Source organism: Paenibacillus dendrobii, assembly GCF_009807035.1.
Classification (GTDB): domain Bacteria; phylum Bacillota; class Bacilli; order Paenibacillales; family Paenibacillaceae; genus Paenibacillus_AQ; species Paenibacillus_AQ dendrobii.
The window spans coordinates 267,025-324,695 of the sequence record NZ_WUBI01000006.1; the positions used below are offsets into that span (position 1 = coordinate 267,025).

The following is a 57,671-nucleotide window of genomic DNA, read 5'->3' on the forward strand; positions in this document are numbered from 1 at the left end:
ATTGAGGGAAGTATCAGCCAAGCAGATGAAGGCGGTCAACAGGCCGAAAAGTTGGGGATGGCACAGCCTCATACGGCGTACTTGATGCATATCAGCCTCAATGCCGCCGAGCAGGGGTACACGGAAAGGCAAGCATCGATCCGGCATATCGTGGAGCAGGTATGGGTTGAGGACCAATGGAGGTACGAAGTGTTTCCGGATAAACAGGGTGAAATGAACGTGCTGTTTACCGATCCAGCCCCGGACTCTTCCTTGATTTCGCTGCTGGTGCAGCAGGCCAACGAGTGTATTTCGCAGTTATCGAAGACATTCAAGTTGACGGCGACCATCGGGATCAGCGGGCGTTTCCGCGAATGGACGGACATGAAGGAAGCATATGCCCAGGCGGTCAAGGCAGCGAAGCAAAAGATGTTTCTTGGGAGCGGCCGCGTGATGCTGCACGGCAGCGTTGAGATGCAGACGCCGGGTGCGCAGGCGGAGCATTTCAAAATCAGCTCGCATCAGATCCAATCGATGGTGTATGCTTTTCAAACCAGAGAGCTCATGGAATATTTGCAGGATGTATTTGGACAGCTTGCCGCCCGCCGGGACGTGGAGTTGGTACATATCGTGTCGCTCGAACTGCTGATGACCCTGACGACCTTGTGGCCCGATGTATCCAACGATGCCCAGCAGGTGCTGCAGCTGAAGAAGCAATATTTTGACGAGCTATCCAAACTGGAGACGCTGGAACAGAGCAGAGGGTGGTTCATCCAGGCGTTTGAAGCGCTGATGCAGCACATGAACGGAATGTATCACAGCGACCGCAACAGCATTATTAAAGCGACCCAGTATATCCAGCAATATTATCATCAGGAAATCTCGCTCCAATCGATCAGCAGCCTGGTGCATTTGAGCAAGAACTATTTCGCCAATTTGTTCAAGAAGGAAGTGGGCGAGAGCTTTTTGGAATATTTGACACGAATCCGCATCGAGAAAGCCAAGTCGCTCCTTACCGGAGACCTGAAGGCAGGGGATGTGGGCAGTCTGGTAGGCATTCAGGATCCGAAGTATTTCTCCAAAGTATTCAAGAAGATCACCGGAGTGTCCCCGTCGGAATACCGCCAACTGATTCGGGAGCATGATTAGAGCATCAAATTGTGATTTTTTTGTAAACGCTTACCAATTTACTTGAAAAGATGGCTTGGATCAGGGAGGTGAAATGTGGTGAACATGAAGGGCTCCATTCTGGCGGTAGTCATGCTGTGCGCGTTCCTATTATCGGGTTGTGGGGATTCTTCTTATGGGGGTGTGAAGACGGAGCAGAGCCCTGCACCCGTGGAGCTGTCGTTTTGGAATCCTTTTGGGGGCGGGGAAGGCGATTTCGTCGAACAGATCATCAAGGATTATAACGATTCGCAGCACAAGGTATTCGTGAAGCAGCTTCGGCTTGAATCCAACGAGTATTATGCCAGGCTGAGCACAGCCCTTTCGCTCGGCAAGGGCCCGGATGTGGCCGTGGCCCATGTGGACCGCTTGTCGCCGTTTATCAAAGCCAAGCAAATCGTACCGCTGGATGCTTTGGCGAATCGGGTCGGATTTGAGTTTAACGGGATTGAGGAATCGAACCGCCAAAGCGTGAGCTATAACGGCCAATATTATGCGGTGCCGCTGGATACTCATTTTCATATGCTCTACTACAATAAAGACGTTCTGCAAAGGGCCGAATTGTTAAACGCTGACGGAACGCCGAAGCTGGCTGAGGCCACCCCGGAAGGCTTCATACGGTTCCTCCAGCAAATTCGCGATCGGGTTCCCGGCGTTCAGCCCATGGCCGTGAATACCCCCTATTTTCAAGAGTCGTTTCTGGATCTGTATTATGAAGCAGGCGGAGAGCTGCTGAGTACTGATTTGAAAAAAGCAGTCATACATAATGAAAAAGCGGTTCAGGTTCTGGCCTTTTATCAACAGCTGTTCGACCGGAAATTAAGCGATTTGAATGACAAGGCGCCCTGGGATTCCTTTTATAACGGGCAAGCGGGCTTGTGGTTTGGAGGCGTATGGGAAGCGGGGCATCATCTGGGCAATTCATCCTTGAATGTCGGGATCATGCCCCTGTCGCCGATCTTCGGCAGCAGCGTGCATTGGGGGAGTTCCCATACCTTGGTCGTTCCGGCTTACGTTACCGAGCAGAAGCAGGATGCCGCCATGGATTTCATGAAGTATTTCTCGGAGGTCGGGGGAGCGATCTGGGGGCAGGCGGGACATGTGCCTGCCAGCCGTGCCATTGTGCAAAGCACCGCCTATCAGGCACTTCCGTACCGCAAGCTGTTTGTGATTTCCCGGGATCATGTGAAGTTCGCACCCAAAACGGATAAGTACGCAGCGCTATACACGGCCATTTCGGAAGATCTTCAGAACATCGTACAGAATCGGATTGAACCTGGGGAAGGATTGGCTGCGCTGGAGAAAAAACTGGATCAGATTTTGGCGAATTAGCTCTGGCAGAACATTCAGGCAACGGCGGGTGGAACCCTTAGGTCCACCGCGCCGCCCACAGCTTCATTTCATGACAAATAACATGCAGATCTTGGCCTTTCGGGGTCAGCGTGTATTCGACGGTCACGGGTACCGTCGGGAAAACCTCGCGTTCAAGGACTCCGTTCTCCTCCAGATGGCGAAGCGTACTGGTCAGGGCACGGGGGCTTACGCTCGGAATCCGGCGCTGCAGCTCACCGAAACGAAGCGTGCCACCGAAGAGCTCGCGGATGACGAGGAAGGCCCATTTTCCGCCAAGCACATCCAGCGTTTTTTCAATATTGCATTCGATATAATCCGGGTTTTTCGGGATATAGCTGCTTGCTTTTTTGGCTGTAGACACCTGGTCTTCACCTCCATATGTACTACTATACTCAAGTATACTAGATATCCTCAGTATAATTAAGTGAAAAACATTTCACTTCTTCAAATCGGGTATGAACTTCGATAGAATGAACCATGTAATCAGGATAACCTCAAGGAGGAATGGGAAAATGAAATACCGGAGATTAGGCGGAAGCGGCCTTAAGGTCAGCGAAATCAGCTTGGGAAGCTGGCTTACATATGGCGGTTACGTAGAACGCGAAAATGCAGTGAATTCGATTAAAACAGCATATGATTTGGGTATTAATTTCTTTGATACAGCGAACGTATATGAAAAAGGCGCGGCAGAGGTGCTGGTAGGCGAAACTCTGAAAGCGTATCCGCGCGAATCCTACGTGCTGGCAACCAAAGCATTCTGGCCCATGGGCGAAGGCCCTAATGACCGCGGTCTCTCCCGCAAGCATATCATGGAGCAGGCTCATGCCAGCTTGAAGCGTCTGCAGCATGACTACGTAGATATCTTCTATTGCCACCGTCATGATCCGGAAACGCCGCTGGATGAAACCCTGCGCGCGCTCGACGATTTGGTCCGCCAAGGCAAAGTGCTGTATGTGGGCGTAAGCGAATGGCAGGCTTCGCAAATCGCAGAGGCCGTTGGCGTGGCCGACCGTTACCTGCTGGACCGCATCGTGGTCAATCAACCGCAATACAATATGTTCCAGCGTTATATCGAAAAAGAAATCATGCCGCTCAGCGAGCGTTCCGGCATCGGACAAGTGGTATTCTCGCCGCTTGCTCAAGGGCTCCTGACTGGCAAATACACGTCCGCTTCGGATATTCCGCAGGACAGCCGCGCGGCCAAGCTCGAGTGGATGCGCAAAGGCATTACCGAAGAAAAAATCAACCAAGTGAAGCAATTGGAGGGCATTGCAACTGAACTGGGTATTTCCGTAGGGAATCTGGCTTTGGCTTGGATTCTACGCAACAGCAACGTTGCCAGTGCATTGGTAGGCGCAAGCCGTCCGGAGCAGGTAACGGAGAATGCCAAAGCTTCCGATGTGGAATTGAATGCTGAAGTGATCGATCGCATCGAGGAGATTTTGAAATAGAATATAACCACTCTTGATCAGCGAGGAGGCATTTTCGATGGCAAAGGTAGTGATCACAGGCGGAAGCGGCATGCTCGGACGCTGGGTGGTGAAGCATTTCGTCGAGCAGGGATACGAAGTATTGAACGTGGACTCGCGGCGGCCGGACGAAGAGCTCTGCCCGACACTGATTGCCGATTTGGAAGACTTGGGCGAGACGTACGGCGCCTTGGCCGGAGCGGATGCGGTCGTACATCTGGCCGCAATACCGGCGGCGCATATCCGTACGCCGGAAGTGACGTTCCGCAACAACGTCATGTCGACGTACAATGTGCTGGAAGCCGCGTCGGGTCTGGGCATTCGGAAGGCGGTCATCGCGTCCAGCGAATCATCGTACGGCATCGTATTCGCGGTGAATCCATTTTCGCCGCAGTATGTGCCGATCGATGAAGAACATCCGCAGTTGCCGCAGGACAGCTATGGTTTATCCAAGATCGTTAACGAGCAGACTGCCGAAATGTTCAACCGCCGTACGGGTATTCAGGTGGTGTCGCTGCGCCTCGGCAATGTCATTCCTCCGGAGTGGTACGAACGCTTTCCGGCGTTCATCCATAAGCCGCAGGAACGCGAGCGGATTCTGTGGAGCTATATCGATACCCGCGATGCCGCCGAAGCTTGCAGGCTGGCCATCGAGGTGGACGGTTTGGGGGCAGTGGCCCTCAACCTGGCATCCGATGATTCGAGCATGGACATTCCAAGCCGCGAGCTTATGACGGAATGTTACCCCGGCGTGACCGATTTCCGGAAAGCTCTTGAAGGCCATGAATCGCTGTTTAGCAACGAGAAGGCCAAACGTCTCCTCGGCTGGCAGCCGAAGCATCAGTGGCGCGAAGAAGTGAAACGGTAACAGCAAATTACCAGAAATGACAAACCCCGGGGAAACGCTCCCTGGGGTTTTCTTTTTAAACCGGGAGACCGAGGAAGTGTTGAGCTTGGCAAGTCTTATTTACATAATCTGCCTACATAATTAACGGTAGGAAAACACTCTGCCGCTATGATGGGGACAAGCTGTTCCTGATTAGGACGGGCCGCAAATCCCGGTCATGGATAGAAATTATATACGCAAGGGAGGCTGGACACAGATGGGCTACGCCCAGACTCGCAAAGCGTTTTACGAAGGTCTTGCCAAGCATAAGCGCATCGCCTCGATTAAAGATCCGCGGCATATCGAGCTTGCTCTGAAGCTGAGGAATCAATTGAGCGGCATCTTTTTGCTGATGGGGCATATCGGGGTGGTGAAGGGATACGTCGACGTGTTCAAGGAACACGGGCTGCCGGTCTTTTTGCATCTGGAGAAAATCGGGGGTCTCAGTACCGATCACTACGGTCTCGATTATTTGGCGAAGAGCATTAAGCCATCCGGAGTCATTTCAACCAAAACCAATGTCGTGAAGAATGCCAATAAAATGGGATTGCTCACCGTTCAGCGGTTCTTTCTCGTGGACAGCGAAGGGCTGGACAATATCGCGAAGAGCCTGTCGCAGACCGAACCGGATATTATTGAACTGATGCCTGCCCGGATTCCGGACATGATCTGCAGGGTGAAATCCTTCACGTCGGTCCCGATCATTACAGGCGGATTGCTGTACGAAGAGTCCCATGCGGAGGAGTGCTTGAACCATGGCGCCACGGCAATCTCTTCTTCCAGGCCGGCGTTGTGGGGGAAGGCGGAGCATAAATTAATCTAGATTTGATCTTTGACCGGAACAGATTTAACAGTTGTCCTTTAAGATTCGTAGTATACAAGTAAATACAACGGTTGGAGCCTTGGAGAAACCTGATCTGCCGCGAACGCATTCGTTCGCGGCGGCATTCAGGTTTCTTTTTTTGCTGCTTCAAACCGGGAACCGTACAAAAAATATAGGGTGGAGGAATGGATATGTTGAAGAAAAAGTTCACGGCTCTTACGCTTGCGGCTTTGATGGTGACGACACTGGCAGGATGCGGTTCAGGCGGGGGCGCCGATAGCGCCGGCGAGGGGAAAGCCGAGGCGGCTTCGTCCTCGAAGAAGATCGTCATCAAGTATTGGTACGCTTACGGGGACAAGATCGAAGAAGCGAAACAGCACATGGTCAAAACGTTCAACGAATCCCAAGACAAATACGAAGTCGTAGCGGAGCATCAGGGAGGATATGATGATCTTCATGCGAAAGTTCAGGCTGCTTTCGCCGCAGGCAACGCCCCGGCCGTGACGGATCTGGAGATTGCATCAACCGGCGTTTTTGCCCACTCGGGCATGCTTGAAGAGCTGACGCCATATGCGGAGAAGGACAAGGAGCAGCTGCAGCTGGATGACTTCATTCCCGGTCTGATGGGTAACGCTTATGTGGACGGTAAGCTGTACGGGCTTCCTTTTATGCGCAGCACTCCGATTATGTATAAAAACGTAACCATGCTTCAAAATGCGGGCCTCGACCCTGCCGGTCCCAAGACCTGGGATGAGCTGGAAGAGTACTCGCGCGTGCTGAAGGAAAAAGGCAAGGTCGGCATGACGCTTCCGGTCGATATCTGGTATTACGAAGCGCTGGTGGCCCAAAGCGGAGGCCAAATGCTGAGCGAAGACGGCAAGAAGGAGGCATTCAACGAAGCGGCAGGCGTAGCGCCCGTGGAGTTTTGGAAAAAGCTCTCCGGCGAAGGGCTGATCAAAATGCCTGTCGGCGATGAAGCGGGAGCGACCGCCGACAAGGATTGGGCGAATCAAATGTCCGCTTTCAAATTCGGTTCAACGGCAGGAGTTTCGAAAAGTCTGGAAATTGCCAAGGGCAACGGATTTGAACTGCAAACGGCATTCATGCCCGCGAACAAGGATTACGGCGTTCCAACGGGCGGCTGCCAGCTGGTCATGACGTCCAAGAGCAAGCCTGAAGAGAAGGAAGCGGCCTGGGAATTCATCAAATGGATGACCTCCAAGGAGAACACGATCTATCAGCATAAGCATGTTGGTTATCTGCCAACCCGCACATCGGCAGTTGAAAGCGACGAACTGAAGGAGCATTTTGCCCAGAATCCGCAGTTTAAAGTCGCGGTGGACCAACTGGAATATGCCAGACCGCGTCCGATGGAGAACGCTTATCCGGAAGTGGCGAACATTCTGACCGATGCCATTCAAAAGGCGATCATCGATCCGAAGACTTCGCCTCAGGATGCACTGAATCAGGCGGCGGAGAAGGCCAATAAACTGCTCGGAAAATAGAAAGGATATGCATAAGATGACAGATGAACGCTGGCTAAAGGACATAAAAGTCATCATTTTCGATATGGATGGCACCTTGTATCAGGAAGACTCCTTCATGGAGCGTTATATCCGCCATCTGTTGAAGGGAACGGAACATGAGCCGGATACGGAAGCGGCGGTGCAGACAGCCAAGGTGATCCGCAGCGGAGACACGGGCTTCGGGTTCGGGCATTTCTATCACCTTCAAGACGGCGTGATGCTAATCAGGGAGGAAGAGGGCATGGCACAGGGGTATGTGTGGGACGGAACTTCCGTCCCCATCCCGGCCGTGGGAGGACGATACGACTTCGGCTCCATCGAAGGGGCAGAGCTGCTTCATATCGGCGATCCCTGGGGCATCGTGGCCATGCTCAGCCATCGGTATAAGCTGCCGGAAAGGAAGCTGACCGATGCTTTTGATCAAGTGCGCCGGGAAATGCTTCGCGATCCTTACCGCTTCGAGATTCATCCGGGATTAATGCAAGCCGTCGAAGAGCTCGGGGTGGAGAAAAAAGTGCTCATGACCAATACGCCGCAGCAATCCGGCATCGAATTTCTGGAGTACATGAACATGCGGCATGTTTTTGACGAAGTGCACTGTGGAGCGGGGAAGCCGGAAGGGCTGGAGCTATATGTGGCTTCCCTGCTGAAACAGGGATATGGAGCGCATGAAATATTATCGATCGGGGATAACCCGTGGAATGATCTGCATCCGGTGAGGCGGATCGGAGGGCGGACATGCTTGATATCCCCTTATGCCAGCTATGATCAGGCAACCTGGGATCTGCGTCTGACGGCACTAGATGAACTGGAGCAGCTATTATACGCCATACGAAGCTGCATATTGAAGGAGGGAATGACGGATGGCACAGATCCTGCTGAAAAGCATCAGCAAGAAGTTCAAGGATGAGACCGTAATAGAGGATTTGAACCTGGAGATTAAAGACGGTTCCTTCACGGTTCTCGTCGGGCCGTCAGGCTGCGGCAAATCGACCACGCTGCGCATGGTAGCCGGCCTTGAGAAACAGAGCAGCGGCGAAATATGGATTGATGACGTGTGCGTGAATGATACGCCGCCAGGACTTCGGGACGTCGCGATGGTATTTCAGAATTATGCGCTCTATCCTACGATGACCGTCCGCGGGAATATCGAATTCGGCCTGAAAAACAGAGGTGTTTCCAAAAGCGAACGCGGAAAGCTGGTCAAGGATATATCGGAGATCGTCGGCCTCGCTCCTTATTTGGACAAAAAACCGCAGAGCTTGTCCGGCGGGCAACGTCAACGGGTCGCGCTGGCGCGGGCCATGGTCAAACAGCCGAAGGTATTCATTCTTGATGAGCCCTTGTCCAATCTCGACGCCAAGCTGCGCAACCAAATGAGAACGGAGCTGATCCAGCTCCATAAGCGGCTTGGAACCACCTTCGTCTATGTCACACATGACCAGGTGGAGGCGATGTCGATGGGAGATGAAATTGTGGTGATGAACATGGGAGCAATCCAGCAGGCGGATTCCCCTATGAAGCTTTACCAGGATCCGGCGAATCTATTTACGGCTCAGTTTATCGGCACGCCGGCGATGAACATCATGAACATGCAGGAGGTGCAGGGTCTGGATATCCGCTCCGACCGTCCCGTCGGATATGTGGGCTTCCGTCCCGAGCAGGGGCTGATGAACCCGGCGCAGCAGGTGGAAGGACTTGAGTTGAAGGGCGAAATTCTGACCCGCGAGAGTCTGGGAGCGGAGAATATCTATCAGATCCGCTCGCAGGCGGGGGTGTTTTTCGTCAAAACCTTCCTGAAGCCCTTGGAGTCCGCGGATCACGTGAACATTACGATTCCGTATAATGAACTCTTTTATTTCGGAACGGATGGGGAAAGGCTGTACGGGGCCGGAATCCATGCGAGGCATTTGGCGGCTGGAGGCGTTCTGATATGACGGTTTGGCATAAGCTCCGCCCCTATAGCATGGTCGCGCCGGCCATTATCATTTTTTCGTTGTTTTTTATTTATCCGATCTTTTACATGATTTATTTGAGCATGTTCGATTGGAATTTCGTCAGTCCCACCAAAGCCTTCGTCGGCATTCAGAATTTCGTGGACCTGCTGAGCGAGCCGGAATTCCGGCAGGTGCTCTCCAATACCACCCTGTACACGCTCTTGACCGTAACGCTAACGACGGGGTTGTCCCTGCTTCTGGCGCTGTGGCTTAACCGCGGGAATTTCTTTTACGGCATCGTGCAAGGTGCCATTTTCAGTCCGCATATTATTTCGCTCGTATCCATTTCGCTGCTCTGGAGTTGGTTGATGGACCCGGAATACGGACTGCTGAACTGGGTGATCGGACTCTTCGGATTTGCGAAGCTGCAGTGGCTGTCCCATCCGAGCACGTCGCTGATCTCCCTCGTCATCGTTGCCGTCTGGAAAGGCATCGGCTACAACACGCTCGTGTTCATCGCCGGACTACAGAGCATTCCCGCCGATATTTATGAAGCGGCATCGCTGGACCGTTCCAGACCCTGGACGACATTCACCAAGCTGATTATGCCGATGCTGTCGCCGACGATCTTTTTCCTGGTCATCATCAACATGATCGGCTCGTTTCAGGTGTTCGAGACCATTGCCATCATGACCCAGGGCGGTCCAGTCAATTCCACGAATACGCTGGTCTACTACATTTACGAATACGGCTTCCGGTTCTTTAAGATTGGTTATGCTTCCGCGGCAGGCGTCATTCTGCTGTTCATCGTGGGTATCCTGACCATCATCTATTTCAAATTGCTGTCGAACCGGGTTCATTACCGTTAGAAAGGGGGAAAGCTCTTGAAAGCCATCGATATCGGGACCGCTCCCGGCAGACCGCTGGGCGGCATCCGGACGAAGCAAGCTCTTTTACGAAAAATGGTTTCATTTATTCTGCGCCTGCTGAACACGGCGGGACTGCTGCTGCTGATATTGATCTTCGCGATGCCTTTTGTCTGGATGCTCTCCACATCGCTGAAGACGCTGCCGGAGACGATGATTTTTCCGCCGGAATGGATTCCGCATCACCCGGTCTGGAGCAATTACATCGACGCTTGGCAGACAGGGCCGTTCCTGCATTACTTGACGAACAGCGTCATAATTTCCGTGAGCATTCTAATCCTGCAAATGCTGACGATCATCCCGGCCTCTTATGCGTTTGCAAGATATAAGTTTATCGGATCGGGCTTTTTATTCGGTGTCGTCATGGTCACGCTCATGATTCCCAATCAACTAATATTCCTTCCGGTCTACCTAGAACTGAGCGCCTTTAAGCTGCTGAATACCCATTTGGGACTCATTCTTCCATTCGCATCAAGCGCCTTCGGCATCTTCCTGCTGCGGCAGGCGTTCCGGCAGATCTCGGACGAACTGCTGGAAGCGGCAAGGCTGGATCAGGCGGCAGAATGGAAAATCATCGTCCGGATCATGGTGCCCATGGTGAAGCCGGTGCTCGTCACGTTCGCCCTGTTCAGTTTCATCGCCCACTGGAACGATTATTTCTGGCCGCTGGTGATGACCACGAACGAGGTCGCCCGAACGCTGCCGATCGGGATCGCGAAGATCCGCGAGGTAGAGGGCGTAGGGACGTGGAATATCCTGATGGCAGGCAACGTGATTCTCGTGGCACCGATCCTGGTCGCATTTTTCCTGTCGCAGCGCCATATCATTAAGGCCTTTGTATATAATGGCGTGAAGTGATTTTAACGGTTAGATCTTAGTAAACTGCCGCAGAAAAAGCTGAAAGCTGCTCCATCGCCACTTGACGCTGGGAGCAGCTTTTTTGGCCGCATATATAATACTGGCCCTCAAGTTTAGGCAATATCCGCCGCCAGTACCGTGAGGGGCCCTTCCTCGGTTGCGATATTTTGCAGGTCGTACACCGAAATCGGAAACATCGGGAAACCGACATAGTAAGGCGTAATCGCGTACAGCGGATAGAAGATGACCAGTGCTTTATCGGCCAAATAAAAATCCTGGTTCGGTTGCACCGTAACCGTGCTGCCCTCAAGCACAGGAAGATTGCGCTTCTTGATCTGCGCGTTGATCTCCGCGGTCAGGACGGCTTGGTAGTTCGAACCTGGTTTGAACAAATCGGACAGCGCATAAGTAGCACCCGTAGATGTGTTAAAGGTTAATCCCTTAGCGACCGTATAACCGTGGGCCATAGGCGTGGAATACGTATAGTTGCTGAGCATCAGGCTGAGGATGCCGCGTTCATTGGTTTTGATCTCGTAATTTCCGGTGGTGCTGGGATTCGTCCCCGTTTGAATCTGCTGCTGCGTGCGCTGCATATCCTGGATCTGCGAAATGATCGCGCGATTGATCCGTTCCTCCGCTTGGCGGTTTGCAAGCCCGCTCACCTGCGGATAATGGATAACGGTGCCGGGGGCCGTATACGTCAACGTGCGCACGTTCGCTGGCGGCTGATAAAGAGGCATTACATTCGCTCCCTTACGTTCATGGTAGTTGCATTAGCCTATTCGGCGGGGGGGCTTAACGTGAATTCCGAGGACGGCGTTTGGAGCAGAAATGTAAAAAGGACAATCCCGCTAAAACGGGGATTGTCCTTTTATGTCCAGTTGCAACTATTGGTTGTATTTGTTCACGTAGGCGTTAAGCTTCGTCGTATATTGATTGATATACGTACGGCCGGCCTCGAGCTTTTTGTTGGCTGCCGTCAGGCTTTGTTTTTTGTAAATAGCCTGCTGCATGAGGGTGAAACCTTCCAGCTGCAGCTGCGAGCCTTTAACCATCAATGCGTGAATGCTCTGCAGCTCCGCATTTGGGGCTTTCACTTTGGAGACCATGTTGACGACTTTTTTGTAGTTGGGAATGACCACGTTGGTGAGCGTACTGTACACTGTCTTCCGGTTGGACGCTGTTACAACCATATTTTTTTGATAGGCTGTAAGCGCATTGGTCTCGTACACTTCGATCGGCTGCAGCATGTCGGCGTAATCCTGCAAATCCAGTATTTCAGCCGGCAGCACCTCTTCGTCGTCATAGGCATCATCTGAGATGACGTCAATGTATGACACATCATCCGCATATCCGTTCGCGCCGAAGGTAATCTTGGCGGTTCCTTCGCCAACGGCTTTCAGCGTGAGCAGACCCGTTGTCCCGTTCAAGGCAAGCGTCACGACCGAGGTATCCGAAGAGACCGCCTTTAGATCGTTAAAGGATACCCCGGAGGAGAGCTTTTTGAATTGAATGGTGACACCTTCACCTACAGTCATATCCGTGGGCGGATAGGAGTAGGAGAAATCCTTCGACAGAATGTTGTCGGAGGCTGCAAAAATTGTAGCTGGCATCAATAAGATGAGTGCCATGAAAATCAATAATACCCGTTTCTTCATAATCCGACGCAACCCTTCGTATTTAATTGCTGCACGCCATGAAGTCTTGTCCGTGTTGTTTGCAGTAAGTGAACCTATTCATCTTATTAAGGAAGTAAGTGGTATGTCAATCATTTTTCTACACATTTCACCAAAAAATGACTTGTAAAAGGGGGAAGGGGATTATGCTTCTTCGGGAAAGGATTCACAGTGAAATAAGCAATTGCCCTCTGAAATATTTTCCGCTAAAATAAGGATAATTTACTCCGGCATCGCCGTTCTCCATGTCATCACGCTCAGACCCCGATGTTTCCTTTTAACCTGTATACCTCATCCCTATATTGTGATTTACCACCGCCATTACCCTGCAAAAGCATAGCTGCCGACAACTTCAATGATGGAATCCGCAACAGAGTAGTCTTTTTGCATATACTAATGATAGCGCTTACTTCATTCGGATAACTCATCTTTATCATGGGGGGGGAGAAGATGCAGCGAAATTATTCCTACTATAAAAAGATGTTCGAAGGGACTTCCAAACCGTTCGGATTTGTGGATCTGGACTTACTGGATGAGAATATCGGACGGATTATGGCCAGGGCCGGAACTAAGAACATTCGGATCGCGACCAAATCGGTCCGAAGCGCGCTCTTGTTGAAAAGAATTCTTCGCAAAAGTCCGCTTTTTTGCGGGCTGATGTGTTTTTCACCGCAGGAGGCCGTATATCTGGTGAAACAGGGTTTGGACGATATTGTCATGGGTTACCCGGTATGGGAGCCGGCGGCGCTGTCCGGTCTGGCTGAACTGATTCGCCAAGGCAAGTCCATCACGCTCATGGTCGATTCCATCCGGCATATTGAGCATATCGAACGAATCGCCGAACTCCATGGTGTCCGGTTTCCGGTCTGTCTCGACATGGATATGTCAATGGATGTTCCGGGACTTCATTTTGGGGTATGGCGTTCACCGATCCGTACAGTTGCGGATGCGAAGCCTGTTGTGGACAAGATTTTGTCTTCTGGCGGAGTCACCATGGACGGCGTGATGGGATATGAAGCACAGATCGCCGGGGTAGGGGATCATTATCCGGGCATGGCCGCCAAGAATGCTTTGGTTCGAAAGCTCAAGCAGCGTTCGGCCAAGCAAATCGCCGGGAAAAGGGCGGATCTGGTCGCCATGATTGAGGATGCACTCGGAGCTCCGCTCCGGTTCGTAAATGGCGGCGGTACGGGCAGTCTGCATACGACAACGACGGAACATGCAGTCACAGAGGTGACGGTCGGTTCCGGGTTTTTTTCGCCGGGATTGTTTGATAACTACAAGAACTTCCGTTACCAGCCTGCGGCGGGATATGCCGTGGAAATCGTGCGTCAGCCCGAAGCGCATCTGTTTACCTGCCTCGGCGGCGGGTATGTTGCCTCCGGCGCAGCCGGCAAAGACAAACTGCCGAAGCCATACTTGCCGGAAGGCGCAGCTCTCATGTCCCTCGAAGGTGCAGGAGAAGTGCAGACACCGGTATTGTACAAAGGGGATGAGCGGCTTGCGCTCGGAGACCCCATCTTTTTCCGGCATGCGAAGGCAGGAGAACTATGCGAGCGTTTCAACCATTTATACGGCGTTTCGGAAGGCAAAATTATTGAACAAATCTCAACGTACCGGGGGGACGGGCAATGCTTTCTTTAAATGAAAATCAGAAAGTCTGGAAAAATTGGTCCGGAATCGTCCACAGCACGCCAAGGCATAGAGTATATCCTTCCAGAGTCGATGAAGTGGTTTCCCTGGTACAGTCATGCGTCAAAGAGGGCAAGGGAATCCGTGTTATTGGAGCGGGACACTCCTTTACGCCGCTGGTGCAGACCGGAGATGTGCTGCTGTCGCTGGATCATCTGGCGGGCGTCGAGCATGTGGATGAAGCTACGCAGAGCGTCTGGATCTGGGCCGGTACGAGACTGAGGGATTTAAGCGAGGCGCTCTATCAGCAGGGCTGGGCGCAGGAGAATCTCGGGGATATCGACACGCAGTCCATTGGGGGGGCTATCGGAACCGGAACCCATGGTACGGGAATACGGTTTGGCTCCTTGTCGACCCAGCTGCTGGAAGTACAGGTAGTCACGGCGTCGGGTGAGCTGCTGACCTGCAGCGAGGAGCAGAACCGCGATATTTTCAAGGCATTGCAGGTGTCCTTGGGGATGCTGGGCATTATCGTCAAGGTCCGAATCCGCGTGGTCCCCCTGACCGTTCTTCATTATCAAAGCGAACGCTTCTCCATTGACGATTGCTTCAAGCGCTTACCCGAATTCAGGGACAACCACGATCATTTTGAATTTTTCTGGTTTCCGCATACGGATGTCGTGCAGGTGAAACGACTGGATGAAACGGATGAGAAGCCGTCTGGAGGACGGTTTTGGAATCAAATGAATCAGATGGTGATGGAAAATGCCTTTTTCGGCATGTTGTCCGAAGGCTGCCGCGTGTTCCCGGGATTATGCAAGCCCGTCAGCCGCCTGTCCGCGCGTTTCGTCCCTACGGGGAAGGATGTGGCTTACAGCCATCAGCTGTTTACCACTCAGCGACTGGTACGCTTCAACGAAATGGAGTACAGCGTGCCTGCGGAGAAAATGGAGGAGGTCGTCAGCGAGATTCGTGCTCGCGTGACTGCGCAGAGTCATGCCGTTCATTTTCCCGTGGAATGCCGTTACGTCAAAGGTGACGATATCTGGCTCAGCCCGGCATACGGTCGCGATTCCGCCTATATTGCCGTCCATATGTACAAAGGAATGGAGCATCAAGTGTACTTCCGCGATATTGAGGAGATATTCCGGCGCCATGAAGGTCGCCCTCATTGGGGCAAGATGCATACGCGGACGGCAGCGGAGCTATCCGGTCTATATCCACAGTGGAGCGCTTTTCAGGATGTCCGCAAGCAGCTGGACCCGGGCGGCATATTCCAGAATGACTATTTGCGAAAGTTGTTTGCCGAAAAATAGGAATACATGCAAAAAGCCCGCGATGCCGCGGGCTTTTTGCATGTATTGGCGTCTTCATCATGAATCCGGCGGATTGGAATCCCTTTCCATCGTCGCTGCCGTGCGGAGCAATGTGTCGCGGGCTTGAGCCGGAACCGCAGGCAGAAGCAGGCGGACCTTCGTCCCTTTCCCCGGTTCGCTTGCCAGGGTAACGCCATAAGGCTCCCCGTATTTCAAACGTATCCGATTGTGGACATTGCGGATGCCGATATGCTCGCTCAGAAGAGCATCCTTGGCCTCCAGAATCTGATTCAATTCGAGCAGACGTTCCGGCTCGATGCCGGTTCCGTTATCCGAGATCGTAATCATGAGATCTCCGGTTTCATTTTGCGCGGCTTCGACCTCGATCACGCCTCCCTTGCCGATGGACTCCAGCCCATGGTTCATGGCATTCTCCACGATCGGCTGCAGGATCATTTTGGGAACGGTCAGCTGCAGCAGCTCTTCCGGGCAGCGCTGCTCATAGCGGATTCTGCCGGAGAAACGGAGCTGATGGATTTTCATGTAGCTGCTTACGATTTGCAGCTCTTCTCCCAACGCGACCTCATCTCCGCCCTTGATGCTGTAGCGAAGCATCCGGCTGAGAGCTCCGGCCATTTCATACGTTCCCTTGCTGCCCTCCACGATCGCGATGCCCTTGATCGTGTCCAAGGTATTGCTGAGAAAATGCGGGTTGATCTGGCTTTGCAGAAAGGCAAATTCGATGCGCTGCTTCTCCAGCTCGGATTCGTAGAGCTCCGTGTTTGCATCGATCAGCTGATGGGTCAGTCCGTAAATTCGCTCAAGCATGGTATTGAATTCATTCGAAATGACTTCAATCTCCGCATAGCCCTCCAGATGAACGCGGGAATGCAGAACGTCAAGATTCTGGGTTTTCAGCTTTTTCATAAAGGACATTAGCAAAGACAGCGGCTTCAGGACATTCATTTTCAGGATGCTGTACAGGAAAAAGATGAATAGAAGCGTCACTGCCGATAGGGCATAGCTGGTCAGCTTTAGCCGGTCAAGGCCCTTCATCAGAATGCTGATGGGCGTCACGGTCACGATCTTGCCCTGAATTTCCGGGAGCGCATAGGCTTGAATGATGTACTTACTGCTTTTCTTCGTCTCGCTTGGGGGGAAGGCTTGTCCGCTGCTTAGCACGGAGCTTCGGATTGCGTCCATCAGGTCTTCGGCAGGCTCGGTATTGTTGGAATACACGAGTTCGCGGGAATCGAACAGGTAGAAGCTGGTGCCGGCAAGCCTCGGAAACTTCCCGAATTCCTTGTTGGTGTCCTGCACGTCCAGCGCAAGCACCATGTATCCGGCCTTTTCGCCATAGGCGATCCGGTTCCCGGAAGAGAAGATGTTCATGCCGAACAGAAAATGATCTCTTTCATTAATCATGTCGCCTGGTACAAACCCCGCATAATGAACGGTTCCGTCGCTGCCGATTCCGCTGCCGACCTGTTCGGCCTGACGGATCAGGCCCTTCATCGAGACGAGCTTGTGATCGTTGCTGACAATGGTGATATCGATAATGTCCGGGTAGGTGCTTTTGATGACGCTCATCAGGCTTTGGACCTTTTTGGACAACTCATAGATTCTGAGGTTGTCGTTTTCGGAGAGCAGGTTTTGTACCGTGGCGTCATACCCCAGGTTAATCATCAATTCCGATATATTGGCGTAGTTCGATGAAATCCGCTGCTTCATCATGGAGATCAGCTCTTCGTTGTACTGGGTGTTCTGCTCAATGATAAACCGGCTGGACTGCCGGTACACGCCCAAAATAACGACGGGAATGATGGCGGTAATAATCAGCCCGATGACGATGAACTGATAGCGGATGGAGAGCCTTTTGAAGAACCTCATAGGTTTTGCCTCTCCCGGTATTGGGTGGGCGTCATGTTCGTGATGCGCTTGAAGATCCGGGTGAAGTAGAAATAATCGTTGAATCCGCACTTATCGCCGATCTGCTTGATCGGGTCATTCGTTTCAGCCAGCAGCTTGCAAGCGTACTGGATCCGCTGGTTGGATACGTATTCGATGAAGTTCTCGCCGACTTCCTTTTTGAATAGGTGGCATAAATAATTCGGGCTTAGGAAGAACTTCTCCGACAGGCCCTGAATGGACAGGTCATCCGTAAAATGGTCATGGATATACCTCAATATTTCCCGGATCGTTTTGTGGGAGATGTCCGAACGAATGGCGTAGGATGGGTTGTCCAGGTCGCTGAGCGTATGCTCCACCAGATAATCGATCATGGCACCGGCATGCCCGAAATGGTAGGAAAGCTCCTCGTAGCCTTCGAACATTCTCCCGCTGCCCTGCGCACCGGTTCTGAAAAAATGATAGATGATCGCCGTAAAGATCAGATAGGCATCTTTCATGCTGAATTTGCCTTCGCTAAAATGGGTTTTGGCCGTTTTCATGCAGGACATGAACTGTACCCGGTCTTTGCGGCCGAGAGCATCGGAGATCATTTTGAGCGTTTCTTCTATATAAGGATTGGTCTGCGGCGGCGGGTTGAACATTCCCGGCTGGCCTGTTGTGAAAGAGCCGTAAGAGGCGAGGGAGGCTGCCTCCAGCGAAGCGTTCAGCTCTGCGAGATCGGACAGCAGGAAGCCCGCTCCGATGCTGTACATGGAACCCTGATGTGCCCGGCTGAGGTCCTCCAGAAGTGCTTCAGCCGCATGCTCATGCACAAGGTAACCGAAGCGGCGCGGACTCATCTGGAAGCTGAGATGCTGACTAGGCTGCTGAAGCCCGGCGGCCTTGCTGCTCTGTACGACGATCGGCAGGATCTGGCGGGCGTTGTCGATGCTTGTACCCGTCTGCTGCAGCACCCGCTTTACCTGATCCATATCCCCGGAGCAGATCGCTTCGTAGAGATCGGGAATATGCGCAGGGAAGCTTTCCCTTTTGCGTGTGTTTAGCACTTCCGCCAGTCTGGCGAGCATGCTGTCGATCTCTTCGATCTCGAAAGGCTTGAGGCAATATCCGAAGGTACCGTAGTTCAGCGCCTTCTGGGCATATGCAAACTCGGCATGCGCGCTCAGCACGACGAAGAGCGTATCCGGCGAGGCTTCCTTTCCTTTCTTGATCAGCTCCAATCCGCCAAGGACAGGCATCTTGATATCCGTCAGCACGACATCCGGGCGAAGGGCCTTCACAAGCTCCAGCGCTTCTTGGCCGTTCTCCGCGTCTGCGATGACCTCGAATCCGAAACTGTTCCAATGAACACCCGATTTAATGCCTTCCACGATCCATTTTTCATCATCCACAACGACTGCTTTATACATGATCTTCCCCCTTGAATTTATAGATACTTGACATGCTGCGTCAAAAAGGAAAGCGTATTCAGTTCTCTATCGCAAGGATACATGACTTTCATTATTTGGTAAACAGAAGGAAAAGGTAGACGCTATAGAGATTTTTACGATAAATATATACAAAACTCAGATCAGGCTGCGGACATGCTAATGACTCGGAAGCGGAGTCCACATGTTTGCGGAATTATGTCTATATGCGCCGATTCTGCGGCTGAATATAATGGACATACAGCAAGCTGCCGGGGAAGCTGGACGAAGATAAACAATTTGCAAACGCATACATACATGGAATTCCTGCACCGGCGGCAAATGGCTAAATCTATCATTAACGAAAGGCGGCGAATCGGGATGAAACGCAATAACAAGGCAGGCGGCCGTTCTTCGAAAAGCGGATTGTGGAATACGATGCGGCAGTACAAATACCACTATCTGATGGTCCTGCCGGTCATCGTCTGGTATATCCTTTTCAGTTATCTGCCCATGTATGGGATCACGCTCTCCTTCAAGACCTTCGATTTCAGCAAAGGAATTCTCGGAAGTCCGTGGGTCGGGTTCCAACATTTCCGTGAGATTTCCCACGATCCGGAGTTTTGGAGCGCATTCAAGAACACGGTTATCATCAGCTTGTCCAAGCTGGTCATCCATTTTCCGCTTCCGATCATTCTGGCGATGGTGATGAACGAGTTCTCGCGCACGAAGGCAAGGAAGTTTTTTCAGACACTGTTTACCTTCCCGCATTTTATCTCTTGGGTCGTTCTGGCGGGGATTCTGACCAATATTTTCAGCAACGACGGGGTCTACATTCAGCTGATGACGATGCTCGGCTTCGATGCTTCATCACCGCTCGTCAGCGTGCAAGGGTTCAGACCCATGATCTATCTCAGCCACGTATGGAAGGAAATCGGCTGGGACTCCATCATTTATATGGCTGCGCTCACCGGGATCAATCCCGAGCTGTACGAAGCGGCCGAAATGGATGGAGCTAGCCGTTTGCAGCGCCTGCGGTACATCGCGTGGCCGGGCATCAAGAGTACGGTGGCGATTCTCTTTATCCTGACGATCGGTAACCTGCTCAGTCTGGGTTCAAGCTTCGAGCAAATTTTCAACCTGTACAGTTCTCCCGTGTATTCCGTCGCGGATACCATTGACACCTATGTGTACCGCACCACCTTTACGGTTGGCGCAGACTTCGGTTATATGACGGCGGTAGGATTAATCAAATCGGCGATCAGTCTCGTGCTGTTGGTTCTGGCGAATATGACCGTGAAGAAGATGGGCGAGCAGGGATTATATTAAACGCGCAAAGGGGGACTTTTTTCAGATGGAGCAAGCCTTGACTCAGAAAAAGAAAATCAGTGCCTACGATGTGGCGGTATATATCATCCTCGGCATTCTGGCGATCATTACCTTTTATCCTTTTTATAACGTGCTTATCATTTCTTTCGCCCGCTTCGATGTCATTAGCAAGTCGAATCTGTACTGGCTGCCGCTGTCCTTTGATTTCTCGGCCTATAAGCTTATATTCGGCGACGGCAAGTTCTGGAACGCATTTGGCGTGTCGATGCTGGTGACGGTTGTGGGCGTGGCCTTCAGCATGGTGATCTCCGTCGCGGGAGCCTATGCCTTATCGAAAAAAGGAATGCCGGGCCGCAATCTGCTGCTGACCCTGATCCTGATTACGATGTTCTTCAACGGCGGATTGATTCCCTTTTACCTGATCGTGAAGAACCTGGGGCTGGTCAATAACATCCTTGTCATGATCGTTCCGGCAGGCATTAATACGCTGTATCTGATCATCATGAAGAACTATTTCAATACCATTCCCGAGGGGCTGGAGGAATCGGCCAAGCTGGACGGGGCGAATGATATCACAATCCTGCTCCGGATCATCATTCCGATCTCGGCTCCCTTTATGGCAACTTTCGCTTTATTCTACGCTGTGGAGAGATGGAATGAGTGGTGGCATGCGCTGATCTTCATCAGCGACTCTGCGAAGGCGCCGCTGCAGATTTATCTGCGCGAAGTGCTGATTACGTCCAATTCCTCGCTGAACAGCATGGCCATGACGCTTGCGGAGCAAAAGGCGACGACCAAGGTCTACACGCCAAGCCTACAGATGGCGACCATCATCGTATCCTGCATTCCGATCATGCTCGTGTATCCGTTCCTGCAAAAGCATTTTGCCAAAGGCATTCTGGTCGGCTCCATTAAAGAATAAAGCACCAACACATACAGTCACCGCTTCATCCGAATATAAAGAGGAGGGTTTGAATTGAAAAAAACGCGTAAGTTCAGCATGCTGCTGATGACGCTCGCTATGATTGCGACGCTATTCGCAGGCTGCGGCAGCAAAGACAATGCAAGTGAAGGCAATACCGGCACCGCGCCGGATGGACAGAGCAGCACCGCGGCATCGGATGATGATCCGTTCAAGGAGCATCTGGACATCTCGGTGGCGTTTTGGGACATCGACCAAGTAGCCGAGAAGTGGGATAAAGACCCGATATTTCAAGATCTGATGAAAAAGTTCAACATCACCATCAAGCCGGTTAACGTCACCTGGGACGACTACGTGCAGAAGTTCCAGATGTGGGCCGCTTCGGGCCAGCTTCCGGACATTTTCGCGACCGACGCCATCGGCACGCAGTATTACCGCAACTGGGTGAATCAGGGGATTGTCAAAGCGCTGCCTGAGGATATGAGCAAGTACCCAAGCCTGGCGGAATATTTCGAAACGCCGGATATCAAGGGACTCAGCGAAGACGGCAAGTATTACAACATTCCTAGACGGATGTTCCCGACCGTGGACTGGAGCGTGCTTGACCGCGTGGTCATGTACCGCTGGGATCTGGCGCAAAAAGCCGGAATAACCAAGGAGCCTGAGACTTGGGATGAGTTCAAGGCGATGCTGCAGGCGATTGTGGACAAGGATCCGGAAGGCAAACATATTACGGGTCTGACCTCATCTACAACCAAAATGATCGGCGGCTTCTTCTGGCTGTACGGCAATTCGGCGGCAACCAGCGACGGCAGCGGCAGCGATTTCAAGTGGATCAAGGAAGACGGCAAATTCGTGCCGGCCGTGTTCTCGAGTAAGGCACTGCCCGCGCTGCAAAACATGCGGGATATGTTTGAACACAAGCTTGTGGACCCGGACATCGCTTTGACGAAGCCGGATACGGCATACGACAAATTCGTATCGGGCAAATCCGCGGCGCTGCTGGCCGGCGGTGGTTTCCTGGGCATCGATCAGAACATCTACGAGAAGCGCTGGAAAACGGCGTATCCGAACGCGGATTTCACGCAAAGCGTAAAGGTGCTGAAGCCGCTTACGGGACCGGACGGCGAGCGTTATCATCCTGTATTCAAAACGTATTGGTCCGAGAGTTATTTCAACGCCAAAATCGACGACAAGAAGCTTGACCGTATTTTGCGCCTGTACGACTACATTCTGTCGCCTGAAGGCAACGACCGGCTGACATATGGCGTCAAGGACGTGGATTACAAGGTGGAGGGCGACAAGAAGGTGCCTATCGGGGACGTGTCCCTAAACGAGAAGTATCCGGCAAAAGGCTTCCTGATGAACCTCGTGACGTATAACACGTCGAACGCTTACGACATGAACAATCCGACGATCGCGAACAAGACGATCCGCCAGGAGGCAGTCGACTATATCGACTGGAGCATCAAAAACTCCAAGGTGCCGGATTACGATATCCGCCTGACCTACATGTCAACGCCGACCAAGGATAAATTCAGCGTTCTCGATCATGATGACCTGCTGAATATGATGCTTAGCAAAGATCCGATCGATAAGGCTTGGGAGAACACATTGAACAATTACAAGGCCAAGGGCCTCGATAAGATGATCGATGAAGTCAATGCGAAAGCAAAGGAACAGGGCATCGAGTAAACCGCAATGATAAATCATAACTGAGAAAACACGTTAGTCTGCTGCACGAAGCGCCTTTTGGGACGAGTTGGAAATGTTCATGACAAGAACCTATTCCATTTCAGACAAGGGGCGCTTTTTGCATATTGAAAACGTCTGCGGACGCACTTTCACAAATATGAGGAGGAATGGTGATGAGGAGAAGAAGGCTGGCAAAACTGTTGATTTGGGTGTTGGTTGTCTTGTTTCTGGCTGTGAGCGTACCGGACAGGTCATCCCTGGTATTCGCAAATAACAAAGCTTACTTCGTGGATTCCGTTGGCGGGAATGATGCCAATAGCGGACTCAGCGAGTCGGCCGCATGGAAAACGGTAGCCAAAGTGAACAGCACCACATTCCAGCCGGGTGACCGGATTTTATTCAAGGCAGGGGGCGTATGGAGCGGGGAACTGTGGCCGAAGGGGTCGGGAGCCAGCGGCAATCCGATCACGATCGATATGTACGGTACGGGCAGCAAGCCCGCTTTGATCGGAAGCCAGACCGCCAACCAAACGCTGCGCCTGGATAATCAGGAGTACTGGGAAATCAACAATCTGGACATTTCCGCGAATTATACCGATTCTTTTACCCGGCGCGGCATCTATGTCCACGCAAGCGACTATGGCACGCTCAATCACCTGTACTTCAGAAATCTGCTCATCCATGATGTGTGGCCGAACATCGCCCACGCCAACAACAATACCGCCAAGGATACCGGAGGGATGTTCTTCTCTATTACGGGGAGCACGACGGTTACCAAGTTCAACGACATCCGGATCGAGAACAACACCATCCGGGATCTGGACCGGGAGGGCATTACGCTCACCTGGACCTCCTGGTCGAACCGCCAGGGAGAGACGGGAGGCTCCGGACCGTGGACAGGCAGCACAAATGTTGTGGTGAGAAACAACTATTTTACGAATATCGGAGGGGACGGTCTGGTGGCACAGGGACTGCAGTCGCCGCTGATCGAGTATAACACCATCGACGGCTTCAATAAGCGCAACTACAACGTCAGCTATAACGCGGGGCTATGGGCTTATTCCGCAGATGACGCTGTATTCCAATACAACGAAGCCATGAACGGAAAGTCGACCCGCGACGGGATGGCTTGGGATGCGGATGCGAGAACCAACCGGACGATCTTCCAGTACAATTACAGCCACGATAATGAAGGCGGCAGCATGCTGTTCATCAGCTATGGTACGGAGTATTCGCGCGATGCGGTTTACCGGTACAACATCAGCCAGAATGACCGTAATTTCTTAATTACGGCGACGAATCCGATTAATGCGAGCATCTACAATAACGTGTTTTACACGCAAAGCGGCATTTCGGCCAAGGTATTTAATACGAACAGCGGTACGGCCACTTTGAAAAATAATATTTTCTATAATCAGGGTACGACCTCAACGGGCGGATGGGGCTCCGGGTATACCTACAGCAACAACGTGTTTTATGGCAATTACGCGACGACGCCTAGTGATCCGAATAAAATCACGTCCGATCCGCAATTCGTAAATCCCGGAACGGGCGGCAACGGTCGAAACACGCTGGCCGGTTACCAGCTGCAAAGTACGTCTCCGGCCATCAACAGCGGGATGGCGGTGGCCGATAACGGAGGCAAAGATTTCTGGGGCAACCCGATCTATGTAGGCAATCCGGACCGCGGGGCATATGAGCACCAGAGCAGCGTACCCTCGCCAACGAATGTGGCGCTAGGCAAAACGGTCACGTCCGGCAGCTTCATCAACAACCCGGAACGCGTCACGGATGGGCAATCCGGCAACAAGGAGCAATATGCGGGACTGGATGCGGGGCTGCAGTGGATGACGATGGATTTGGGTGCCTCTTATGAGCTGAGCCGGATCAAGCTATGGCATTATTTTGACGGCAGAACGTACAGGGATGTGATCTTGCAGCTGTCTGACTCACCGGATTTTTCAAGCGGCGTGACCACCGTGTTTAATAATGACACCAATAACAGTGCGGGTCTCGGGGCAGGAATGGATGCGGAATATGCCGAAACCGCGGCAGGCAAGGAGATTTCCTTTGCACCGGTGCATGCCAGATATGTCCGGTTTTGGTCGAACGGCAGCAGCGTGAATTCGTGGAATCATGTGGTCGAGGCAGAAGTGTACGCAACGAATACGCCATAAGGGGTTGGTCAGGATGAGAATGTTCCCGTTGGACGCATTTAGACGGGCTTGGCTGCCGTTAGCAGCGTGCTTGTTATTGGCTGCGGCGGCTGCCGGGTATGTCCTGGCTGCGGATGGGGAGAAAGCAGAAGGGCCGGTACTGACCGTAGACGGGGAAGCCGTTACCGCGATGGAATTCCAAGCGGCGATGTCACGGGAACGGATTGGCGTTATCCAGCAATTCCAATCCCGGTACGGAGCAGAGTTCGATCAGGGCTTCTGGCAGCGCCGTTATGACGGTCAAACACCGTTAGAAGTACTCAGGCAAAAAGCGCTGGAGCAGATCACAAAGCTCAAGGTTCAACAGATCGCTGCGAAACGCGAGGGCATCGTAACGGATATTTCATACGACGGCTTTTTAAAGAGCAGAGAGGAGGAAAACCGGAGAAGACAGGAGGATGCAGGCAGGGGGAAAGTCATCTACGGTCCGCTTCAGTTTGGGCAGGAGGAGTACTATCAATATACTTTCAGCCTGATGCTTACCCGTTTGCAGGAGCGGTTGGCTGCCGGAGAGCTGGCATCTTCTCCGGAGGAGATCGACGTGTTTTATGAGAAAAATAAGAATGTTTTATACAGGCAAACACCATCGATCCGAACGCGAAAGCTATTCATTTCCGGCTCGGAAGGGGAAGCGGCTTCGCTGGCGAAGCAGGCACAGGCTGAAGCGCAGCAGCTGCAATCCCTTGCCGAGGCAGCGGAAACGATGAATGGCAAGGTTGAAACGGATGTCCAGTTATTCGATGCTCAGACGCTCCGCAATGATGCGAGGTACATGCCGGAGCTGCTGGAAGCCGCGCGGCGGCTTGCTCCCGGGGAAATCAGCGGCGTTGTTCCCGTCGCAGGAGGGTATGCCATATTGCAATGCGTGGAGCGTCAAGAAGGTGGATATGCTTCCATGGAGCAAGCCAATGAGGATATCCGCAGCAGACTTATGGAGCAGAAGTATGAGTCGTGGCTCATGGATCAGGTTAGGCGGGCGAAGGTGGAAACGCACCGGGAAATGCTTGATAGCATGGATGTACAGGATTCAGGGTTCGGTGGATGATAATAAGAACGGCCCCCATCAGGGAGGCCGTTCTATTTTTGATAACGTCGTAGACTTAGAAGGTGACAACGCGATTCATAATTGCTAAAACGGGATGAATTACATGCGATTAAGCCTTGCATTACCTTGGTATGTATTGACTTCCAAAAACAAGGTGTGATATATAAAAGGAAGAATTAGCACTCATGAAGATAGAGTGCTAACGAATCGTTCGAATCGAAAGGAGCCTAACTCATGCTGAAAAAAGAGTTTAAAGCCGAATCAAAACGATTGCTGGAAATGATGATTAACTCGATTTATACCCAGAAGGAAATCTTTTTGAGAGAATTGATCTCGAATGCCAGCGATGCGATCGACAAAATTTACTATAAGGCGCTGACCGACGATCAGCTTGTATTTAATAAGGATGATTATTACATCCGAATCACTGCCGATAAGGATAACCGGACATTAACCATTGCGGACACCGGGATCGGCATGTCGCAGGAAGATCTTGAGAATAACCTGGGCATCATCGCGAAAAGCGGTTCGCTGGCTTTCAAGAGCGAGAATGAAGCCAAGGACGGCCACAACATCATCGGCCAGTTCGGGGTCGGTTTCTATTCCGCATTTATGGTTGCCGATCAAGTAACGGTAATCAGTAAGGCACTCGGCAGCGACCAGGCCTACCGCTGGGAGTCCGAAGGTACGGACGGCTACACCATCGAGCCTTGCGAAAAGGATTCGATAGGTACGGAAATTACGCTGAAGATCAAAGAGAACACCGAAGACGATCAGTACGATGAATACCTCGAGGAATACCGCCTGAAAAGCATCATCAAGAAATACTCCGACTTTATTCGTTATCCGATCAAGATGGACATTACCGGACACCGTCCTAAAGAAGGCGGCGAAGGTGAGTTTGAGGAGTACAAGGAAGAGCAAACCGTCAACAGCATGGTGCCGATCTGGCGCAAGAACAAAAGCGAGCTGACGCAGGAGGACTACGAGAATTTCTATGCGGAAAAACGCTACGGGTTCGACAAGCCGCTTTCGCATGTGCATGTAAAGGCGGATGGAGCCGTGGTTTACAATGCGATTCTGTTCATTCCGGAGAACACGCCGTTCGATTATTATACGAAAGAATACGAAAAAGGGCTGGAGCTGTATTCCAATGGCGTGCTGATTATGGACAAATGCGGCGATCTGCTGCCGGATTACTTCAGCTTCGTGAAAGGGATGGTCGATTCCGAGGACCTGTCCCTGAACATCTCCCGGGAAATGCTGCAGCATGACCGTCAGCTGACGCTGATCGCGAAGAATATCAAAAGCAAAATCAAGAGCCAGCTCCAGTCCCTGCTGAAGGATGACCGCGAGAAATACGAAACCTTCTTCCAGGCTTTTGGCAGACAGCTGAAGTTTGGCGTCTATAATGATTATGGCGCGAATAAGGACACGCTGTCCGATCTGCTGATGTTCACGTCCTCCAAGGAGAAGAAGCTGGTTACCCTCGATGAGTATGTATCCAGAATGCCGGAAGACCAGAAGTATATCTACTATGCTTCCGGGACATCCGTAGAGCGTATCGAGAAGCTTCCGCAGACCGAGATTGTCGCAGACAAAGGCTACGAGATTCTTTATTTGACCGATGATATCGACGAATTCGCGATCAAGATGCTGATGAATTACAAGGAGAAGGAATTCAAATCGGTATCCAGCGGCGATCTCGGCATCGAAGCAGATGCGGAAGACGCTCCGTCCGAAGCGGAAGCAGCCGAGAACAAGGAACTGTTCGAGGCCATGTCTACGGTGCTCGCCGGAAAAGTGAAGAGCGTGAAGGCCTCGAAACGTCTGAAATCCCATCCGGTTTGCCTGACAGCCGAGGGCGATCTTTCGATCGAGATGGAAAAAGTGCTGAAGGCCATGCCAAACGGTGAAGGCATTCAGGCGGACAAGGTGCTGGAAATCAATGTGCATCATGAAGTGTTCCAGTCGTTGAAATCCGCTTTTGAAAAAGATCAGGAGAAGCTGGGACTGTTCACGAACCTGCTGTATAACCAGGCACTTTTGATCGAAGGTCTGCCGATTCAAGATCCTGTCGATTTTACGAATGACATTTGTAAAATCATGGTGTAATCTATTTATATTTGAAACTTATAAAACCCGGCCTTCCGGTGGCCGGGTTTTCATAATTCATAAGCAAGAGATGAATTTGCTCGAATAGTGTATAATGGATAAAGGCGCTTTGCTGCGCATGTTATCAATTTGGAAGAGGTGTAAATGTTGGAAGACCCTAGGTTACAAATGGAAGAACGCAATATACAGCACGCCATCATTGGAGACGTGATGACCCGTTTGCCGGAAATTCTGCAAAGCTTGACCAAGTCCAGACTTTCTTCGCTTGCCTCCGCTAATCAAATTTCCGGACGTTCCAAGATGAAGAAGGAAGAGCTTGCGGATGCTCTTTCAGCATATTTGACCGATCCCGAGCAGTTGAAGTCCATCGTACTTGTCACGGATGCAGACGAGTGGGCTCTTCTGGAAACGCTTATTAAGGAGCCGAATATTCAGGATAACGCGCTGCCTTTCGGACATTATTCCTATTATTTGGAACGAGGTTTAGTATTCAGCTTTTTCAGTGAGGGCAAGCTTTATGTCCTGATGCCGGAGGAAGTGAAATCCGCCGCATCTCGAATTGATCTGTCCGAACTGAAACAGGAGCATGGTTCCAAGCAGGAGGCCTATGAATATATCGCCGCTGCAGCTCATTTGTACGGTGTCATCAAGCTGGACAAGCTTGTTCATATAATTAATTCGCAAAACAGCATTGCCGTAGAGGAAGAAGAAGTTGCCAAATACGCAGCCGAAATGGTCGAACGCGGCCAGGATATTATTCTGCATGATGGCGTTCTCTTTAACGGATTGGTAGCAAACGGGGCAGATGACAGCAGGCTGGCTGAACTCACTGAAGGTTTGGACAGCAAACCGTTTTTTGTACCGGAAAAAGAAGAGCTTCTCCGTTATGCGGATCTGGGCTATTTCGAGATGACTCCGCAGCTTTCTGAGTTGAAGGCTTTCGTGCTTAACAATATGTCGAAGGACCAAGAGCTTGTTGAATACTTGATGGACGACATTCAATTGGCATGTACGAATAAATGCACGATGCAGGATTTGATCAATGAGTTCGAGAACCGCAAGGTTTCCTTCAAAACGCCGGTTCATGCACAGCGCGTTATTTCCTTGCTTGCGGAGGTATACAACAACACCAGAATGTGGTCGAATGGCGGTCACACGCTGGTCGAATTGGGCTCCATGCAAGAGGGAGAGGATCCGAAGAAGGGGCTGGTCAGACTTGTGGACGATAACGAAAACGTTGTTCCTAAGGTTGGAAGAAACGAACCTTGCCCTTGCGGAAGCGGTCTGAAATATAAGAAGTGCCACGGTAAATAATATCCTGAATAAAGGATTAAAAAAACACCCTGTAGAATTTGGAATAACCTTTCCGGTTATCCAATGATTCTACAGGGTGTTTTGCGTTACGGCTGCGCTTAAATGTCATGGCCTTTCAGGACTTGATCAGATCGCGAATCGATTGTATAGTGAGTTCCATTATAGGAAGGAGCGGAGGTGTCATGCTCTTGCTGGAGGTCAGAAGCTTTATCGGTACCCATGATAAGGATTGGGAGGATGAACGTTTATGGAGCCACCCGGATATCGAGATATCCGTCGTACTTGAGGGTAGCGGCCGATTTCGGGGAAGAGATCAAGAAAGAGCGGTGAACGCGGGGCACGTCGTATTGATTCCGCCGAATCTTCCTCATTCTTTTCATGCGGTTACGCCCATCCGATTCGGGGTTCTACTCATCCGGGGGCTGCCTGCCCGGATTCGCGAATTATTTGAACGGTTGATTCAGGACGGCTTCCCGAGGATCATCGCATTATCGGGGCTGGATCAGGATCATTACGAACGGCTCTTCCGCGAATGGCTGCGCATTCGCTCCTCCAAGCTGAAAGAACCGGAACGAAACTATATGGCATGGATTGAAATGCTGCTGCTCTTTTTAAATGAACATTCCCACTCCGACCAGCAGGCACTTTCGATTTCACACACCGGCGACTATATCCGCGAGCATCTGCAAGATGCCGTTCAAATCTCTGCATTAGCCGAAATGTGCGGTCTCTCGGAAGAAGGTTTCCGCAAACGTTTCTCTAAGGTATATGGCATGACGCCCAAACAGTACCAGCAAATGTGCCGGCTGGCGGAGGCCAAGTGGCAGTTGAGCTCTACGGATAGGGACATGCAGTCGATTGCGCAATTGATCGGTTTTACAGGTCTGCACTCCTTCTCGCTCTGGTTCAAAAAATTGGAGGATTGCCCTCCTTCGGAATGGCGAACCCGGCAGCGGTTATATCATGTTTAAGCGGGTTTTGCGTAAATGTTGAACGGTTTTGGCTAACGATTTCATCTCCCGGATCCGCTATGCTGATAAGGAATCCAATAACGGACGGGAAGCCGTCCGGATATCCAGAGGGGAGAATACCCACATGAAAGTGACAATCGGGCAAAGGGAACTTGAACTGGGAAGCCAATACCTAACAGAGCTCAGAAGCAGCCATGATATTCTGGAAAACACGGAGGCTCTCCGAGCTCGACTAGCGGAAGATGGCTATCTGTTCATCCGCGGATTTCACGACAGGGATCAGGTGCAATCTGCACGAATGGACTTTTTACGCAAGCTGCAGGCAACAGGTCGCCTGGACCCGAAAGCTTCTCTTCATGAAGGCGTGATTGGCGGAGAGAATAAAGGGATGATGTGGGGGGGAAGCACGGAGGAATTGCAATCCGATTTCCCGCATTTCCTGGAGATGGTGAACGGATCTTCGGTCATGAGCTTCTTTGACCGCCTGCTCGGCGGGAAGGCCATGACCTATGATTACAAATGGCCACGTGCCGTTGCGCAGGGAGGAAATACCGGGGCACATTATGATATTGTCTACATGGGAAGGGGAACGAAAAACGTCTACACCATGTGGACACCCTTGGGAGATACACCGCTGGAACTCGGTACGCTCGCGATATGTCTCGGCTCCCAGCATTTCGATCCTATCAAGCAAACGTATGGACAAATGGATGTTGACCGGGATCAGGTGGCTACAGGCTGGTTCTCGGAGGACCCTATTGAGATCGTGGAAAAATACGGCGGAAGATGGGCGACGGCTTCATTCGAAGCCGGGGATGTCATTATTTTCGGGATGTACATGATGCATGCCTCGCTGAATAACGCGACCCGCAGGTTCAGAATCAGCTCGGACACGAGGTACCAGCTCGCTTCGGAGCCTGTCGATGAGCGCTGGATCGGCCGAAAGCCGAAAGGGCACTATGCCTGGGGGAAATCGCCGCAAAAGTCCGTTGCCGATGCCCGGAAGGAGTGGGGGGTATAAACTAGGGTTTACCGTCCATGATTTATGTATAGCCGCTGAAAAAAAGGAACCCGTTAGCAAGTTATTATCATCTAAAAGCCTAAATCCTGAAAGGAATGAAGAATGTATGACCGAGCCCATGCGTGTGCCTGACTTATCAGCAAGACCTTTCCATTTGAAAGTGGAGCGACGGATGGATTCGGCTCCAGACGTGATTTTTAGAGCGTGGACGGAGCAGTTCGACCGCTGGTTTGCAGCCCCTGGATCCGTGATTATGCAGGGAAAGGTCAACACCGTTTTCTTCTTTGAGACCGAATTCAAACCCGATGCGCATCTGGAAGCTCAGCGCCATCCGCATTACGGACGGTTCCTGAGACTTGAAACAGATCGGTTGGTTGAATTGACGTGGGTGACCGGCGAAGGGGGAACGAAGGGCGCGGAGACGGTCGTCACCGTTGAACTGGAGCCGGCTGACAACGGAACGCTGCTGCGTCTCGAACATGCCGGGTTTCCGGATGCGGAATCAAGAGACGGGCATGAGCAGGCATGGCCATTCGTACTGGAGCAGCTGGATCAGCAGATGACCGGCATGTAGCGGGTGTCATGGAGCAAATCTAACAAGAATACCCCTGCCTCTCTAACAAAAGGACACCTTCAATCAGCAGATATATGAATTCCCAACAAATTTGCCTCTGCTGGAAAAACACCTGCACGTTCCTCGTATCCTTCATCAAGGGTAAAATGAAAGCGTATTATTCCTCTTGACGAAGGAGAACAGCCATGAAATTTGACCTGAGTATCGTGCCCTTCAGCCGTAAGGAGTCGTTTCTCGCGGTATCGCTCTTGCCTGAAGGAAAGAATAGACAGCAGGGTCTCTACCTGCGAACCGTCCGCGGCGGCGACGACAAATTCGGCGAGGCATTCCGGATTGAGCTGATCGACAAGCGAAACCAGCCGATACCGTATATGACGGAAGCTTCTCCAGGGGTCGTAAGGCTGAACTCCCCGGCTTCGGCCATCTATGCCGAAATTTGCATATCGGATAGCCGGACATTTCGCCTTCGTTCCAAGGGCTGCGGCATCCGGCTTACCTTTATGCCGGCAGCATACGATTATGCTTACGAAGTGAATAAGGACAGTTGGGAAATGAACAGCTTCACCCATGAATGCCGCTTTATGCTGACACGGCTGGCAGGCGGTATGAAGATGGAAGTGCCTTGGGATAAGATTAAAAGCTCACGCGTAATCGCAGAGTTCAATGCGGATGATGACACGAATATCGCGGAGTTTGCGGTAGAGGAGTTCCGCACGGTATGGGAACCAAGGGAAGCGTGGGAATCTTTTGAAGATGCCGTGATATCCGCCGAAAATGATTTTGGGACGTGGCTTGAACGCAGCCTGACTATCCCTGAACGCTGGCAGGAAGGACGGGAACTGGCCGCCTATATCACCTGGTCCTGCCTGGTGCCGGCAGAGGGATGCCTGACCCGTCCGGCGATGTACATGTCGAAGAACTGGATGACGAATATTTGGAGCTGGGATCACTGCTTTAATGCCATGGCGCTGGTACGCCATGATCCGAAGCTGGCATGGGACCAGTTCATGATCTTTTTTGACCGGCAGGATGAGAGCGGATTGATTCCGGACTTCGTGAACGACAAATATGAGCTATGGAACTGCAATAAACCGCCGATTCACGGCTGGACGCTGGCCTGGATGATGCAGCGTACTGATTACATCCGCGAGGGTCAGCTGAGAGAGGTTTACGGACCACTGTCCAAGTGGACAAATTGGTGGTTCCGATACCGGGACGGGGATGGCGACGGCATTCCCCAGTATAATCACGGCAACGATTCGGGCTGGGACAACAGTACAGCGTTTAATAACGGCATCCCGGTGGAAAGTCCGGATCTGGCCGCTTTTCTGATCATCCAAACCGAGCTTCTGGCTGAAATCGCTGGTTTGCTTGGGCTTGCGGAGGAATCCTCAGCATGGAGGCGTCTTGCCGAGGATACGCTGGAGAAGATGGTTGGACATTTTTGGAAGGATGGGAAGTTCATATCCTGCCGCTCAGGCACGCATGAACCGTCCGAAGGGGACAGCCTGCTGCTGTTCGTACCGATCCTGCTTGGCAAACGGCTGCCGGAACACATCCGCACAGCGCTCCTGGACGGATTGCGGGAAGAGAACCGGTTCCTGACCGCGAACGGCTGGGCGACAGAAAGCATCAGCAGCTCATACTATCAGCCGGATGGATACTGGCGAGGTCCGATCTGGGCGCCATCAACCATGCTGCTCGTGGAAGGCGCCGCTGCGGCGGGTGATTTGGAGCTGGCCCGGGAGGTATCGCGCCGCTTCTGCAGCATGCTTAACCGCAGCGGCATGGCGGAGAACTTCGATGCGCTTACAGGCGAAGGCCTGCGTGACAGGGCATTTACATGGACCTCGAGCGTATTCCTGATTCTGGGGCATGAGTATACCAATTAAACACGGGTTTTGCACTTCTTCGGCTGTTTTTACAGCGTTTCGGGGAGGTGCTTTTCCCGTTTGTTCGATCATAAGAGGATGTTATAGCGATGTTATATGCCATGAATAAAATGTAAGCGTTAACATAGGGTGACGGGGTTTATCTATTGAATGCCTGTCCATGCTAGAATGCAGATATACGCACTTGCGGGCAGGGGGGAACCGTGTATGAAAAGCCAGTGGCTTAAGCAGCTTTACCGCCGCTTCTTGTCGGGATCGTACCGCAGCATCCGGACTAAGCTGTTGTTTTGTTTTCTTGTCGTGACCCTTATTCCGCTGCTCTCGCTTGGAGCTTTATCCTACTATCAGTCTGCCAGAATTATTAACTCACAGTTTGGAAAATATGGCGAAAATGCCGTCGCACAGCTAGAGCAGCAGACGAGCTCATCTCTCTCCCGAATGAAGCAGATGAGCGAGACGATTTACTCCTATTTGCTGGATCCTGCACGTGCGGATCTCGGGAACCGGGCTCCCGTAACTTATAGTGAGATCATCGAAAAAAACGATTTTGAAGCCCTTCTCAAATCACTCCGGACTGATCTGACGGCAGGGATTTATATCATAACACCATCGGGCTATTATTATGGGGAAAATAATCTGGATGTCACCAAGCTTGGCAGCATTCCTGCATGGCAGGAAAAGCCATCCACGTTCCAAGGCATTTACTGGCTGGGATTTTATATGCAGGATCACGGGATAGGACGCGCGGGCGACTCGAATCTGCCTGTGCTGGGGCTGGCGGTGCCGATCCACAACTCCAGCGGGGCGCAGGATGGGAGCACAATTCTAATCGAGGAAAATGCCCAGGAACTGCTGCACATGTTCCGCCTGTTTGAGGAGGATACGAAAGCCCATCTGACGATCAAAGCATCCGATGGAAGAATCGTGTACAAGAGTGCTTCTGCATTCACCCCCAAGGATAGCGATATGATCTGGGACCGGACGCTGTCCGTGAACCAGTGGACGATTGAGGCAAGACTGCCTGCGAAAGCCTTCTATTTATCTTCAGGAATCATCCGTTCCAATACTATTTTGGTGGCTGTCATCTCCTGCATTCTTGCCTTTGGACTTGCGTATATCTTTTCATCCCATTTTACCGCCCGCATCCGTACGCTGAAGGATTCGATGCAAAAGGTCAGCTTCGGCAAGCTGGATACGCGGATGCCGATTGAAGGCAGAGATGAGCTGGGGAGTCTCGATATGAGCTTTAACCGGATGGTGAGCGGAGTGCAGACGCTGGTGCAGGAAGTGGAGCAGAGCGAGCGGCTGAAGAAGGAAGCCGAACTGAAAGCTTTTCATTACCAGATCAATCCGCATTTGCTGTTCAATACGCTGAATTCGATTCAGTGGAAGGCCAGGCTCGAGGGAGCCGAGGACATTCGCCAGATGCTGTACCATCTGACGATGGTGCTGGAAGGCAATCTCGATATTTCGCAAGAGCTGATTACGCTTGGCAGAGAGCTGCGGATGATCGAGCATTTTCTGAAGATACAGGAGATCCGGTATGGCGCTGTATTCCATTATGAGCTCCATTGTGAGGAAGCGTTGAAGCGGTATCTGATCCCGCGAATGACGCTGCAGCCACTTTTTGAAAATATATTTTTCCACGGCTTTATCGACGGTATCGGGGTCATTGAACTGGATATCAGAGAGGAACGCGAAGAGCTTCTGCTGACACTGAAGGACGATGGTGCGGGTATTACGGCAGAAAAGCTGGGCCGTCTATTTGTGCCGGGACCGCGACGCCAAGGGCGCGGGGGACTCGGCGTGCAGAACGCAGACCAGAAGTTTAAATTGCACTTTGGCCCGCAGTATGGGCTTACGGTACATTCGACCAAGGGTGAGGGTACAACCATAAGTATTCGTTGGCCCAAAAAGGAGGAGCGTTCCGATGGATACAACCAAGAAAATTAAGGTGCTGATTGCTGATGATGAGAGTATCGTACGCAAAGGGCTGCGCTCAACCGTACCTTGGGAGCAGTTCGGAATGGAAGTCGTGGCTGACGCTCCCAATGGGGTCAAGGCCTGGGAAGCCTTTCTGGAATATCGTCCGGAGGTCGTTATTACGGATATCGTTATGCCGGAGATGGACGGGATCGAGTTGTCCCGCAAGGTCAAAGAGATGGCGCAGCATACGAAGATCATATTGCTCAGCTGCCACCGTGATTTTGAGTATGCACAGCAGGGCATCCGGCTGGGGGCTTCAGGATATCTGCTGAAGACGGCTTTTGAGGATGAAGAGCTAGAGGAGATGCTGAAGCAGTTCCAGCGCGAACTGACGGCCCCGGCGCTTGACGTACCACAGGACGGCGAACGGCTGGAAACCATGCTTTTTGCCTGGCTGAACGGACACAGCGATAAATTTCTATCTGAGCTTGCGAATCTGTATGAAGGAAAGTGGCATTTTGGCGGGCAGCCACTGTATCTATATCTTATCCGCACGGTGGAATGCGGGGCGTCCTGGAGCGGCATTTTGCAGGAAGCACGCCAGGATGACCGCAGCATGTGTGACGGAACGATGATTCCTTACGGGGAAGAGTACTGCTATTGGATCGTGCCCGACTATCTCAAGGGGGCGGCAGAGAGCCTGCTCGTGGAGTGCAAGAGCAGATGCGGCAAGCTGCAGTGGAGCCGAAGGGGCGCTTTGCTGCTCAGTGACGATCTGAAGGAGGCGTTTATGTCTCTGCATAAAGAGTCGGAGCTGGAGCGAATCTATGGAGTATCGGGAGAGGATTGGCCGGAGCCGATCTGGAAGGCTGTACATCTGCTGCATGCGAACCCGGCTGCCGACTGGTCGGCGAGCGATCTGGCAGAAGAGGTCGGACTCAGCCGCAGCCACTTCTCCATTTTGTTCAAGAAGACGGTCGGGGATAGCTTTATTGCTTTTCAATATAAGCGGAAGCTGAGACTTGCCTACGGCCTGCTGCGGGATACGACGCTAACGATGCAGGAGATTGCCGAGCGGACGGGACTCGGCGACAGCAAATATTTCAGCAAATGGTTCAAGCGCTGTACGGGGCAAACGCCGAGCCATTTCCGTGCCCAACAAAAAGGAGACGGGTCCCGAACAGATTGACACCCGGCCTCGGAAATTCGAACAAAATCGCAACTACATTCGAATAGATACACGTTTTGAACCGCTTTCATAAGAGTTACGATGAAAGCGGTTCAATTATTATACACCTCATTGACAGGGGAGCTGACAATATGAATAAGAGAGTTTCACTCATTGTCCTTGCAACAACGATGATGGTATCCGTTCTGTCTGCCTGCGGCGGCAATGACGGAAGCGCCGGAACAGCCAGCCAGGGGGGTGGCGGGTCTAAGGCATCCAAGACGCTTCGCTTTGCGACCTGGGATACGGGGGATGCGCTCAAGATCGAGCAGGATATCGCCAAGAAGTTTGAAACGGAGCACCCCGGCACAAAGGTGCAGGTGGAGGCTTACGCTGACGGATTCGACCAGAAGCTGGCTGCGGGCTTCGGGGCGGCGAATCCGCCGGATGTGATGTATATGTGGGACTTCCCGACCTATCATCAATCGCTTGAGCCGCTGGACGGCTTCGCGGACAAGGATAAAGATCTCAACATAGATGATTTTTACAAAGGATTATTCAACTACGGCAAAATCGACGACAAGCTGTACGGGATTCCTGCCGGATTTACGACAAGAGTCGTGTACTACAACAAAAAGCTGTTTGATGAAGCCGGTATCCCTCATCCAAAAGACGGATGGACATGGAACGAGTTTCAGGATATTGCCCAAAAGCTTACCGATAAATCCAAAAAGCAATACGGCTTTGGCGTACGCGCCGAGAATGACACGTATGACCTGCAGGGATTTGTCTGGAGCAACGGCAGTTCCTTCATCTCTCCGGACGGTAAAACCATCGACGGTTACATGAATAGCAAGGAGACGGCCGATTCGATTCAAATGTTCGGCGACATGGTGAAAAACGGATCCGCAGTACTGACGGGAGGCAAGGGCCAGCAGAGCGGTGACGATATTTTCAAAGCCGGCAAAATCGCCATGTGGGAAAGCGGAATCTGGCCGCTGGAATCGTTCAAACAAGCGGGAATCGATGTAGGTACCGTTGAGATTCCGGCGTTCCCGGGCAAGCCGGTGAAGGGCGTGCTGGCAGAATCCGCATTGTCCATTGCCAAAGACTCCAAGCAAAAGGATCTCGCATGGGAGTTCATTAAATTCTACGTATCCAATGACTCGATCAAAATGCGCGTAGCCGATCTGCCTGTCCGTCAAAGCGTCGTCAACGAGCTGAAGAAGGATCAGGATTCGCTTTACAAGCCTTTTTACACGATGCTCGAACGTTCGAGCGATACGCCGGCGTTCCTCCTGAATCCGAAATGGAATGAAGTGAACCGTCAGCTCTCCGCAGCCGTCGAATCCGTTATGCACGGCAGCAATGCCCATGATGTGCTGAATCAGGCTGTCAAGGACAGCGAACGGTACTTGAAATAATTGTAGAAAGAAGGTTAGGAGATGGCTCAGACCTACCTGCAGAATACACCGGAACAGACAGCCGCCCTTAAACCCTTGAGAAAACGCAGATGGGGTGGGGCTGCCCCCTACCTCTTTATCTTTCCTTGGATTTTCGGATTCGTTGTCTTCACTCTGGGACCGTTGTTGTTCTCATTGATCATTTCGTTTTTTGATTGGCCGATCGTCGGCAAAGTCACCTTCATCGGTATCGACAACTACGTGGAAATGTTCACGGATGACCCGATGTTCTGGAAATCGCTTTTCGTAACCCTGAAGTTTGCCGTCCTGTTCGTTCCGCTTAACATTGTGGTTGCCCTTGGACTCGCCATGCTGCTGAACCAAAAGGTCCGGGGGAGCGCGATTTTCCGTACCGCCTTTTATTTGCCTTCCGTGATCTCGGGCGTGGCACTCGCCATGATCTGGTCCTGGGTGTACAGCGGAGACTACGGAATATTGAACTACTTCCTGTCTCTCTTTGGCATTCAAGGTCCCGATTGGCTCAATGATACCAAGTGGTCGCTTGTGGCCATGGTGGTTGCCAGCTTGTGGGGGCAAGGCTCAATGATGCTGATTTTCCTGGCGGGGCTCAAAGGCATTCCGAAGGATCTGTACGAATCCGCTTCAATCGACGGTGCAGGGAAAATCCGCCAGTTCCTCAGCGTCACGATTCCGATGATCACGCCAACGATTTTGTTCAATTTGATTACGTCCATCATTGCGGCATTCCAGCAGCTGACTCTCGCGTTATTGCTGACGGGAGGCGGGCCGATGAAATCGACGTATTTCTACGCCATGTATATGTATGAGAACGCATTCAAATATTTCAAGATGGGCTACTCTGCCGCGAACGCCTGGTTCATGTTCCTGATCGTGCTTGTGCTGACGTTCCTCGTATTCAAATCATCGGAAGCCTGGGTGTTCTATGAAGGCGAAATGAAGAAGAATCCGCAGAAGAAACTCAAAGCAAGAAAAGGGGGGCAGGCCGGATGAAAAAAGCATTCTCTTATGTCCTGTTGATTGCATTTTCACTGCTCTTCATCGCACCGTTGTTCTGGGCGGTGACAACGGCACTGAAGTCGCAGCAGGAGCTGTACCTGTTCCCGCCCAAATGGATTCCTTCCGTGTGGAAATTCAGCAATTTTGCCGAGGCATGGAATATACAGCCCTTTAATCTCTTTTTGAAAAATACGGTGGTCATTACGGCCTTGTCTACGCTGGGCCAGTTGATCTCCTGCACGCTTGTGGCTTACGGATTCGCCAGATTCCAGTTCAAAGGGCGCGACTTCCTGTTCCTGGTGGTCCTTGCGACCATGATGATTCCATGGGAAGTCACCATGATTCCGCAGTATATGGAATTCAACTACTTGGGCTGGATCAATACGCTTAAACCGCTGATCGTGCCGTCCTGGTTCGGTTCCGCTTATTATATCTTTTTGCTGCGGCAGTTTATCCTGACATTGCCGAGAGAGTTGGATGAGGCTGCAACGATTGACGGCGCCAGTAAAGTTACCGTACTGTTCCGGATTATCGTGCCGCTGATGGGACCTTCGCTGATTCTGGTAGCCGTATTTCAAGTCATGAGCTGCTGGAACGATTACCTTGGGCCGCTCATTTTCCTGAATGATCAGACGAAATACACGCTGACGCTCGGCTTGTCCCAATTCAAGGGCATGTACGGCGTCGACATGCAATCGATAATGGCGATTACCTGCTTGATCTCCATTCCGCCGCTGGCTATCTTCTTCTTCGCTCAGCGTTATATCGTTGGCGGAATCGCGACAACAGGCATCAAAGGATAGATAGAGAGAAAGGAAGGGAAGAGGAGCATGTACAACATCATGACAGAGCGCGACTGGGATAACCTAAGCGTATTGGAAAAAAACCGTTCGAAGAGCAGAGCCTATTTCATTCCGTTCGCGGACCGGGATGGCGCTTTAAGCTACGACAGGGGAAGCTCGCCTTGTTTCAAGTCGCTGAACGGGCTATGGAAATTCCATTTTGCTGAAGGGCCGGAGCTGGCTCCGCAGGATTTTTTCAAGGAAGATTATGATGCCTCGGGTTGGGACGACGTCCGCGTACCTGGACATTGGCAGCTTCAGGGATACGGACATCCGCATTATACGGATCTCTATTATCCGTTCCCGGTAGATCCTCCGCATGTGCCGAACGATAATCCGACGGGGAGTTATGTAAGAGAGTTCGAGCTTCCTGCCCATTGGGACGGGAAAGTCATTTCCATCAAATTTGACGGCGTGGACAGCGCTTTTCATGTATGGCTGAACGGTTCGTTCATCGGTTACAGCCAAGGGAGCCGCTTAACATCCGAGTTTGATCTGACACCATATCTGCTATCCGGCGTGAACCGCCTTGCCGTCCAAGTCTACCAATGGTCTGACGGCAGCTATCTGGAGGATCAGGATATGTGGTGGATGAGCGGCATTTTCCGCGACGTATACCTGATTGCCGAGCCTTCCGTCGTTCGTATTCGCGACTATCGGGTCGTAACCGAACTGGATCAGGAATTGAAGAGTGCGGTGCTGTCGGTCCGACTAGATCAGGCTGGTGAAGATGCCAGGGGAAAGGTGCAGCTTCAATTGCTCGACCGGACAGGGGCGCTCGTTCTGTCTGCCGAGAAAGCTATATCCGGTCCGGCATCGATCGAGTTCAACCTGCCTGTCGCGAAACCTGCATTATGGAATGCGGAAGCGCCTTATTTATATCATCTGGTCGTATCCGTCCTGGATTCGCAGGATCAAATCACGGAAACCATTGCGCAGCGCGTGGGCTTCAGACGCGTCGAAGTGAAGGACGGCCAGTTTCTGGTGAACGGCAAGGCGATTCTGCTCAAAGGCGTCAACCGCCATGACCATCATCCGGATACGGGCCGGACCGTGACGCTGTCTACGATGCTCCAGGATATCAAGCTGATGAAACAGCATAATATCAACGCCGTACGTACGGCGCATTATCCGAATGATCCTCGGTTCTATGACCTGTGCGACGAATACGGCTTGTACGTAATGGAAGAAACCGATCTGGAAACGCATGGATTTGAGCCGCTTGGCAACATTTCGCGTCTCAGCGATGATCCGGCATGGAAGGATGCTTATGTGGACCGGGTCCGCCGCATGGTGGAGCGCGACAAGAACCACCCGTCGGTGATTTTCTGGTCGCTTGGCAATGAGTCTGGATTCGGTTGTAATTTCCGGGCTATGTCCGAGTGGTGCAAGGAACATGATTCCACCCGTCTCGTTCACTACGAGGAAGACCAGGAAGCAGAAGTGTGCGATGTGGTCAGCACGATGTACTCTTCCGTGGAGAAGATGGAGGGCTTCGGCAAAATGGTCGATCATCCGAAGCCGCATATCCTGTGCGAATTCGCCCATGCGATGGGCAATGGACCGGGAGGCCTGCGTCCGTACTTCGATACTTTTGATGCTTACCGGCGCCTGCAGGGCGGCTTCGTCTGGGAATGGATCGACCATGGCCTCCGTCATAAGACGGCGGACGGCAAGGAGGACTATGCGTATGGCGGAGACTACGGGGATGTGCCGAACAACAGCAATTTCGTCATTGACGGACTGGTTCGGCCGGACCGGACTCCATCGCCGGGACTCCTGGAATATAAGAAGATTATCGAACCCGTCAAGGTTGAAATGATAGATACGGGCAAGCTCCGCATTACGAACCGGTATGACTTTGCTGCGCTCGATCATCTGCAGGCGCATTACAGCGTAACGGCAGACGGACGCACGGTTGAAAGCGGCGTGCTTGCTCTGCCGCATATCGGTCCCGGCGAAAGTCGGGAAGTAACGGTGCCGCTGCGGGACGATCAGCCTCCGGCCCGTTTGGAGCCTGGTGTCGAACTGTGGCTGAATGTCGGTTTCACGCTGGCGGCAGACGGCGATTGGGCGCCGCAAGGCCATGAGGTAGCCTGGGCACAGTTCGAACTGCCTGCCGCCGTATATGGCACGTCCGGCAGCCCTGCTTTGCAGCCTGCGCACCGCACATTGGCGGTAACTGAAGAAGGTCGCGAGCTCATTCTCGGCAATGACTTGTTCTGCATCTCCTTTAACTGCCTGCGCCCGGGAATTGCTTCGCTTCGTATGGGCGGCAAGGAGCTGATCCGGCGCGGACCACGCCTGAATTTCTGGCGTGCCCCGATCGACAATGACATGTACGTCCTTACGGATTGGCGCAAAGCCCATCTCGACAGATTGACCGAACGCGTGGACAGTTTCCGCTGGGAGCATGTGGATGAGGCCTCGGTTCAGGTGACCTGGATTACTCGTATTGCTCCGCCCGTTCATGACTGGGGTTTCCGTTGCGAAATTTCCTATACGGTCCACGCAAGCGGTTTGATTGCGATGGACGTCAGCGGGAAGCCGGAAGGAACGCCGCCTGCCATGCTGCCGAAGATTGGTATGCAGCTTGAGATACCCGGCGATATGGATCAGGTGCAATGGTACGGCCGAGGACCGGGTGAGAGCTATTCGGACAGCAAAGAGGCGGGACGCTTCGGCGTATACCGGAGCACGGTCGACGGATTGTTCACGCCATACATCTATCCGCAGGAGAACGGAAACCGGACAGATGTCAAATGGATGTCGATCACGGACGGTGCCGGAATCGGACTGCTTGCGGCAGGCGTTCCGGTGCTTGAATTCAGCGCAAGACGTTATTCAGACGCCGATTTGGAGCAGGCTCAGCATATGAGCGATCTGAAACCGCGCGAGTTCATTACGCTGAATTTGGATTACCGGCAAAACGGACTGGGAAGCAACAGTTGCGGCCCGGCGCAATCGCCGGAGAACGCGGTGAAGCCGGAGCCTTTCCGGTTCCGGATCCTGCTTCAGGCTTACTTATCAGAGGACAGCTCTCCAGAGCGGCTGAGCCGGCGGATGGCAGAAGAAGCCAAACAACATGAATCGTAAGGAGGATAACGATGCTTAATACACAGGATGTTTTGAACTTATCGGGCAAGGTGGCTGTCGTTACGGGAGGGGCTTCAGGAATCGGCTTGGCCACTGCCGAGCTGTTGGCGGACTTCGGAGCCCATGCGGTTCTGATCGATATTAACGAGGCTGCGGGAGAGAATGCAGCCGCGGGAATACGCGGCAAAGGGGGCCAGGCGAGCTTCTACCGCTGCAATGTTACTTCGGCTGCGGACTGCGAGCGCGTAGCCACGGAGATTAACGCGAAGCTTGGAGGCATCCACATTCTGTTCAATAACGCAGGCGTCATCCGCCGCAGAACCGTCACCGAGCTGGAAGAGAAAGATTGGGATCTGGTGCTGAACGTTTCGCTGAAGGGGGTTTACCTCCTGTCGAAGTATATCATTCCGATCATGGAGCAAAGCGGAGGCGGCAGCATCATCAATACGGGTTCCGGGTGGGGGCTTAAGGGCGGAGATCGCGCTGCCGCTTACTGCGCGGCCAAAGCCGGCGTCGTCAATCTGACGAAAGCGATGGCCATCGATCATGGAGCGGCCAACATCCGCGTCAACTGCGTGTCCCCGGGCGACACGGATACACCGCTACTGCGGGACGAAGCCAAGCAGCTGAAGCAGGACGAGGCGGCGTTTCTGGTCGCTTCCGCAGGCGGACGTCCGCTGGAGAGACTCGGCACGCCGCGCGATATCGCGAACGCTGTATTGTTTCTGGCGAGCGACCTGTCTTCCTGGGTAACCGGCAGCGTGCTTGTCGTTGACGGAGGCGGCATTGCTTAGAAACCCATCGGAAGCATAAGCTTCGGTGCTGAAAACCACCCTTTTTGAACACGCACTTTTATCTATTCAACACGAACGGAGGCGCTTCAATTGGCTGACAACAGAACTTATGCCCATCCTTATATACCCAATACCGTCCCGGAAGTCCGGGACGCCATGCTGAAGGAAATCGGACTGACCTCGATGGATCAGCTCCATGACGCCATTCCGGACAGCCTGAAGCTGAACCGGGAGATGAATCTTCCGCCTGCGATGAACGAGTACGAGCTGCGCCGTCACATCGACGGCTTGCTGGCTAAGAACAAGCACGGCGCGGACTACTTGAATTTCCTCGGGGCAGGCTGCTGGCAGCACTTCATTCCTGCCGTGTGCGACGAAATCAATCAGCGTTCCGAATTCGTGACCGCGTATGCCGGAGAGCCTTATGAAGATCATGGACGTTTTCAGGCTTTGTTCGAATATCAAAGCCTGCTTGCCGAGCTGGTGGATATGGACGTCGTGAACGTTCCCACCTTCGATTGGGCTCAGGCGGCTTCCACCGCCATCCGAATGGCGGGTCGGATGACAGGGCGCAAGACGGCCCTGCTGCCGCGATCGGTCGATCCGGATAAGGTGGCGATTATCCGTAATTACTGTACGCCTGTGATGGACATTCAATATATCGAAATCGATCCAGCAACCGGACGAATGGATCTTCAAGATCTTCGCGGCAAGTTAAACGACGACGTAGCTGCCGTCTATTTCGAGAACCCGGGATATCTCGGAATCATCGAGGATCAGGGGGCCGAAATATCCGCGCTTGTCCATGGCGTCAATGGGGTATCCATCGTTGGAGTGGACCCGATATCCCTTGGGGTATTAGATCCGCCGGGACGCTATGGAGCGGATATCATCTGTGGAGATTTGCAGCCTCTTGGCATGCACATGAATTACGGCGGCGGCCAAGCCGGATTTATCGCTACCCGCGATGAGGAGAAATACGTGATGGAGTATCCTTCCCGCTTATTCGGTATCGTGCCGACAGAAGTGGAGGGCGAGTACGGCTTCGGAGATGTCGCTTATGAACGCACATCGTTTGCCCTGCGTGAGAAAGGCAAAGAGTCCGTTGGCACTCAGACCGCTCTTTGGGGGATTACGGCAGGTGTTTATCTGTCCCTGCTCGGACCGGCCGGTATGCAGGAAGTCGGCAGCACCATTATCCAGAAGTCGCATTATGCCGCGAAGCGGTTGTCTGACATTCCGGGCGTATCACTTCGTTTCGAAGGCGCCTTTTTCAAGGAATTCGTCGTTGACTTCAATAATACCGGGCTGACGGTTGCCGAGATTAACGGCCGATTGATGGAGCAAGGAATTTTCGGCGGAAAAAATCTGTCGGCAGCCTATCCGGCGTGGGGCGAGTGTGCGCTGTACTGCGTGACGGAGATTCATACGCAGTCCGATCTGGACCGCCTTGCTGCAGCGCTCCGCTCCATTGTCGCCAATCACCCTGACAGATCATAATGAGGAGGTCGAAGACGTCATGAAACGGATTATCAGAAATCATAAGGTTCGTCAGTTCCATCAAGCCAAATGGGATGAGCCGGTTATTTTCGAACTGCACCAGACCGGAGAACGGGGTGTGATTCCCCCGGGAACCGAGGATGCCGTAGCGGCCGAAGTGGGCAGCATGGAATCCTTGATTCCTGCCTCCATGCAGCGTAGCACAGCTCCCGCGCTCCCGGAGATCGGTCAGGCCAAGGTACTCCGGCACTACTTGAGATTGTCCCAGGAGACGCTGGGATCGGATATGAACGTCGAAATTGGTCAAGGAACCTGTACGATGAAATACATTCCGCGGATCAATGAGATGCTCATTCGCAATCCGCGCATGACTGAACTTCATCCGCTTCAGGATATCGATTCCGTGCAGGGAATGCTGGAGGTTTTCCACAACCTTGATCTCGCGATGCGCGAGATTTCGGGCATGGATGCATTCTCGTTCCAGCCAAGCAGCGGCACTCAGGCGCTGCTCGCCATGGCTTCCATTGTCCGCGCTTACCATGATTCGCGCGGTGAAGGAGCCCGGCGTGACGAGATCATCACGACCATCTTCTCGCATCCTTCCCAGGCAGCAACCGCTGCAGTGAAGGGGTATAAGATCATTACGCTGCACCCGGACGAAGACGGGTTCCCGGATCTGGAGAAGCTGAAGAACGCAGTCTCCGAACGGACGGCAGGCTTCGTCGTTGCCAATCCGGAGGACACGGGCATCTATAACCATCGCATTCGTGAATTTACGGATGTGGTGCATGCTGCTGGCGGGGTCTGCTATTATGACCAAGCCAACGCCAATGGTCTGCTCGGGATTACGCGGGCGAAGGAAGCGGGCTTCGACATGTGCTTCTTCAATCTTCACAAGACCTTTGCAGCACCGCATATGTGCGGAGGACCGGCAACGGGTGCGCTTGGGGTGACGGAGGAGTTGAAGCCTTTCCTGCCCGGACCGCTGGTGGATCTGGATGCGGACGGGCGTTATGTGCTGACCGAGCAAGGTGAAGGCAGTATCGGCAAGGTCCGCAGCTTCCACGGCGTGGCCCAAACTGTGCTCCGTTCTTACGCCTGGATCATGAGCTTGGGGGCAGAAGGATTGAAGGATGTCGCCCAGGTTGCCGTATTGAATAATAATTACCTGTATCATAAAATTCTGCAAATACGTGGCGCGAGCGCCCCGTATATCAAAGGGCGGCGTCTCGAACAAGTCCGCTACAGCTGGAAACAGCTCACGGACGAAACGGGAGTGACGACAGAGGATATTACGCGCCGGATGTGCGATTTTGGACTTCATTACTGGACTTCTCATCATCCGTATATTGTGCCGCAGCCGTTTACGCTTGAACCTACCGAATCCTATTCCAAGGAGGATCTGGACGAATATATCCAGGCGCTTGAGCATATTTCGCATGAAGCCTACACGTACCCTGAGATCGTGAAGTCTGCACCGCACAGCAGCACTGTCCACCGCAACGATGAATCGTCACTCGATGATCCGCAACAGTGGTGCATTACCTGGCGGGCGTATTTGAAGAAAACACAGCCGGAGCTGCAGGAGCAGAAGTAACATGAGCTGCCGTTCCACATAGCGATTAATGGTTATGCCATATATAAAAAGGAGGCCCGGGTAGCCGGGTCTCCTTTTTTATATCACACTCCCGCTTTAGTCTCTTTTATTTTCGCTGCAGCATATCTTAATAAATACTTCCCACATCAGCGCTTGAAAGCTTGTAAAATACTTCTATAGCCCTATTTCATAAGATATAATAAAGTAACAGCATTTGGATTTTCCGCTTACTGACACCTCAAGGCAACCGCAATTTGTAAACCTCAAGAATAACTGCCGCAGCCTGCGGCCGATTTCTCCTATCATCTATGAATGAATTTCTCTTTTATGTACGATTCCTCTTCCCTAATAAGTTTCTCCCGGCAAATAGTCACAAACACCACGATATTCATTCCCTATACAAGAAAATATTCCGAGAAATCCCAATGAGATTACCAAGCAGGTTTCACGTTTAATAATGCCTAGGGATGGCTGTCCGTATGGTCCGGCGTAATGGAAGAATCGCAAGCGAGCCGCCGGTTCGTCACTTTGGTGCTGCGTATTCGTGTCTTCAGGATTGTAACCAGTTCCTTAATTCGAATAAAGGAGAATCAGCCATGAAGAGAAAAGAAGTTGTGGCCATGCTTCTGGCAGGAGGACAGGGAAAACGCCTTAAAGGATTAACGAAGACTTTGGCGAAGCCTGCCGTGTATTTTGGGGGTACATACCGGATTATTGATTTTCCTTTAAGCAACTGTTCCAATTCAGGCATTGATACGGTGGGGGTCCTGACCCAATATGAGCCGCTTGTTTTGCATTCCTACATTGGCGTCGGCAGCGACTGGGACATGGACCGCCGAAGCGGAGGGGTGTACGTGCTGCCTCCTTACGAACGCGAGGACGGAACGAGCTGGTACAGGGGAACGGCTGACGCCATCTACCGGAACCTGAAATTTATTGAACAGTATGATCCTGAGCACGTGCTGATTCTGTCCGGCGACCATATCTACAAGATGGACTATGACCGGATGCTGAATTACCACAAGGAGAAGGATGCCGACTGTACCATTTCGGTGATCGATGTGACCATAGAGGAAGCTACTCGATTCGGGATATTGAATACGGACGATGAGCTTCGCATCTATGAGTTTGAAGAGAAGCCGGTCAAACCGAAGAGCACTTTGGCATCCATGGGCGTGTATTTGTTCAAGTGGGACGTGCTCAAGAAATATCTGCTGCAGAACGTGGACGATCCCCGCACAAGCCACGACTTTGGCAAAGACATCATCCCGCTCATGCTGACCGAGGAAAAGACGCTTTATGCCTATCCTTTTCAAGGCTATTGGAAGGATGTGGGCACGATCACGAGTCTTTGGGAAGCGAACATGGATCTGTTGTCGGAGCACTCGGAATTGAATCTGAATGATCCGAACTGGCGGATCTACACGCGAAATCCGAACCAGCCAGCAGAGTATATCGCTCCTGGGGCAAAAGTGCGGAATTGCATGATCAACGAGGGCTGCTCCGTCTACGGCGAGGTAAATCACTCGGTTCTTTTTTATGGCGTTGAGGTCGGGGAAGGAAGCGTGATCACGGATTCCGTGATTATGCCGCAGGTAAGGATCGGCAGAAATGTGCGCATTCACCGCGCGATTATATCCGAGAGCATGGTGATCGAAGACGGTACGGTCATCGGCGAGGGTCTAGGCTCGGAGAGCGAAATATTATTGATTACCCATGATGATGAAACGGCTCCAAATCATAACTATGCCTCATCCCAAGCTCCGCTTTGAGGATTATGCAAATTCCTTGCAATCATCGAACCAATGAAAAGGACGGTGTGTTTCATGAAGCAACTCATGGGTGTTATTAATCTGGATCATGAGCTCGATTTGTTGAATGAGCTGACGTATTTCCGGTGTGGCGCGGCCGTGCCTTTTGCCGGACGTTACCGGCTGATCGACTTTGTGATGTCCAATATGATGCATGCCGGCGTGCCGGATATCGCACTGTTCGTCCGGCGCAAATACCGTTCTCTCTTGGACCATTTAGGCGAAGGGCGTCCCTGGGATCTGGACCGTAAACGCGGCGGGCTGTTCATTCTCCCTCCCGATTGGAATGACCCGTCCGATGTTTCCACCGGCGAGCTTCAGCATATTCATAACAATCAGGACTTTTTCGAACGGGGCTCCGCTCAATACGTCGTCTATTCGGGGAGCCAGCATTTAAGCAACGTCGATTTTTGCGAGGCGTATGATTATCATTTGTCCCAGGAAGCCGACGTGACCCTGATCTATACGAAGGTAAACCAGCTTCGTCCGGAGCACCATCCCTGCACCCGGCTTGACGTGGGCGAGAACGGGCGGGTGACCGACATTCATCATGAGCGGGACCATGCCAATATCTATATGGAAATGTTCATCATGAAGAAAAAGCTGTTTCTCCAGCTCGTCAAACAGTGCATCGCCCATGGCGAAAGCCATTTCTTCCGGGATGCCATTCTGAAAAACAGACGGAGGCTCAATATTTCCGGTTACGAATACAAGGGATACCATGCGGTCATTAACTCGCTCGAAAGCTATTACCGCAACAGTCTGGATCTGCTTCAGCCGGAGAAATACAATTCATTGTTCCGGGAACAGCCGGTTCACACGAAGATCAAATACGAAGTTCCGGCCAAATACCTGGAGACTGCGGACGTTACCAATTCCTTGGTCGCGAACGGCTGCCAGATCGGCGGAACGGTCGACAGCAGCATTTTATTCCGCGGTGTTCAGGTGAAGGAAGGCGCCCGGATCCACAACTCCATTATTATGCAGAAGTGCATTATTGAAGAGAATGTGGTGCTGGAAAACGTCATTCTCGACAAGGACGTCGTCATATCCCGGGGCCGCAAGCTTCAAGGGGACGTAAGAAAGCCATTTGTGGTCGCGAAGGACACGGCGATTTAATTTTGATGAACGTCAGGAGGAAGCTTCTTTTGTTTAACAACAAGGAATTATTCAAAACGGCATTCAAGGAACAGTTGGTCAGCCGGTTGGGTAAAAACATGGATGAGGCCACGCCGGCAGATATCTATAAAATACTGGGAACGCTGATTCGTGAAGTTATCGGGCGGGAATGGGCAGAAACCAATCAAGCCTATAAAACGCAGGGGGAGAAGCAGGTATATTATTTCTCGATGGAATTTTTGATTGGAAGGCTGCTCGGGAACAATCTGTTGAATCTCGGCATGCTTACGACCGTCCGGGATGGACTACGGGATTTGGGCTGGAATCTGGAGGAGATCGAGGAACAGGAGCCGGATGCGGGGCTTGGAAACGGGGGACTTGGGCGCCTTGCCGCTTGTTTCATGGATTCTCTCGCTTCCCTTGGGTATGCAGGTCATGGATGCGGCATCCGGTATAAGTATGGTCTGTTCGAGCAGAAAATCATTGACGGCCATCAGGTCGAGCTGCCCGATGACTGGCTGCAAAAGGGGAACGTGTGGGAAGAACGCCGTGCGGATAAGCGGATCGAGGTTCGTTTTTGGGGCCGGGTAGAGATTTCGGAAGAGGATGGCCGCACGGTTTTTCATACTGTGGATTATGAGAGGGTTTGGGCCGTGCCTTATGATGTACCGATCATCGGGTATGGCGATCTTCACGTCAATACCCTCAGGCTCTGGAGCGCGGAATCGGCGATGGACCCGGCAAAAATGCGAATGGAAGGCCAGCGCAGCTACCATCAATTTCTGGACTACAACCGCTCGGTCGAATCGATCTCCGAATTCCTGTACCCGGACGATTCAGGATACGAAGGCAAGCTTCTCCGCTTAAAACAGCAGTACTTCTTATGCTCGGCAGGACTTCAGAGCGTGCTGAGAACTTTTGAGAAGCTAGGGCTTTCTTACCATGAACTTCCCCATAAGGTGGCTGTTCATATTAATGATACACATCCGACGCTGGTCATTCCGGAGCTGATGCGCATTCTGATTGACGAAAAAGGATTCGGTTGGGACGAAGCTTGGGACGTTACGACCCGCACGGTTTCATATACCAATCATACGCTGCTGAGCGAAGCCTTGGAGAAGTGGCCGGTTCCTATGGTTCGCGAGCTTTTGCCGCGGGTGTACATGATCATCGAAGAGATCAATAAGCGCTTCTGCGGCATGCTTCTGGAACGTTTTCCGCAGCGGCAGGACTTGGTTTCACGGATGGCCATGATCGAAGGAGATCAGGTCAAAATGGCACATTTGGCGATTATCGGCAGCTATAGCGTCAACGGTGTCGCCCAGCTGCATACGGAATTGCTGAAAAATGACGTCATGAAGCCGTTTTACGAGCTATACCCGGAACGTTTCAACAATAAAACCAACGGTATCACCCACCGCCGCTGGCTCATGCATGCCAATCCGAAGCTCAGCCAATTAATCAGCGACAGCATCGGCACGGATTGGATCAGACATCCCCATCAGCTGCTCCGGCTGGAATCGTTCAAGGATGATCCGTCTTTTCAGGAGCGAATCATGGAGATCAAGCGCGGCAACAAGCTGCGCCTGGCTGCTTACATTCAGCAGAAGCAGGGCATCGCGGTCGATCCGGCATCGATCTTTGATGTGCAGGTGAAGCGGCTTCACGGCTACAAAAGACAACTGATGAACATCTTGCATGTCATGCATTTATACAATGAAATCAAGGATCAACCGTCAGCAGACCGTGTGCCGCGCACATTTATATTTGGGGCCAAGGCAGCACCAGGATATTATCTGGCCAAAAGCATCATCAAGCTGATTAACGTGGTAGCGGATGTCGTGAATCACGATCCGCAGATAAACGGCAAGTTGAAGGTGCTTTTTCTGGAGAACTATTCGGTGTCGCTTGCGGAGAAGATTATCCCGGCAGCGAATGTGAGCGAACAGATTTCCACGGCCGGAAAAGAGGCTTCAGGCACCGGTAACATGAAGTTCATGATGAATGGTGCCTTGACCATCGGCACGCTGGACGGTGCCAACGTGGAGATGCATGAAATGCTTGGGGATGACAACATGTTTCTCTTCGGCTTACGTTCGGAAGAGGTGACGAACTACTATAAATTCGGAGGATACTTAGCCAGAGAGGTATATAACGCGGATGCGAGGATCAAACGGGTCATGGACCAGCTGGTATCGCCAGGTCCGTTCTGCTGCCATGAACAGGAATTCGGAATGATCTATCAGTCCATCCTGGACCATAACGACGAGTTTTTTGTTCTTCGCGATTTTGCCGATTATGCGAAAACCCAGGTGGCCGTTGAGCAGGCATTCCTGAATTCGCAGTCTTGGGCCTCCAAATCGATCGCTAACATTGCTCACGCGGGATACTTCTCGAGTGACTGCACGATTAACCGTTACGCCGCCGACATTTGGCAGATCCGGCCGGTGCGGCCGCTGCTGGAAGTATGATATCGGGTACAACCAAAAGGCAGCCTGCTCAGGCTGCCTTTTTCGCATATATTTTTGATGAATAGTAAGGACGGAAATCGCATTGCTGGGAGGTCATCACGATTCGTAAGCGATATTCGACCCGCCGTCCCGCAGCAAATGCCTGTAATTCGTTTTGACGAATTCCACGACCTTGTCGTAAATAATTCGGTGCCCTTCCTGATTCGGATGAATGCCGTCGGAGCAGAGGAATTTCGTGAAATCGGGATGCGCCAGAAAGGCGCCACGCACGTCGATGTATTTGGTCTTCGTCAATTCGGAAACCTTCAGAATGGTCGAATTGTAACGTTCCTGCCACCAATAGATTTTCGTGACGCTGCCGAGCCATTTCATGATATTTCTTTCCGCTTCCGGATTGTTCTGACTGACCCATTTGAAATACTTGTCCGCATTCAGCGGGGGAAGGCTCATGAGGATCGGAATAATCTGCTGGCTCTTCAGTTCATTCACCGTCTTGATAAGCATCGATTCGAATGTATTAAAATCCGTTTTCGGATGATGCTCTGCATCGGGATCCGTTGCGATCTCGTTCCAGTTAAAGTCGCAATCATTACCGCCGTACTCGATCAGCACAATGTTAGGCTTTTCCTTTAGAACATCCTTTTTCAAATTGCCGATTCCCTTTAGCAGCGTATTGCCGAACCTTGCTGTATTGCGTACCGCGCCCTTTAGCTTGCTTTGAAGAAGAGAGACATAGTTGTCTTCCAGAATCACGTACCTTTTTCGAACTTCATCATACACGACCCCTTTGGAGATGGAATCTCCGGAGACGATATATTTCGCGTCGTCATCCCCAAAATCAAAATGAAAACCGCCCACAGCTTCACCCCGTTTCCATGTTTTACTCTTCCTTCATTGTAGTTTAGCGGCTTCCTTTAAAGCAAGTGAACATCATTGGGGCGGGGAGGAAATACTGGATATTTATGTCGGGTATTTAACGGAACCGTTTACATTTGAATGGAATGGTGCAATGGTCTGAGATATTTTGTTCAGGAATAATTTCGTAACTCAGGGTCCCTCATGGTATAATCACCAAAAACAAGGAGTGATACCATGACAGTTCAATATAATGTACAAGCCACACCCAATCCGAATTCCGTTAAAATTAACACGAATACCGTTCTTTTCGAAGGTCCGAAAAGCACTTCCCTGAAAAGCGGCGAATCGACGGATCATCCGCTTGCAAGCGCCTTGCTTCGCATTGAAGGTGTTGACAACATTTTTGGAATTAAGGATTTCGTTACGATCAGTAAAACACCGGACGCCGATTGGGATGACATTTTATCTCAGGTAGAAGCTGCATTTAACGAGATTTATGCCTAAAAACAGGAGTATGTTCCTGTATTATTTTCCTTTCTGATCCAATCGCTGGTGCTTCGGGCACTGGCGATTTTTGCGTTTTTCACCATTCGCTCCTTCGTCTTCCAGTCTTATCTGTATCGAAATGTTAATTTCTTCAATACAGCATGTAGCAATATTTTCTAATCAACTGGAGCAGGGGCTGAAGATTAGTCATAAAGTGCTGCATTCCATAGCCTGAGAGCCTATTTCCCGGATGTACAAAAGATGCTTATAGTTAAAGCGGCTTAGTCTCGGTTTCCTGGTTATTAGGGAGGATCTCCGTACCCGTTTGGCCTATTCACAAGGCAGGACAATTGTGGTTTTCTGAATAATAGTGACGAATGGTGACTAACTTGCTTGAAGCGAATGGAAGATTTTCTAATGCAGGAGGCCTAGCAATGAATGATCAGATAGGTAGAAAGAAGATGACTTTACCGATCCGTATCCTGCTTTCCGCTTTGATTTTGACAGGACTAATGGATGGAGCGGGCTTGACCGGAGGACGGCAGGTGGAAGCGGCGGCTGCGGTGTCGGGGAACCCGCAAGCAGCATTTAAGGACATCAAGGGACATTGGGCCTTGGATCAGATTAATGAAATGGTGCGGCAGGGAATTTTGGACGGCTACCCAGACGGCAGCTTCAAGCCGAATGAACCGGTCAAGGTGGACCAATTTATTAAAATGCTGATTTTATCCTTCAGCGATCTGCACCCGAATCAGGAACGGAGCTGGAAAGGATCGTTTCTGGACATGCTTTCCGAAGAAAACCGGACGATCCTGAAGCAGGATTACCGCTATTTTAATTTTAAGCCTGCCATGACCGGATATTGGGCGAAACCATACATAGACGTGGCCAGCGACCTCAACTTTTTGAGCAAGAACCGCTTCGGCGATTTCCAGGCGGACATGACCCGGGAAAATGTGGCGGAGATTATTTTTTATACGCTTCAGGAAACGGAATTCTTGGAGGATGAGCAGTTCAGCCGTTCGGTGGCACAGTCTTACGGCGATTTGACGAGCGCGAACGACCGGGAACAAAAATTCATTGCGGAATCCCTGATCAAAGGAGTGATGCAGGGGTACCCGGATGGAAGCTTTGGCGTAGGACGCTATGTCACCCGTGCAGAGTCGTTGGTGATTCTGAACCGGTTAGCCGACAAGACGAAGCGCATTCCGATCAAGCCTGAGTCCGATAAGCTGCAGCGGCTTGTGCCGACGGCAGGCGGAGGGCAAAAGATCGTTGCATTCCCTGACAAACAAATGTGGGATGCTTACGAAACGTTGATCCAAGCGGGCAAGCTGCGCGGCACCAACTATGACATGCTGGAAACGACGCTGCGGCTGTACAAGGACGAGAAGGAGAAGAAGGCCGTCCAGCAAAGCACGGGAATCGGCAATGTAGGAGCGGGTACGAGCGTGCCTCAGGAAGAGGCCGCGATCTGGCTGGACCCTACGTTTAATACCTACGGGATCACTGTCCGCCTTCGCGAGGGCACGTTGGCACGCAACAAGGAATCGATCGAATTGTTCACGAATCAGCTGTTCGCCTATGATGCGATCGCATTCCACCGCTGGTTTGATTCTATCTGCACGGAAGTGGAGGCAGGACGCCCACTCGCTTCCAAGCAAGCCAATGTCGGCGGGTACACCGTCAATGCTCTGGTAGACAACGCGCAGCAAACGGTTGTGTTCTCCATAGCGGTGAAGAAGTGATTTCAACATCGCAATACACGAACGATTAACGAGTATACAAATAAAAGCTCATACACGGATAGCAGCGCCACATACCTTTTGAGGCAGAACGCTACTCCGTGCGTGAGCTTTTTAATTTAGAGTGCAGAAGGCTGGTACTATGCAGGAGGAAACCGTAGTCCTTTACGGCTCCGGGTATATTCATATAAATCGTCGATCAGCTGCAGCGCCTTGATCCCTTCTTCCGCACCGATCCAAAAAGGACGATCCTCCCGTACATGCGCGTAAAAGTCGGCAATCAGCTTACGGTGGCTCGTTCCCCAGTAGGATTTGCCCCCGCTACGGGTGCTTGGCGGCTCACACAGCATGGTTTCCTGTCCGTCTTTCCAGAGATAAAGCGTATCCCGGCGCTGTAGCAGAACTCCATGCTCAAACACGATTTCAAGTTCGACCGGAGAATCGGTACCGTAGGCATTCGTTCCGTAAAATAACGCCCTTGCACCGCTGGCAAAGTCGATGCAGGCGTGCGCGGTATCATCAACCTCGATGGTTTCTTCCAGTGCGTCTGTCGTCACGCTGCCTTTGACCGAGATAACCGACCCGCCAAACCATTGCAGCAGATCAAGGGTGTGCAGAGTCTGATTGATCAGCACGCCTCCGCCCTCCGTAGTCCATCTGCCCCTCCATGCGGCACTTCCATAGTAGGCCTGGTCGCGGTGCCAGGTGACAATGCCCTTCATGCAGATGAGCTTACCCAGCCCGCCGGAGCCGATATATTCATGAATCATTTGTGAGGCTGCATTATAGCGGTTTTGAAAGGTGATGCCTAGCTGCGAGTTACTGTTGCTGGCTGCTTCCAGCAGCGCCTTGGCCGATGCGATGTTCTCGGCCATCGGCTTCTCGGTCAGGACATGCTTTCCGGCTGCCAGAAGTTCGATAGCCATTTGGGCGTGTTCATGATGCGGAGTGCACAGATGAACGATCTGAATATCATCTCGGCTAAGCAGGCTGCGGTAATCGGAAGCGGCCTCGCAGCCGTACCGATTTGCCGCCATTTGTGCTTTTTCCGGGTCCGTATCGACAACGATGCGAAGCTCCGCGTTTTCCAGTTCCATGACCGCGTCCGCGTGGAGCGGGAAAATGGAACCGCAGCCGATGATGGCTGCTCCTATGTTATTCATGGGATCCCGTCCTGTCATTAAATGGATTCGTACAAAGCCATGGCTTAAGAGATGCGAAGAGCCATTTCCTGAGCTTTCAGGCACAGCTCGGCGGCTTTGAAGGCATGCTCCTGCGTCATGGCATGCTCAGTACGGTGAAGGCAATCGAGAATCAGCTCGCCAAAAAACGGATAGCCGACCTGTCCGTGAACGGCAAAATGCTGCTCACCGTCTTTATTGACCAAGTAGACATGGTCGCCGTCTTGTTCTCGGGCCACGTCGATGTATTTCCGGAGCTCGATGTACCCTTCCGTTCCGAGGATGAACGTTCTGCCATCGCCCCATGTTCCAAGCCCATCCGGCGTAAACCAGTCCACGCGGAAATACTGGGAAGCGCCGGTATCGCCTACCAGCGTTGCATCTCCGTAATCCTCAAGTTCCGGGTACTCCGGATGATTGTAGTTGGCGATTTTGCTGTGGAGCACCTGAGCGTCCTTGCTGCCTGTATAGTACAGGAACTGCTCGATCTGATGGCTGCCGATATCGCACAGAATGCCGCCGTATTTCTCCTTTTGGAAAAACCAGTCCGGACGGGTAGAAGCGCTCAGGCGGTGGGGTCCGAACCCGGTTACCTGCAGTACGCGTCCGATGGCGCCTTCTCGGATCAGATGTCCGGCATATACCGCAGATTCCACGTGAAGCCGCTCGCTGAAGTA

Annotated in this window: 45 protein-coding genes (2 of these 45 only partly in view); 37 read left to right on the forward strand and 8 right to left on the reverse strand. The window is 52.0% G+C overall.

The genetic code is table 11. The annotated features are described in order from the left end of the window. Both GRF59_RS27010 and GRF59_RS27015 read left to right on the forward strand, forming a co-directional pair. A protein-coding gene (locus tag GRF59_RS27010; protein ID WP_160500817.1) for a response regulator crosses the window boundary here: on the forward strand, nucleotides 1-1,128 show its 3' portion. It extends 456 nt beyond the left edge of the window; only the last 1,128 of its 1,584 coding nucleotides appear in the window; its start codon lies beyond the left edge, outside the window; the stop codon is at nucleotides 1,126-1,128. An 84-nt stretch (nucleotides 1,129-1,212) separates the two neighbouring features. Then, complete coding sequence (locus tag GRF59_RS27015) at nucleotides 1,213-2,478, forward strand: extracellular solute-binding protein (RefSeq protein WP_160500888.1); 1,266 nt, start codon at nucleotides 1,213-1,215, stop codon at nucleotides 2,476-2,478. A 37-nt stretch (nucleotides 2,479-2,515) separates the two neighbouring features. On the opposite strand, the gene GRF59_RS27020 is transcribed toward GRF59_RS27015, so the two are convergent. Continuing rightward, nucleotides 2,516-2,860, reverse strand: a complete 345-nt coding sequence (locus GRF59_RS27020; protein WP_160500818.1) for a winged helix-turn-helix transcriptional regulator — start codon at nucleotides 2,858-2,860, stop codon at nucleotides 2,516-2,518. A gap of 151 nt (nucleotides 2,861-3,011) precedes the next feature. Between GRF59_RS27020 and GRF59_RS27025 the strand changes: the two genes are divergently transcribed. The 8 genes from GRF59_RS27025 to GRF59_RS27060 all read left to right on the forward strand — a co-directional run bounded on the left by GRF59_RS27025 (nucleotide 3,012) and on the right by GRF59_RS27060 (nucleotide 10,924). Continuing rightward, nucleotides 3,012-3,950, forward strand: coding sequence for an aldo/keto reductase family protein (locus GRF59_RS27025; protein WP_160500819.1), 939 nt, complete (start codon nucleotides 3,012-3,014; stop codon nucleotides 3,948-3,950). A 37-nt stretch (nucleotides 3,951-3,987) separates the two neighbouring features. Beyond that, nucleotides 3,988-4,836, forward strand: a complete 849-nt coding sequence (locus GRF59_RS27030) for an NAD-dependent epimerase/dehydratase family protein (RefSeq protein WP_160500820.1) — start codon at nucleotides 3,988-3,990, stop codon at nucleotides 4,834-4,836. Between the two features lie 235 nt (nucleotides 4,837-5,071). Further along, the gene (locus GRF59_RS27035) at nucleotides 5,072-5,677 is read left to right on the forward strand and encodes a glycerol-3-phosphate responsive antiterminator (RefSeq protein WP_237392079.1); all 606 of its coding nucleotides are present in this window, start codon (nucleotides 5,072-5,074) and stop codon (nucleotides 5,675-5,677) included. Between the two features lie 191 nt (nucleotides 5,678-5,868). Further along, complete coding sequence (locus GRF59_RS27040) at nucleotides 5,869-7,182, forward strand: ABC transporter substrate-binding protein (RefSeq protein ID WP_237392080.1); 1,314 nt, start codon at nucleotides 5,869-5,871, stop codon at nucleotides 7,180-7,182. Nucleotides 7,183-7,189: 7 nt separating this feature from the next. Further along, entirely contained in the window at nucleotides 7,190-8,113 is a 924-nt protein-coding gene (locus GRF59_RS27045) for an HAD family hydrolase (protein WP_160500823.1), read from the forward strand. Further along, nucleotides 8,067-9,140 carry an ABC transporter ATP-binding protein gene (locus GRF59_RS27050; protein WP_160500824.1) on the forward strand — a complete coding sequence of 358 codons (1,074 nt, stop codon included), beginning with the start codon at nucleotides 8,067-8,069 and terminating at the stop codon, nucleotides 9,138-9,140. The genes GRF59_RS27045 and GRF59_RS27050 overlap by 47 nt, the downstream gene beginning before the upstream one ends. Next, entirely contained in the window at nucleotides 9,137-10,009 is an 873-nt protein-coding gene (locus GRF59_RS27055; protein ID WP_160500825.1) for a carbohydrate ABC transporter permease, read from the forward strand. The genes GRF59_RS27050 and GRF59_RS27055 overlap by 4 nt, the downstream gene beginning before the upstream one ends. Before the next feature lie 93 nt (nucleotides 10,010-10,102). After that, nucleotides 10,103-10,924 (forward strand): carbohydrate ABC transporter permease, encoded by an 822-nt coding sequence (locus tag GRF59_RS27060; protein ID WP_160500889.1) that lies wholly within the window; start codon nucleotides 10,103-10,105, stop codon nucleotides 10,922-10,924. Nucleotides 10,925-11,037: 113 nt separating this feature from the next. Here the strand turns inward: GRF59_RS27060 and GRF59_RS27065 are convergent, their stop codons facing one another. Then, a complete protein-coding gene (locus GRF59_RS27065; RefSeq protein ID WP_160500826.1) occupies nucleotides 11,038-11,664 on the reverse strand; it encodes a DUF3298 and DUF4163 domain-containing protein in 627 nt (208 codons plus the stop codon). Nucleotides 11,665-11,811: 147 nt separating this feature from the next. Then, nucleotides 11,812-12,537: a hypothetical protein gene (locus tag GRF59_RS27070; RefSeq protein ID WP_160500827.1), complete on the reverse strand. Its 726-nt coding sequence runs from the start codon at nucleotides 12,535-12,537 to the stop codon at nucleotides 11,812-11,814. A 513-nt stretch (nucleotides 12,538-13,050) separates the two neighbouring features. On the opposite strand from GRF59_RS27070, the gene GRF59_RS27075 reads away from it, so the two are divergent. Together GRF59_RS27075 and GRF59_RS27080 are read left to right on the forward strand one after the other, a co-directional pair. After that, a complete protein-coding gene (locus tag GRF59_RS27075; RefSeq protein ID WP_160500828.1) occupies nucleotides 13,051-14,244 on the forward strand; it encodes an amino acid deaminase/aldolase in 1,194 nt (397 codons plus the stop codon). Beyond that, nucleotides 14,232-15,548 (forward strand): D-arabinono-1,4-lactone oxidase, encoded by a 1,317-nt coding sequence (locus GRF59_RS27080; protein ID WP_160500829.1) that lies wholly within the window; start codon nucleotides 14,232-14,234, stop codon nucleotides 15,546-15,548. Before GRF59_RS27075 ends, GRF59_RS27080 begins: the two co-directional genes overlap by 13 nt. A gap of 57 nt (nucleotides 15,549-15,605) precedes the next feature. On the opposite strand, the gene GRF59_RS27085 is transcribed toward GRF59_RS27080, so the two are convergent. Both GRF59_RS27085 and GRF59_RS27090 read right to left on the reverse strand, forming a co-directional pair. Continuing rightward, nucleotides 15,606-17,438 (reverse strand): cache domain-containing sensor histidine kinase, encoded by a 1,833-nt coding sequence (locus tag GRF59_RS27085; protein ID WP_160500830.1) that lies wholly within the window; start codon nucleotides 17,436-17,438, stop codon nucleotides 15,606-15,608. Continuing rightward, nucleotides 17,435-18,868, reverse strand: coding sequence for a response regulator transcription factor (locus GRF59_RS27090; protein ID WP_160500831.1), 1,434 nt, complete (start codon nucleotides 18,866-18,868; stop codon nucleotides 17,435-17,437). The genes GRF59_RS27085 and GRF59_RS27090 overlap by 4 nt, the downstream gene beginning before the upstream one ends. A 339-nt stretch (nucleotides 18,869-19,207) precedes the next feature. Here GRF59_RS27090 and GRF59_RS27095 point away from each other — a divergent pair, with 339 nt between their 5' ends. From GRF59_RS27095 to GRF59_RS27205, 23 genes are all read left to right on the forward strand, one after another. Beyond that, nucleotides 19,208-20,194, forward strand: coding sequence for an ABC transporter permease (locus GRF59_RS27095; RefSeq protein ID WP_237392081.1), 987 nt, complete (start codon nucleotides 19,208-19,210; stop codon nucleotides 20,192-20,194). Nucleotides 20,195-20,219: 25 nt separating this feature from the next. Beyond that, on the forward strand, nucleotides 20,220-21,116 hold the full coding sequence (locus GRF59_RS27100; RefSeq protein ID WP_160500833.1) for a carbohydrate ABC transporter permease: 897 nt from the start codon (nucleotides 20,220-20,222) through the stop codon (nucleotides 21,114-21,116). Nucleotides 21,117-21,170: 54 nt separating this feature from the next. Then, nucleotides 21,171-22,811, forward strand: a complete 1,641-nt coding sequence (locus GRF59_RS27105; protein WP_160500834.1) for an extracellular solute-binding protein — start codon at nucleotides 21,171-21,173, stop codon at nucleotides 22,809-22,811. Between the two features lie 173 nt (nucleotides 22,812-22,984). Next, nucleotides 22,985-24,988, forward strand: a complete 2,004-nt coding sequence (locus GRF59_RS27110) for a right-handed parallel beta-helix repeat-containing protein (protein WP_160500835.1) — start codon at nucleotides 22,985-22,987, stop codon at nucleotides 24,986-24,988. Nucleotides 24,989-25,016: 28 nt separating this feature from the next. Beyond that, on the forward strand, nucleotides 25,017-26,072 hold the full coding sequence (locus GRF59_RS27115; protein WP_160500836.1) for a peptidylprolyl isomerase: 1,056 nt from the start codon (nucleotides 25,017-25,019) through the stop codon (nucleotides 26,070-26,072). Nucleotides 26,073-26,306: 234 nt separating this feature from the next. After that, complete coding sequence (htpG, locus tag GRF59_RS27120) at nucleotides 26,307-28,187, forward strand: molecular chaperone HtpG (RefSeq protein WP_160500837.1); 1,881 nt, start codon at nucleotides 26,307-26,309, stop codon at nucleotides 28,185-28,187. Between the two features lie 168 nt (nucleotides 28,188-28,355). Beyond that, nucleotides 28,356-29,501, forward strand: coding sequence for a YecA family protein (locus GRF59_RS27125; protein WP_160500838.1), 1,146 nt, complete (start codon nucleotides 28,356-28,358; stop codon nucleotides 29,499-29,501). Between the two features lie 182 nt (nucleotides 29,502-29,683). Beyond that, on the forward strand, nucleotides 29,684-30,472 hold the full coding sequence (locus GRF59_RS27130) for a helix-turn-helix domain-containing protein (RefSeq protein ID WP_160500839.1): 789 nt from the start codon (nucleotides 29,684-29,686) through the stop codon (nucleotides 30,470-30,472). A gap of 124 nt (nucleotides 30,473-30,596) precedes the next feature. Then, complete coding sequence (locus GRF59_RS27135) at nucleotides 30,597-31,493, forward strand: phytanoyl-CoA dioxygenase family protein (RefSeq protein WP_160500840.1); 897 nt, start codon at nucleotides 30,597-30,599, stop codon at nucleotides 31,491-31,493. Nucleotides 31,494-31,611: 118 nt separating this feature from the next. Continuing rightward, a complete protein-coding gene (locus GRF59_RS27140; protein WP_423802986.1) occupies nucleotides 31,612-32,067 on the forward strand; it encodes an SRPBCC family protein in 456 nt (151 codons plus the stop codon). A gap of 185 nt (nucleotides 32,068-32,252) precedes the next feature. Then, a complete protein-coding gene (locus GRF59_RS27145; RefSeq protein ID WP_160500842.1) occupies nucleotides 32,253-33,959 on the forward strand; it encodes an amylo-alpha-1,6-glucosidase in 1,707 nt (568 codons plus the stop codon). Nucleotides 33,960-34,166: 207 nt separating this feature from the next. Further along, entirely contained in the window at nucleotides 34,167-35,912 is a 1,746-nt protein-coding gene (locus tag GRF59_RS27150) for a cache domain-containing sensor histidine kinase (RefSeq protein ID WP_160500843.1), read from the forward strand. Beyond that, complete coding sequence (locus GRF59_RS27155) at nucleotides 35,890-37,074, forward strand: response regulator transcription factor (protein ID WP_160500844.1); 1,185 nt, start codon at nucleotides 35,890-35,892, stop codon at nucleotides 37,072-37,074. The genes GRF59_RS27150 and GRF59_RS27155 overlap by 23 nt, the downstream gene beginning before the upstream one ends. A 131-nt stretch (nucleotides 37,075-37,205) precedes the next feature. Then, nucleotides 37,206-38,477: an ABC transporter substrate-binding protein gene (locus GRF59_RS27160; protein ID WP_160500845.1), complete on the forward strand. Its 1,272-nt coding sequence runs from the start codon at nucleotides 37,206-37,208 to the stop codon at nucleotides 38,475-38,477. A gap of 21 nt (nucleotides 38,478-38,498) precedes the next feature. Then, a complete protein-coding gene (locus GRF59_RS27165) occupies nucleotides 38,499-39,488 on the forward strand; it encodes a carbohydrate ABC transporter permease (RefSeq protein WP_160500846.1) in 990 nt (329 codons plus the stop codon). Continuing rightward, nucleotides 39,485-40,297, forward strand: a complete 813-nt coding sequence (locus GRF59_RS27170; protein WP_160500847.1) for a carbohydrate ABC transporter permease — start codon at nucleotides 39,485-39,487, stop codon at nucleotides 40,295-40,297. The genes GRF59_RS27165 and GRF59_RS27170 overlap by 4 nt, the downstream gene beginning before the upstream one ends. 39 nt (nucleotides 40,298-40,336) lie before the next feature. Beyond that, a complete protein-coding gene (lacZ, locus tag GRF59_RS27175; RefSeq protein WP_160500848.1) occupies nucleotides 40,337-43,432 on the forward strand; it encodes a beta-galactosidase, LacZ type in 3,096 nt (1,031 codons plus the stop codon). A gap of 11 nt (nucleotides 43,433-43,443) precedes the next feature. Then, nucleotides 43,444-44,226: an SDR family NAD(P)-dependent oxidoreductase gene (locus tag GRF59_RS27180; protein ID WP_160500849.1), complete on the forward strand. Its 783-nt coding sequence runs from the start codon at nucleotides 43,444-43,446 to the stop codon at nucleotides 44,224-44,226. Between the two features lie 90 nt (nucleotides 44,227-44,316). Beyond that, on the forward strand, nucleotides 44,317-45,726 hold the full coding sequence (gene gcvPA / locus GRF59_RS27185; protein ID WP_160500850.1) for an aminomethyl-transferring glycine dehydrogenase subunit GcvPA: 1,410 nt from the start codon (nucleotides 44,317-44,319) through the stop codon (nucleotides 45,724-45,726). A 19-nt stretch (nucleotides 45,727-45,745) separates the two neighbouring features. Beyond that, nucleotides 45,746-47,323 carry an aminomethyl-transferring glycine dehydrogenase subunit GcvPB gene (gcvPB, locus tag GRF59_RS27190; RefSeq protein ID WP_160500851.1) on the forward strand — a complete coding sequence of 526 codons (1,578 nt, stop codon included), beginning with the start codon at nucleotides 45,746-45,748 and terminating at the stop codon, nucleotides 47,321-47,323. 596 nt (nucleotides 47,324-47,919) lie between these two features. Beyond that, nucleotides 47,920-49,095, forward strand: a complete 1,176-nt coding sequence (locus GRF59_RS27195; protein ID WP_160500852.1) for a glucose-1-phosphate adenylyltransferase — start codon at nucleotides 47,920-47,922, stop codon at nucleotides 49,093-49,095. 54 nt (nucleotides 49,096-49,149) lie between these two features. Continuing rightward, the gene (glgD, locus tag GRF59_RS27200; protein WP_160500853.1) at nucleotides 49,150-50,253 is read left to right on the forward strand and encodes a glucose-1-phosphate adenylyltransferase subunit GlgD; all 1,104 of its coding nucleotides are present in this window, start codon (nucleotides 49,150-49,152) and stop codon (nucleotides 50,251-50,253) included. A gap of 29 nt (nucleotides 50,254-50,282) precedes the next feature. Beyond that, the gene (locus GRF59_RS27205; RefSeq protein WP_160500854.1) at nucleotides 50,283-52,724 is read left to right on the forward strand and encodes a glycogen/starch/alpha-glucan phosphorylase; all 2,442 of its coding nucleotides are present in this window, start codon (nucleotides 50,283-50,285) and stop codon (nucleotides 52,722-52,724) included. A gap of 96 nt (nucleotides 52,725-52,820) precedes the next feature. Here GRF59_RS27205 and GRF59_RS27210 read toward each other — a convergent pair whose 3' ends face one another. Further along, nucleotides 52,821-53,582 carry a GDSL-type esterase/lipase family protein gene (locus tag GRF59_RS27210; RefSeq protein WP_160500855.1) on the reverse strand — a complete coding sequence of 254 codons (762 nt, stop codon included), beginning with the start codon at nucleotides 53,580-53,582 and terminating at the stop codon, nucleotides 52,821-52,823. Nucleotides 53,583-53,816: 234 nt separating this feature from the next. On the opposite strand from GRF59_RS27210, the gene GRF59_RS27215 reads away from it, so the two are divergent. Both GRF59_RS27215 and GRF59_RS27220 read left to right on the forward strand, forming a co-directional pair. Beyond that, nucleotides 53,817-54,086, forward strand: coding sequence for a NifU N-terminal domain-containing protein (locus GRF59_RS27215; protein ID WP_160500856.1), 270 nt, complete (start codon nucleotides 53,817-53,819; stop codon nucleotides 54,084-54,086). Between the two features lie 416 nt (nucleotides 54,087-54,502). After that, the gene (locus GRF59_RS27220) at nucleotides 54,503-55,816 is read left to right on the forward strand and encodes an S-layer homology domain-containing protein (protein ID WP_160500857.1); all 1,314 of its coding nucleotides are present in this window, start codon (nucleotides 54,503-54,505) and stop codon (nucleotides 55,814-55,816) included. A 137-nt stretch (nucleotides 55,817-55,953) separates the two neighbouring features. Here GRF59_RS27220 and GRF59_RS27225 read toward each other — a convergent pair whose 3' ends face one another. Next, nucleotides 55,954-56,976, reverse strand: coding sequence for a Gfo/Idh/MocA family protein (locus tag GRF59_RS27225; protein ID WP_160500858.1), 1,023 nt, complete (start codon nucleotides 56,974-56,976; stop codon nucleotides 55,954-55,956). A 44-nt stretch (nucleotides 56,977-57,020) separates the two neighbouring features. Next, nucleotides 57,021-57,671: the 3' portion of a Gfo/Idh/MocA family protein gene (locus tag GRF59_RS27230; protein WP_160500859.1), read on the reverse strand. Its footprint extends 429 nt past the window's final position; 651 of the gene's 1,080 nt are visible here — the last part of the coding sequence; the start codon falls outside the window, past its right edge; its stop codon occupies nucleotides 57,021-57,023.

Bases quoted from the DNA above. Each gene is read 5' to 3' on its own strand.
- GRF59_RS27060 (WP_160500889.1), top strand. From the start codon at position 10,103: ATGGTTTCATTTATTCTGCGCCTGCTGAACACGGCGGGACTGCTGCTG.
- GRF59_RS27110 (WP_160500835.1), top strand. From the start codon at position 22,985: ATGAGGAGAAGAAGGCTGGCAAAACTGTTGATTTGGGTGTTGGTTGTC.
- GRF59_RS27075 (WP_160500828.1), top strand. From the start codon at position 13,051: ATGCAGCGAAATTATTCCTACTATAAAAAGATGTTCGAAGGGACTTCC.
- GRF59_RS27135 (WP_160500840.1), top strand. From the start codon at position 30,597: ATGAAAGTGACAATCGGGCAAAGGGAACTTGAACTGGGAAGCCAATAC.
- GRF59_RS27225 (WP_160500858.1), bottom strand. From the start codon at position 56,976: ATGAATAACATAGGAGCAGCCATCATCGGCTGCGGTTCCATTTTCCCG.
- GRF59_RS27150 (WP_160500843.1), top strand. From the start codon at position 34,167: ATGAAAAGCCAGTGGCTTAAGCAGCTTTACCGCCGCTTCTTGTCGGGA.
- gcvPB (WP_160500851.1), top strand. From the start codon at position 45,746: ATGAAACGGATTATCAGAAATCATAAGGTTCGTCAGTTCCATCAAGCC.
- GRF59_RS27040 (WP_237392080.1), top strand. From the start codon at position 5,869: ATGTTGAAGAAAAAGTTCACGGCTCTTACGCTTGCGGCTTTGATGGTG.
- GRF59_RS27030 (WP_160500820.1), top strand. From the start codon at position 3,988: ATGGCAAAGGTAGTGATCACAGGCGGAAGCGGCATGCTCGGACGCTGG.
- GRF59_RS27140 (WP_423802986.1), top strand. From the start codon at position 31,612: ATGCGTGTGCCTGACTTATCAGCAAGACCTTTCCATTTGAAAGTGGAG.
- GRF59_RS27095 (WP_237392081.1), top strand. From the start codon at position 19,208: ATGGCTAAATCTATCATTAACGAAAGGCGGCGAATCGGGATGAAACGC.
- GRF59_RS27015 (WP_160500888.1), top strand. From the start codon at position 1,213: ATGAAGGGCTCCATTCTGGCGGTAGTCATGCTGTGCGCGTTCCTATTA.
- lacZ (WP_160500848.1), top strand. From the start codon at position 40,337: ATGACAGAGCGCGACTGGGATAACCTAAGCGTATTGGAAAAAAACCGT.
- GRF59_RS27125 (WP_160500838.1), top strand. From the start codon at position 28,356: ATGGAAGAACGCAATATACAGCACGCCATCATTGGAGACGTGATGACC.
- GRF59_RS27165 (WP_160500846.1), top strand. From the start codon at position 38,499: ATGGCTCAGACCTACCTGCAGAATACACCGGAACAGACAGCCGCCCTT.
- GRF59_RS27035 (WP_237392079.1), top strand. From the start codon at position 5,072: ATGGGCTACGCCCAGACTCGCAAAGCGTTTTACGAAGGTCTTGCCAAG.
- GRF59_RS27155 (WP_160500844.1), top strand. From the start codon at position 35,890: ATGGATACAACCAAGAAAATTAAGGTGCTGATTGCTGATGATGAGAGT.
- GRF59_RS27070 (WP_160500827.1), bottom strand. From the start codon at position 12,537: ATGCCAGCTACAATTTTTGCAGCCTCCGACAACATTCTGTCGAAGGAT.
- GRF59_RS27090 (WP_160500831.1), bottom strand. From the start codon at position 18,868: ATGTATAAAGCAGTCGTTGTGGATGATGAAAAATGGATCGTGGAAGGC.
- htpG (WP_160500837.1), top strand. From the start codon at position 26,307: ATGCTGAAAAAAGAGTTTAAAGCCGAATCAAAACGATTGCTGGAAATG.
- GRF59_RS27160 (WP_160500845.1), top strand. From the start codon at position 37,206: ATGAATAAGAGAGTTTCACTCATTGTCCTTGCAACAACGATGATGGTA.
- GRF59_RS27025 (WP_160500819.1), top strand. From the start codon at position 3,012: ATGAAATACCGGAGATTAGGCGGAAGCGGCCTTAAGGTCAGCGAAATC.
- GRF59_RS27195 (WP_160500852.1), top strand. From the start codon at position 47,920: ATGAAGAGAAAAGAAGTTGTGGCCATGCTTCTGGCAGGAGGACAGGGA.
- GRF59_RS27080 (WP_160500829.1), top strand. From the start codon at position 14,232: ATGCTTTCTTTAAATGAAAATCAGAAAGTCTGGAAAAATTGGTCCGGA.
- GRF59_RS27215 (WP_160500856.1), top strand. From the start codon at position 53,817: ATGACAGTTCAATATAATGTACAAGCCACACCCAATCCGAATTCCGTT.
- glgD (WP_160500853.1), top strand. From the start codon at position 49,150: ATGAAGCAACTCATGGGTGTTATTAATCTGGATCATGAGCTCGATTTG.
- GRF59_RS27085 (WP_160500830.1), bottom strand. From the start codon at position 17,438: ATGAGGTTCTTCAAAAGGCTCTCCATCCGCTATCAGTTCATCGTCATC.
- GRF59_RS27055 (WP_160500825.1), top strand. From the start codon at position 9,137: ATGACGGTTTGGCATAAGCTCCGCCCCTATAGCATGGTCGCGCCGGCC.
- GRF59_RS27050 (WP_160500824.1), top strand. From the start codon at position 8,067: ATGGCACAGATCCTGCTGAAAAGCATCAGCAAGAAGTTCAAGGATGAG.
- GRF59_RS27045 (WP_160500823.1), top strand. From the start codon at position 7,190: ATGCATAAGATGACAGATGAACGCTGGCTAAAGGACATAAAAGTCATC.
- GRF59_RS27130 (WP_160500839.1), top strand. From the start codon at position 29,684: ATGCTCTTGCTGGAGGTCAGAAGCTTTATCGGTACCCATGATAAGGAT.
- GRF59_RS27170 (WP_160500847.1), top strand. From the start codon at position 39,485: ATGAAAAAAGCATTCTCTTATGTCCTGTTGATTGCATTTTCACTGCTC.
- GRF59_RS27220 (WP_160500857.1), top strand. From the start codon at position 54,503: ATGAATGATCAGATAGGTAGAAAGAAGATGACTTTACCGATCCGTATC.
- GRF59_RS27065 (WP_160500826.1), bottom strand. From the start codon at position 11,664: ATGCCTCTTTATCAGCCGCCAGCGAACGTGCGCACGTTGACGTATACG.
- GRF59_RS27145 (WP_160500842.1), top strand. From the start codon at position 32,253: ATGAAATTTGACCTGAGTATCGTGCCCTTCAGCCGTAAGGAGTCGTTT.
- GRF59_RS27100 (WP_160500833.1), top strand. From the start codon at position 20,220: ATGGAGCAAGCCTTGACTCAGAAAAAGAAAATCAGTGCCTACGATGTG.
- GRF59_RS27180 (WP_160500849.1), top strand. From the start codon at position 43,444: ATGCTTAATACACAGGATGTTTTGAACTTATCGGGCAAGGTGGCTGTC.